This is a genomic window from Curtobacterium sp. Leaf154, from assembly GCF_001424595.1.
GTDB classification, from domain to species: Bacteria; Actinomycetota; Actinomycetes; order Actinomycetales; family Microbacteriaceae; genus Curtobacterium; species Curtobacterium poinsettiae.
The window spans coordinates 458,493-514,469 of record NZ_LMOS01000001.1 but is presented as its reverse complement, the minus strand read 5'-3'; the positions used below and the strand labels follow the sequence as shown (position 1 = coordinate 514,469).

The 55,977-nt window shown below is 72.1% G+C and carries 54 protein-coding genes, 5 tRNA genes and 1 pseudogene (1 of these 60 cut by a window edge); 31 read left to right on the top strand and 29 right to left on the bottom strand.

Annotated features, from left to right (window positions below):
- The 5 genes from ASF75_RS02435 to ASF75_RS02415 form a co-directional block, all read left to right on the top strand.
- Nucleotides 1-667 carry the 3' portion of a glycosyltransferase gene (locus ASF75_RS02435; RefSeq protein ID WP_056068621.1) on the top strand. 335 nt of this gene lie to the left of the window's left edge, so 667 of the gene's 1,002 nt are visible here — the last part of the coding sequence; its start codon lies beyond the left edge, outside the window; its stop codon occupies nucleotides 665-667.
- Nucleotides 664-1,992 carry a glycosyltransferase gene (locus ASF75_RS02430; protein WP_056068619.1) on the top strand — a complete coding sequence of 443 codons (1,329 nt, stop codon included), beginning with the start codon at nucleotides 664-666 and terminating at the stop codon, nucleotides 1,990-1,992. The genes ASF75_RS02435 and ASF75_RS02430 overlap by 4 nt, the downstream gene beginning before the upstream one ends.
- Nucleotides 1,989-2,612, top strand: coding sequence for an SIS domain-containing protein (locus tag ASF75_RS02425; RefSeq protein WP_017887382.1), 624 nt, complete (start codon nucleotides 1,989-1,991; stop codon nucleotides 2,610-2,612). Before ASF75_RS02430 ends, ASF75_RS02425 begins: the two co-directional genes overlap by 4 nt.
- The gene (locus ASF75_RS02420; protein ID WP_235517484.1) at nucleotides 2,609-4,048 is read left to right on the top strand and encodes a PfkB family carbohydrate kinase; all 1,440 of its coding nucleotides are present in this window, start codon (nucleotides 2,609-2,611) and stop codon (nucleotides 4,046-4,048) included. The genes ASF75_RS02425 and ASF75_RS02420 overlap by 4 nt, the downstream gene beginning before the upstream one ends.
- 62 nt (nucleotides 4,049-4,110) lie before the next feature.
- Nucleotides 4,111-4,815, top strand: a complete 705-nt coding sequence (locus tag ASF75_RS02415) for an SDR family oxidoreductase (protein ID WP_056068617.1) — start codon at nucleotides 4,111-4,113, stop codon at nucleotides 4,813-4,815.
- 362 nt (nucleotides 4,816-5,177) lie between these two features.
- Here ASF75_RS02415 and ASF75_RS02410 read toward each other — a convergent pair whose 3' ends face one another.
- Nucleotides 5,178-6,272 carry a glycosyltransferase family 9 protein gene (locus ASF75_RS02410; RefSeq protein WP_056068615.1) on the bottom strand — a complete coding sequence of 365 codons (1,095 nt, stop codon included), beginning with the start codon at nucleotides 6,270-6,272 and terminating at the stop codon, nucleotides 5,178-5,180.
- A gap of 133 nt (nucleotides 6,273-6,405) precedes the next feature.
- Here ASF75_RS02410 and ASF75_RS02405 point away from each other — a divergent pair, with 133 nt between their 5' ends.
- From ASF75_RS02405 to ASF75_RS02380, 6 genes are all read left to right on the top strand, one after another.
- Nucleotides 6,406-7,944: an aldehyde dehydrogenase family protein gene (locus ASF75_RS02405; protein ID WP_056068613.1), complete on the top strand. Its 1,539-nt coding sequence runs from the start codon at nucleotides 6,406-6,408 to the stop codon at nucleotides 7,942-7,944.
- Nucleotides 7,941-9,434 (top strand): D-glycero-beta-D-manno-heptose 1-phosphate adenylyltransferase, encoded by a 1,494-nt coding sequence (gene rfaE2, locus ASF75_RS02400; RefSeq protein ID WP_017887387.1) that lies wholly within the window; start codon nucleotides 7,941-7,943, stop codon nucleotides 9,432-9,434. Before ASF75_RS02405 ends, rfaE2 begins: the two co-directional genes overlap by 4 nt.
- Entirely contained in the window at nucleotides 9,431-10,315 is an 885-nt protein-coding gene (locus tag ASF75_RS02395; RefSeq protein WP_042537160.1) for a glycosyltransferase family 2 protein, read from the top strand. The genes rfaE2 and ASF75_RS02395 overlap by 4 nt, the downstream gene beginning before the upstream one ends.
- Nucleotides 10,316-10,408: 93 nt before the next feature.
- A complete protein-coding gene (locus ASF75_RS02390) occupies nucleotides 10,409-11,188 on the top strand; it encodes a DedA family protein (protein ID WP_056068612.1) in 780 nt (259 codons plus the stop codon).
- Nucleotides 11,185-12,456: a sensor histidine kinase gene (locus tag ASF75_RS02385; protein ID WP_056068609.1), complete on the top strand. Its 1,272-nt coding sequence runs from the start codon at nucleotides 11,185-11,187 to the stop codon at nucleotides 12,454-12,456. Before ASF75_RS02390 ends, ASF75_RS02385 begins: the two co-directional genes overlap by 4 nt.
- A complete protein-coding gene (locus tag ASF75_RS02380) occupies nucleotides 12,453-13,115 on the top strand; it encodes a response regulator (RefSeq protein WP_056068607.1) in 663 nt (220 codons plus the stop codon). The genes ASF75_RS02385 and ASF75_RS02380 overlap by 4 nt, the downstream gene beginning before the upstream one ends.
- A gap of 86 nt (nucleotides 13,116-13,201) precedes the next feature.
- Here the strand turns inward: ASF75_RS02380 and ASF75_RS02375 are convergent, their stop codons facing one another.
- Genes ASF75_RS02375 through ASF75_RS02340 form a run of 8 tightly spaced genes read right to left on the bottom strand, consistent with a single transcriptional unit; the run spans nucleotide 13,202 to nucleotide 22,259 of the window.
- Nucleotides 13,202-13,702 carry a Dps family protein gene (locus ASF75_RS02375; protein ID WP_056068605.1) on the bottom strand — a complete coding sequence of 167 codons (501 nt, stop codon included), beginning with the start codon at nucleotides 13,700-13,702 and terminating at the stop codon, nucleotides 13,202-13,204.
- Nucleotides 13,703-13,754: 52 nt separating this feature from the next.
- Complete coding sequence (locus ASF75_RS02370) at nucleotides 13,755-14,177, bottom strand: SIP domain-containing protein (protein ID WP_017887393.1); 423 nt, start codon at nucleotides 14,175-14,177, stop codon at nucleotides 13,755-13,757.
- A gap of 29 nt (nucleotides 14,178-14,206) precedes the next feature.
- Nucleotides 14,207-14,881 (bottom strand): TetR/AcrR family transcriptional regulator, encoded by a 675-nt coding sequence (locus ASF75_RS02365; RefSeq protein ID WP_017887394.1) that lies wholly within the window; start codon nucleotides 14,879-14,881, stop codon nucleotides 14,207-14,209.
- Nucleotides 14,878-16,968: a CocE/NonD family hydrolase gene (locus tag ASF75_RS02360; RefSeq protein ID WP_056068602.1), complete on the bottom strand. Its 2,091-nt coding sequence runs from the start codon at nucleotides 16,966-16,968 to the stop codon at nucleotides 14,878-14,880. Before ASF75_RS02360 ends, ASF75_RS02365 begins: the two co-directional genes overlap by 4 nt.
- Nucleotides 16,965-18,752: an ABC transporter ATP-binding protein gene (locus ASF75_RS02355; RefSeq protein WP_056068601.1), complete on the bottom strand. Its 1,788-nt coding sequence runs from the start codon at nucleotides 18,750-18,752 to the stop codon at nucleotides 16,965-16,967. Before ASF75_RS02355 ends, ASF75_RS02360 begins: the two co-directional genes overlap by 4 nt.
- Nucleotides 18,749-19,636 carry an ABC transporter permease gene (locus tag ASF75_RS02350; protein WP_056068598.1) on the bottom strand — a complete coding sequence of 296 codons (888 nt, stop codon included), beginning with the start codon at nucleotides 19,634-19,636 and terminating at the stop codon, nucleotides 18,749-18,751. The genes ASF75_RS02355 and ASF75_RS02350 overlap by 4 nt, the downstream gene beginning before the upstream one ends.
- Entirely contained in the window at nucleotides 19,633-20,661 is a 1,029-nt protein-coding gene (locus tag ASF75_RS02345) for an ABC transporter permease (protein ID WP_056068596.1), read from the bottom strand. The genes ASF75_RS02350 and ASF75_RS02345 overlap by 4 nt, the downstream gene beginning before the upstream one ends.
- A complete protein-coding gene (locus tag ASF75_RS02340; RefSeq protein WP_042537146.1) occupies nucleotides 20,658-22,259 on the bottom strand; it encodes an ABC transporter substrate-binding protein in 1,602 nt (533 codons plus the stop codon). The genes ASF75_RS02345 and ASF75_RS02340 overlap by 4 nt, the downstream gene beginning before the upstream one ends.
- A gap of 235 nt (nucleotides 22,260-22,494) precedes the next feature.
- Here ASF75_RS02340 and ASF75_RS02335 point away from each other — a divergent pair, with 235 nt between their 5' ends.
- The 3 genes from ASF75_RS02335 to ASF75_RS02325 are packed head-to-tail and all read left to right on the top strand — an operon-like array spanning nucleotide 22,495 to nucleotide 24,145.
- Complete coding sequence (locus ASF75_RS02335; RefSeq protein WP_042537144.1) at nucleotides 22,495-23,088, top strand: molybdopterin-dependent oxidoreductase; 594 nt, start codon at nucleotides 22,495-22,497, stop codon at nucleotides 23,086-23,088.
- A complete protein-coding gene (locus tag ASF75_RS02330; RefSeq protein WP_082509368.1) occupies nucleotides 23,085-23,876 on the top strand; it encodes a ferredoxin reductase in 792 nt (263 codons plus the stop codon). The genes ASF75_RS02335 and ASF75_RS02330 overlap by 4 nt, the downstream gene beginning before the upstream one ends.
- Complete coding sequence (locus ASF75_RS02325) at nucleotides 23,876-24,145, top strand: DUF6510 family protein (protein WP_056068594.1); 270 nt, start codon at nucleotides 23,876-23,878, stop codon at nucleotides 24,143-24,145. Before ASF75_RS02330 ends, ASF75_RS02325 begins: the two co-directional genes overlap by 1 nt.
- A 284-nt stretch (nucleotides 24,146-24,429) precedes the next feature.
- Here the strand turns inward: ASF75_RS02325 and ASF75_RS02320 are convergent.
- Nucleotides 24,430-24,501 (bottom strand) — tRNA-Gly (locus ASF75_RS02320).
- A gap of 133 nt (nucleotides 24,502-24,634) precedes the next feature.
- Between ASF75_RS02320 and ASF75_RS02315 the strand changes: the two genes are divergently transcribed.
- Nucleotides 24,635-24,841: a hypothetical protein gene (locus ASF75_RS02315; protein ID WP_017887403.1), complete on the top strand. Its 207-nt coding sequence runs from the start codon at nucleotides 24,635-24,637 to the stop codon at nucleotides 24,839-24,841.
- A 20-nt stretch (nucleotides 24,842-24,861) separates the two neighbouring features.
- On the opposite strand, the gene ASF75_RS02310 is transcribed toward ASF75_RS02315, so the two are convergent.
- Nucleotides 24,862-26,244 carry a hypothetical protein gene (locus ASF75_RS02310; protein WP_156463748.1) on the bottom strand — a complete coding sequence of 461 codons (1,383 nt, stop codon included), beginning with the start codon at nucleotides 26,242-26,244 and terminating at the stop codon, nucleotides 24,862-24,864.
- 97 nt (nucleotides 26,245-26,341) lie between these two features.
- Between ASF75_RS02310 and ASF75_RS17540 the strand changes: the two genes are divergently transcribed.
- Nucleotides 26,342-26,527, top strand: coding sequence for a hypothetical protein (locus ASF75_RS17540; protein ID WP_140448043.1), 186 nt, complete (start codon nucleotides 26,342-26,344; stop codon nucleotides 26,525-26,527).
- A 166-nt stretch (nucleotides 26,528-26,693) separates the two neighbouring features.
- On the opposite strand, the gene ASF75_RS18225 is transcribed toward ASF75_RS17540, so the two are convergent.
- The gene (locus ASF75_RS18225) at nucleotides 26,694-26,819 is read right to left on the bottom strand and encodes a hypothetical protein (protein ID WP_017887405.1); all 126 of its coding nucleotides are present in this window, start codon (nucleotides 26,817-26,819) and stop codon (nucleotides 26,694-26,696) included.
- Between the two features lie 272 nt (nucleotides 26,820-27,091).
- Here ASF75_RS18225 and ASF75_RS02305 point away from each other — a divergent pair, with 272 nt between their 5' ends.
- The 6 genes from ASF75_RS02305 to ASF75_RS02285 are packed head-to-tail and all read left to right on the top strand — an operon-like array spanning nucleotide 27,092 to nucleotide 30,259.
- Entirely contained in the window at nucleotides 27,092-27,544 is a 453-nt protein-coding gene (locus ASF75_RS02305; protein ID WP_156463747.1) for a hypothetical protein, read from the top strand.
- A complete protein-coding gene (locus tag ASF75_RS02300) occupies nucleotides 27,541-28,716 on the top strand; it encodes a zinc-dependent alcohol dehydrogenase (RefSeq protein WP_056068588.1) in 1,176 nt (391 codons plus the stop codon). The genes ASF75_RS02305 and ASF75_RS02300 overlap by 4 nt, the downstream gene beginning before the upstream one ends.
- 51 nt (nucleotides 28,717-28,767) lie before the next feature.
- Nucleotides 28,768-28,995 (top strand): hypothetical protein, encoded by a 228-nt coding sequence (locus tag ASF75_RS17945; protein ID WP_200942662.1) that lies wholly within the window; start codon nucleotides 28,768-28,770, stop codon nucleotides 28,993-28,995.
- Between the two features lie 13 nt (nucleotides 28,996-29,008).
- The gene (locus ASF75_RS17940; RefSeq protein WP_200942661.1) at nucleotides 29,009-29,407 is read left to right on the top strand and encodes a DUF1345 domain-containing protein; all 399 of its coding nucleotides are present in this window, start codon (nucleotides 29,009-29,011) and stop codon (nucleotides 29,405-29,407) included.
- Nucleotides 29,408-29,442: 35 nt separating this feature from the next.
- Complete coding sequence (locus ASF75_RS02290; RefSeq protein ID WP_017887409.1) at nucleotides 29,443-29,745, top strand: DUF4190 domain-containing protein; 303 nt, start codon at nucleotides 29,443-29,445, stop codon at nucleotides 29,743-29,745.
- A 37-nt stretch (nucleotides 29,746-29,782) separates the two neighbouring features.
- Nucleotides 29,783-30,259: a GNAT family N-acetyltransferase gene (locus ASF75_RS02285; protein ID WP_056068586.1), complete on the top strand. Its 477-nt coding sequence runs from the start codon at nucleotides 29,783-29,785 to the stop codon at nucleotides 30,257-30,259.
- A 3-nt stretch (nucleotides 30,260-30,262) separates the two neighbouring features.
- Here the strand turns inward: ASF75_RS02285 and ASF75_RS02280 are convergent, their stop codons facing one another.
- From ASF75_RS02280 to ASF75_RS17535, 4 genes are all read right to left on the bottom strand, one after another.
- Complete coding sequence (locus ASF75_RS02280; RefSeq protein WP_052481622.1) at nucleotides 30,263-31,315, bottom strand: BLUF domain-containing protein; 1,053 nt, start codon at nucleotides 31,313-31,315, stop codon at nucleotides 30,263-30,265.
- A gap of 273 nt (nucleotides 31,316-31,588) precedes the next feature.
- Complete coding sequence (locus ASF75_RS02275) at nucleotides 31,589-32,083, bottom strand: hypothetical protein (protein ID WP_017887412.1); 495 nt, start codon at nucleotides 32,081-32,083, stop codon at nucleotides 31,589-31,591.
- A 39-nt stretch (nucleotides 32,084-32,122) separates the two neighbouring features.
- On the bottom strand, nucleotides 32,123-32,386 hold the full coding sequence (locus ASF75_RS02270) for a hypothetical protein (protein ID WP_056068584.1): 264 nt from the start codon (nucleotides 32,384-32,386) through the stop codon (nucleotides 32,123-32,125).
- Nucleotides 32,387-32,419: 33 nt separating this feature from the next.
- On the bottom strand, nucleotides 32,420-32,557 hold the full coding sequence (locus tag ASF75_RS17535) for a hypothetical protein (protein WP_156155266.1): 138 nt from the start codon (nucleotides 32,555-32,557) through the stop codon (nucleotides 32,420-32,422).
- Between the two features lie 233 nt (nucleotides 32,558-32,790).
- On the opposite strand from ASF75_RS17535, the gene ASF75_RS02265 reads away from it, so the two are divergent.
- On the top strand, nucleotides 32,791-33,186 hold the full coding sequence (locus ASF75_RS02265; RefSeq protein WP_056068582.1) for a hypothetical protein: 396 nt from the start codon (nucleotides 32,791-32,793) through the stop codon (nucleotides 33,184-33,186).
- 23 nt (nucleotides 33,187-33,209) lie between these two features.
- On the opposite strand, the gene ASF75_RS02260 is transcribed toward ASF75_RS02265, so the two are convergent.
- Complete coding sequence (locus tag ASF75_RS02260) at nucleotides 33,210-34,394, bottom strand: MFS transporter (protein ID WP_235517482.1); 1,185 nt, start codon at nucleotides 34,392-34,394, stop codon at nucleotides 33,210-33,212.
- Nucleotides 34,395-34,620: 226 nt separating this feature from the next.
- Here ASF75_RS02260 and ASF75_RS02255 point away from each other — a divergent pair, with 226 nt between their 5' ends.
- Together ASF75_RS02255 and ASF75_RS02250 are read left to right on the top strand one after the other, a co-directional pair.
- Nucleotides 34,621-35,082 (top strand): hypothetical protein, encoded by a 462-nt coding sequence (locus ASF75_RS02255; RefSeq protein ID WP_156463746.1) that lies wholly within the window; start codon nucleotides 34,621-34,623, stop codon nucleotides 35,080-35,082.
- 129 nt (nucleotides 35,083-35,211) lie between these two features.
- Entirely contained in the window at nucleotides 35,212-36,201 is a 990-nt protein-coding gene (locus ASF75_RS02250) for a hypothetical protein (protein ID WP_056068575.1), read from the top strand.
- Here ASF75_RS02250 and ASF75_RS02245 read toward each other — a convergent pair.
- The 5 genes from ASF75_RS02245 to ASF75_RS02225 form a co-directional block, all read right to left on the bottom strand.
- Nucleotides 36,198-37,172 carry a DUF6891 domain-containing protein gene (locus ASF75_RS02245; protein WP_056068573.1) on the bottom strand — a complete coding sequence of 325 codons (975 nt, stop codon included), beginning with the start codon at nucleotides 37,170-37,172 and terminating at the stop codon, nucleotides 36,198-36,200. The two genes, ASF75_RS02250 and ASF75_RS02245, sit on opposite strands and share 4 nt — an antisense overlap.
- Before the next feature lie 146 nt (nucleotides 37,173-37,318).
- Nucleotides 37,319-38,464: a DUF1963 domain-containing protein gene (locus ASF75_RS02240; RefSeq protein ID WP_140448040.1), complete on the bottom strand. Its 1,146-nt coding sequence runs from the start codon at nucleotides 38,462-38,464 to the stop codon at nucleotides 37,319-37,321.
- A 407-nt stretch (nucleotides 38,465-38,871) separates the two neighbouring features.
- A tRNA-Val gene (locus ASF75_RS02235) sits at nucleotides 38,872-38,946 on the bottom strand.
- A 47-nt stretch (nucleotides 38,947-38,993) separates the two neighbouring features.
- Nucleotides 38,994-39,067, bottom strand: a tRNA-Cys gene (locus ASF75_RS02230).
- An 82-nt stretch (nucleotides 39,068-39,149) separates the two neighbouring features.
- Nucleotides 39,150-39,221, bottom strand: a tRNA-Gly gene (locus ASF75_RS02225).
- 215 nt (nucleotides 39,222-39,436) lie between these two features.
- Here ASF75_RS02225 and ASF75_RS02220 point away from each other — a divergent pair.
- From ASF75_RS02220 to ASF75_RS02200, 5 genes are all read left to right on the top strand, one after another.
- Nucleotides 39,437-39,509: transfer RNA gene (locus ASF75_RS02220), tRNA-Val, on the top strand.
- Nucleotides 39,510-39,624: 115 nt separating this feature from the next.
- Nucleotides 39,625-41,190: a DUF3375 family protein gene (locus ASF75_RS02215; RefSeq protein ID WP_056068571.1), complete on the top strand. Its 1,566-nt coding sequence runs from the start codon at nucleotides 39,625-39,627 to the stop codon at nucleotides 41,188-41,190.
- The gene (locus ASF75_RS02210) at nucleotides 41,187-41,975 is read left to right on the top strand and encodes a DUF4194 domain-containing protein (protein WP_017887423.1); all 789 of its coding nucleotides are present in this window, start codon (nucleotides 41,187-41,189) and stop codon (nucleotides 41,973-41,975) included. Before ASF75_RS02215 ends, ASF75_RS02210 begins: the two co-directional genes overlap by 4 nt.
- Nucleotides 41,972-45,340: an ATP-binding protein gene (locus ASF75_RS02205; RefSeq protein WP_056068569.1), complete on the top strand. Its 3,369-nt coding sequence runs from the start codon at nucleotides 41,972-41,974 to the stop codon at nucleotides 45,338-45,340. Before ASF75_RS02210 ends, ASF75_RS02205 begins: the two co-directional genes overlap by 4 nt.
- Nucleotides 45,341-46,167: 827 nt before the next feature.
- Nucleotides 46,168-46,455 carry a hypothetical protein gene (locus tag ASF75_RS02200; RefSeq protein WP_017887425.1) on the top strand — a complete coding sequence of 96 codons (288 nt, stop codon included), beginning with the start codon at nucleotides 46,168-46,170 and terminating at the stop codon, nucleotides 46,453-46,455.
- A gap of 166 nt (nucleotides 46,456-46,621) precedes the next feature.
- Here ASF75_RS02200 and ASF75_RS02195 read toward each other — a convergent pair.
- Nucleotides 46,622-48,088 (bottom strand): annotated as a pseudogene (locus ASF75_RS02195) (peptide MFS transporter).
- Between the two features lie 198 nt (nucleotides 48,089-48,286).
- Here ASF75_RS02195 and ASF75_RS02190 point away from each other — a divergent pair.
- Nucleotides 48,287-50,425: an acyl-CoA dehydrogenase gene (locus ASF75_RS02190; protein WP_056068563.1), complete on the top strand. Its 2,139-nt coding sequence runs from the start codon at nucleotides 48,287-48,289 to the stop codon at nucleotides 50,423-50,425.
- Between the two features lie 68 nt (nucleotides 50,426-50,493).
- Here ASF75_RS02190 and csrA read toward each other — a convergent pair whose 3' ends face one another.
- From csrA to ASF75_RS02160, 6 genes are read right to left on the bottom strand one after another with little or no spacing between them, the layout of a single operon-like run.
- Nucleotides 50,494-50,787, bottom strand: coding sequence for a carbon storage regulator CsrA (gene csrA / locus ASF75_RS02185; RefSeq protein ID WP_056068561.1), 294 nt, complete (start codon nucleotides 50,785-50,787; stop codon nucleotides 50,494-50,496).
- Between the two features lie 4 nt (nucleotides 50,788-50,791).
- Nucleotides 50,792-51,715: a hypothetical protein gene (locus ASF75_RS02180; RefSeq protein ID WP_056068559.1), complete on the bottom strand. Its 924-nt coding sequence runs from the start codon at nucleotides 51,713-51,715 to the stop codon at nucleotides 50,792-50,794.
- A complete protein-coding gene (locus tag ASF75_RS02175) occupies nucleotides 51,690-53,744 on the bottom strand; it encodes a flagellar biosynthesis protein FlhA (RefSeq protein WP_056068558.1) in 2,055 nt (684 codons plus the stop codon). The genes ASF75_RS02180 and ASF75_RS02175 overlap by 26 nt, the downstream gene beginning before the upstream one ends.
- Complete coding sequence (locus ASF75_RS02170; protein WP_056068556.1) at nucleotides 53,741-54,934, bottom strand: flagellar biosynthesis protein FlhB; 1,194 nt, start codon at nucleotides 54,932-54,934, stop codon at nucleotides 53,741-53,743. The genes ASF75_RS02175 and ASF75_RS02170 overlap by 4 nt, the downstream gene beginning before the upstream one ends.
- A gap of 4 nt (nucleotides 54,935-54,938) precedes the next feature.
- Nucleotides 54,939-55,697: a flagellar biosynthetic protein FliR gene (locus ASF75_RS02165; RefSeq protein ID WP_056068554.1), complete on the bottom strand. Its 759-nt coding sequence runs from the start codon at nucleotides 55,695-55,697 to the stop codon at nucleotides 54,939-54,941.
- On the bottom strand, nucleotides 55,697-55,972 hold the full coding sequence (locus ASF75_RS02160; protein WP_017887433.1) for a flagellar biosynthetic protein FliQ: 276 nt from the start codon (nucleotides 55,970-55,972) through the stop codon (nucleotides 55,697-55,699). Before ASF75_RS02160 ends, ASF75_RS02165 begins: the two co-directional genes overlap by 1 nt.
- Nucleotides 55,973-55,977: the final 5 nt, after the last annotated feature.

Below are 55,977 nucleotides of genomic sequence, written 5' to 3'. Positions count from 1 at the left end.
CGCCCACGTGACGCACTGGAACGCCCTGATGTGGGACTGCGGCACCACCCGGACCACCGTCGTCGAGCACGGCGTCGTCGACCCCGGCCCGCTGTACACCGGATCGCTCGAACGGCTCGGCGTCGTCATCAACGAACCCGTCCGGCGCAACCGTGTCGTCGGCACCGACCTGCTCCCCCGCTTCGCCGAGGTCGCCCCGGTCGACGTCTGGGGCATCGGCACCGAACGGCTGCCGGAGCTCGGCTTCGGTGACCGTGTGGTCGCGCGGGGCGACGTCCAGGCCGACCCCATGCACGCGGCCCTGGCCGAACGGCGGGCCTACGTGCACCCGAACCGCTGGACCTCGCTCGGCCTGTCGCTCATCGAGTCGATGCACATGGCCATGCCGGTCCTGGTGCTGGCGACGACGGACGCGGCCCGCACGGTCCCGGGTGAGGCCGGGGCGATCGCGACCGACGTCGAGGAGCTGGTGCGGGCCTCCAGGCTCCTGCTGGAGGACCCGGACGAAGCGCGTCGACGGGGACTCGTGGCGCGGGAGGCCGTGCTCGCACGGCACGCGCTCGGTCGGTTCCTGGCCGACTGGGACGACCTGCTCGACGACGCCGTCGCGCGCGGTGCGCGACGGGACCTTGCGGCGGCAGCCGCGCTCGAAGGGAGCCTCGGATGAAGATCGCCATGGTGTCCGAGCACGCGAGTCCACTCGCCGTGCTCGGCGGGGTCGACGCCGGTGGACAGAACGTCCACGTCGCCGAACTGTCCGCTGCGTTGGCCGACCGCGGCCACCACGTGACCGTCTACACGCGGCGCGACGACGCGTCGCAGCCGGTCCGCGTGCCCCTGCGTCCCGGCGTGGACGTCGTGCACGTCGATGCCGGGCCCGCCCGAGCCGTCCCGAAGGACGAGCTGTTCCCGTTCATGGGGACGTTCGCGTCGGTGCTCGCCGCCGAGTGGTTCCTCGACCGTCCCGACGTGGTGCACGCGCACTTCTGGATGTCGGGCCACGCCGCGCTGGACGCGGTGACCCAGGTGCAGGCGCGGACCGGCGGGGTGCGGATCCCGGTGGTGCAGACCTTCCACGCCCTGGGCGTCGTGAAGCGCCGGCACCAGGGCGCCGCGGACACCAGCCCGACCGAGCGCGAATGGGTCGAACCCGCCGTCGGGCGCAGCGTCGACCAGGTCGTCGCCACCTGCTCGGACGAGGCGTTCGAACTCAAGACCCTCGGCGTCCCGCTGCACCGCATCTCCGTCGTGCCGTGCGGGGTCGACGTGTCGCTCTTCCGTCCGGACGGCCCCGTCGAGGAGCGCGACCGTCCGCTCCGGGTGCTCACCGCGTCACGACTCGTGCAGCGGAAGGGCGTCGGGACGACGATCGCCGCACTCGCAGCGCTGGTCGAACAGGGCCGTGACGTCGAACTGGTCGTCGTCGGCGGGGCCGGTGTCGCCGGTGCCGACCTGGTGGACGACCCCGAGTACCAGCGCCTCGACGCGCTCGCCCGGTCACTCGGCGTGCGCGACCACGTCACGTTCCGCGGGCAGCTCGGGCAGCAGGACATGCCGCCCGTCTACCGGAGCGCCGACGTGGTCGTCTGCGCCCCCTGGTACGAGCCGTTCGGCATCGTGCCGCTCGAGGCGATGGCCTGCGGCCGCCCCGTGGTCGCGTCGAGTGTCGGTGGGCTCATCGACACCGTCGTCGAGGACGCCACCGGTCTGCACGTGCCGCCGCGCGACGAGCGCGCGGTCGCCGAGGCCGTCGGTGCCCTGCTCGACGACCCCGAGCGCCGTGAGGCGTACGGCCGCGCCGGACGGCAGCGGGCCGAGTCCCGCTACACGTGGCAGAAGGTCGCGGCCGACAGCGAGCGCGTCTACGAGCGGCTGCTCGCCGGCGCGACGTCGTCCGCCAGCACCACCGGGCCCACCGCCGCCCGCTCGCGCACCACCCACGCCGGCCGGGTCACCCGTGCCGCGCAGCCGACGGAGAGGACCGCACGATGACCATCGACCAGCAGACCGGGGTCGAGGACCGCGCGGTCACCGACAGCGCACGCGTCGTCGTCGACCACGTCGCGGCGTCGGTCCCCGTGATCGCCTCCCTCGTCGACCACAAGGACCACATCGCCGCCTGGGCGGATGACATCGCCGGGCGGCTCGTTGCCGGTCGACGGTTGCTCGCCGCGGGCAACGGCGGCTCGGCTGCCGAGGCCCAGCACCTGACGTCCGAGCTCACCGGCCGGTTCGAGGGCGACCGGCCCGCGTACTCGGCCATCTCGCTGCACGCCGAGACCTCGGCCGTGACGGCGATCGGGAACGACTACGGCTACGACCAGGTCTTCGCACGCCAGGTGTCGGCGCACGCCCGGGCCGGTGACGTCCTCGTCCTGCTGTCGACGAGCGGGAAGAGCCCGAACCTGCTCCGCGCCGCCGAGGCCGCACGGGCCGTCGGTGCGCGGTCACTCGCACTGACCGGATCCGGGCCGAACCCGCTCGCCGACCTGGTCGACGACGCGATCTGCATCGAGGGGCCGTCCGCCAACGTGCAGGAGGCGCAGCTCGTCCTGGTGCACGCGCTGTGCAAGGCGATGGAGCCGGCGCTGCGTCGCGGGGGTCGTCGATGAGCGGGGCCGCTCCAGCCGTCGGCGGTCGGGGTGCCGGCGGCGCCGCTGGCCGTGCCGCCGCTCAGCGGTTCCGCATCGCCGTCGTCGGGGACACCCTGCTCGACGTCGATGTGTCCGGCACGAGCGAACGCCTGAGCCCGGACGCGCCCGTCCCGGTCGTGGACGTCGCGACCGACGACCGCCGCGCCGGTGGCGCAGGACTCGTCGCGACGATGCTCGCCCGCGACGGCCACGAGGTCACCCTGGTCACCGTCCTGAGCGACGACGGTCGTGCCCAGGAGATCCGCGACCTGCTGCCCGACGTCACGATCGTCGCCGGGCCGTCCGGCGTCCCCACCCCCGTGAAGACCCGCGTGCGCGTCGTCGACCACGCCCTCGTGCGCATCGACGAGGGCTGCGCGACCCCGCCCGTCCCCGGGGCCACCGAAGCGATGACCGCCGCCCTCGACGGTGTCGACGCGATCGTCGTCGCCGACTACGGCCGCCGGGTCACCGCCGCGCCGGCACTCCGCGACGCCCTCATCCGTGCGGCCGAGCACCTGCCGGTGGTGTGGGACCCGCACCCCAAGGGCGCAGTCCCCGTCCCCGGCACCACCGTCGCCACCCCCAACGCGGCCGAGGCGCGACGCTTCACCGACGTCGAGGGACACGGTGTGCCCTTCGCGACCGTCGCCGCCGCCCGGCTCGTCGAACAGTGGCAGGCCGGTGCCGTCGCCGTGACGATGGGTGACCGCGGTGCGCTCCTCGCCGACGCCCAGGGCGACAGCCGCTTCGTGCCCGCGCCGTCCGTCAGTGCAGGGGACCCCTGCGGAGCCGGCGACCGGCTCGCCGCTGGCGTCGCCGTCGCACTGGCCTCGGGGGCGGACGTCCCCGACGCGGTCTCCGCCGGTGTGGTCGCCGCGTCCGAGTACCTGGCAGCCGGTGGCGTCACCGCGCTCTTCGCCGATGACGGCCCCGCGCCGCTCGCCGTGCCCGGGGCCGACCGGGACGCGATGCGCCTGGTGCACGACGTCCGGAGCGCCGGTGGCACCGTCGTCGCGACCGGAGGCTGCTTCGACCTGCTCCACGCCGGGCACGCCCGCACCCTGTCGGCCGCCCGTGCACTCGGCGACTGCCTGGTCGTGTGTCTCAACTCGGACTCGTCGGTCCGCGGTCTGAAGGGCCCCGACCGGCCGATCATGACCCAGGACGACCGGGTCGAGCTGCTCCTGGCGCTCGACTGCGTCGACGCCGTCGTCGTGTTCGACGAGTCGACCCCCGACGAGGCACTGCGCCGCTTCCGCCCGGACGTCTGGGCGAAGGGCGGCGACTACACCGCGAGCGAACTGCCCGAGACGGCGACCCTCGCCGAGTGGGGTGGCCGCGTCGTCACCGTGCCGTTCCACCCGGGCCGGTCGACCACCCGACTCGCCGCCGCGATCGAACGCGTCGGCTGAGCGTCCGCTCGCCTTCCCGCACCTGCTCGACCACTTCCCGCTCCACCACGCAAAGGACATCCATGCCCGTCCCCACCACCCCCATCGGCCGCGTCCTCGTCACCGGCGGCGCCTCCGGACTCGGCGCCGCCGTCGTGGCCGCCGTCACCGAGGCCGGCGGCACCCCGATCGTCCTCGACCTGCGGATCGACGCGGTGCCCGAGGGCGTCGACGCCGTCGCCGTGGACGTCTCGGACACCGACGCCGTCGAGCAGGCGGTCCGTGACGCCGCCGAGCGCCACGGTGGCCTCGACGCCGTCGTCACCGCCGCGGGCATCGACACCCCCGCCCCGATCGACGCGATCTCCTCCGGCAAGTGGGAGCAGATCGTCGGCGTCAACCTGATCGGCACCGCCTCGACCGTGCGCGCCGCCCTGCCCGCGCTCGAGGCCACGCACGGCCGCGTCGTCACCATCTCGTCGTCGCTCGCCCTGCGCGGCGTCGGCGACGGCACCGCGTACTCGGCGTCGAAGTTCGGCGTCCGCGGGTTCTCGCAGGCGCTGGCCGCCGAGACCGCCGGTCGCATCGGCGTCACCAACATCATCCCCGCCGGGATGCGCACGAACTTCTTCGCCGACCGCACCGAGCAGTACAAGCCCGGTCCGGACGCGCAGCTCATCGAGCCGGAGTACGTCGCGAACTCGATCGTCTTCGCGCTGTCGCAGCCGGCCGGCTGCGAGATCCGCGAGCTGTCGATCATGCCGGCGACGGAGCCGAGCTGGCCGTAGCCGCTTGCCGCTGACGGGCGGGAGGCGCGGTGCCGGGTTCTGTGTTCCGGGTCCTGTGCGCGGTGCGTCGCCTGGTGCAGCGTTGACGGCTGGGTGCGCGCTTGCAGCGCCGCACGCAGCGGGCAACCGCGCACGGGGTGACGGCGCGCGCACGGTGCGGCCGGTGCGGCCGGGAGGCGCGTTGCGGGCTGGCAGCCGGCCTCCCGTCCGACGTCCGGTCGCGTCCCGTGCACGGTGCGCGGTGCGTCGCCTGGTGCAGCGTTGACGGCTGGGTGCGCGCTTGCAGCGCCGCACGCAGCGGGCAACCGCGCACGGGGCGACGGCGTGCGCACGGGACCGAAGCTCGCACGGTGCGAGGCTCGTCAGGTCGTGCGGAGCAGGTCCTCGACGTCGGCGAGGACGGCCTCGGGCTCGACCTGGTCGACGTAGGACGGGTCGTGCTCGCAGCGCTCGGCGGTCCAGCCGACCTGCGTGACGTCGATGCCGCACACCGGGCACCGCGTCACGAAGGACAGGTGCACCCGGTGCCGACCGCGGTCGAAGGGTCCGGCGTTGATGACGTTGCCGAACCAGAACACCCCGACGGTCGGCGTGCCGACGGCCACGGCGAGGTGGCGCGGACCGGAGTCGTCGCCGACCATGACGTCGGCGGCGGCCAGGACGTCGGGGAGCTCCCGCAGCGGCAGTGACCCGGTGCGGTCGTGCAGACGCTCCCGCAGCTCGGGCGGCAGCGACGCGACGATGGCGGACGACGCCGGCACATCGGTCTCGTCACCGACGAGCACGACGTGGTCGCCGGTCGACAACCGGGCACGGGCGACCTCGGCGAACCGCGAGGGGCTCCAGCGGCGACGCGGGTCGGTGGCGCCCGGGTGGATCGCGACGAGTCGTGCCCCGCTCCCGACACCGAGGCGCTGCCTGACCTCGGCACGTGCGGCATCGGAGACGTGCAAGCGCGGGTCGAGGGTGACCGGCTCGGCGCCCGCGAGCGAGGCCACCTCGAGCGCCCGGACGACCTCGTGCTGGTAGTACACGTAGCGGACCCAGCGCTCCAGCACCCGTGCGTCCTCGGTGGCGGTGCCCACGGTGTGACGGGCACCGAGCCGCAGCAGGAACGGGTTCGAGTTCCGACCGCCGCCGTGCAGCTGCACCGCGAGGTCGAAGCGCCCGTGCATTCGGTCGAAGAAGTCCTGCTCGGTCGGCGCTCCCCGGCCCGAGTCCCGGACACCGGGCACGACGGGGAGCTCCTCGAAGGCGTGGACCGCGTCGGTGCGTCCCTCGAGCACCGGGCGCGCCGACGGTGCCCCGAGCAGCGTGATCCGGGCCCCGGGGTAGGCGGCGGCCAGGGCCTCGACCGCCGGCAGGGCGAACATCAGGTCGCCCAGTCCCCCGCCGCGGAGCACCGCGATCTCGCCGACACCCTCGAACCGTTCTCCGCCCACACCGATCTGTTGCACGGCTCCACGTCTACCGGTCGGACCCGGTCGGACGTCCAGCAGCGACCCCGGATGGACGAGAAGCGCGATGCCGTGACCGCACACAGCGGAGCCCGAGCACCGTGTGAGGCCCCGCCCGCTCCGGAAGGACCCCATGACGATCGCACCCCCCGCCGCCGACGACCTCGTGGTGACCGACCCCGTCAACGGGTCGATCGCGTCCACCGTGCGCCGCTCGACCGAGGACGACGTCCGCAACGCCGTCGCTCGCGCCCGAGCCGCTGCCGGCGCGTGGGCCCGGACGGCACCGGCCGAGCGTGGCGCCCTGCTGCACGCTGCGGCCGAGCACCTCCGTGCCCACGCGCAGGAGCTGGCGGACCTGAACACCCGCGAGACCGGCAAGGTGCCCGGCGACGCGATCGGCGGGGTCGAGGCCGGCATCGGGACGCTCGTGCAGTACGCCGAGCTCGGGCCGGTGCACCGCGGCGAAGCGCTGCGCGGGCAGTTCGGTGCTGCCGACTGGTCGGTGCCGCACCCGCGCGGCGTGGTGCTCGCGCTGACGCCGTGGAACGACCCGGTCGCCGTGGCGTGCGGGATGCTCGGTGCGGCGATCGTGACCGGCAACACCGTCGTGCACAAGGGCAGCGAGCGGTGCCCGGCGACCTTCGCCCGCCTGAACGCCCTGTTCGCCGAGGTCCTGCCGGACGGCGTGCTCATCGGTGTCGACGGCGACGCGACCACCGGCGAGCTGCTCCTGGCGCAGGAGGGCATCGACGTCTACGCGCACGTCGGCTCGACCGCGACCGGTGACCGCCTGAGCGAGGTGGCCGCGACCACCCGCGCCCACGTCATCCGTGAGAACGGCGGCAACGACCCGGTGATCGTCGACGCCGACGTCGACCCGGAGTGGGCCGCCGCACAGGTGGCCCTCGGCGCCTTCGCGAACACCGGCCAGATCTGCACCAGCGTCGAGCGGGTGTACGTGCACCAGGACGTCGCCGAGCCCTTCGTCGCAGCGCTCGTCGCCGAGGCGGAGCGCCGCACCGCAGCACCCGCCGCCGAGTTCGGGCCACTCGTGGACGACCGGCTGCGCGAGCTCGTCCAGACCCACGTGGACGACGCGATCGCCCGCGGTGCCTCCGCACGAACGGGCGGTGTCACGCCCGGCGGGCTCGGCTCGTTCTACCCGGCGACCGTCCTGACCGGCTGCACGGACGACATGCTCGTGCTGACCGAGGAGACCTTCGGCCCGATCGCCCCGGTGCGCATCGTGTCGGACTTCGCGGAGGGGCTCCGGCTCGCCGCGACCGACCGCTACGGGCTCGCCGCCACCGTCCTGACGAACGACATCGCGCACGCGCTCCGTGCCGCGGCCGAGCTGCCCGTCGGCACCGTCAAGGTGAACGCGGTGTTCGGTGGTGCTCCGGGCGGCAGCGCCCAGCCGCGCGGTGCCTCGGGTGCCGGGTTCGGCTACGGCCCGCACCTGCTCGACGAGATGACGACCACGACGGTCGTGCACCTGGAGGCAGCCCCGCCGCGGCGCACCGTCGAGCCGTCGACCGCAGCAGCCGGCAACACCGCAGCCACCAGCAGCACCACCGCCGACACCGGCGCCGCCGCAGGTGCCACCGGCCCCGCAGCCGCTGCCGGCGCCACCGCCGGCAGCGCCGACACCGTGGGAGGCACCCGATGACCGCCGACGTCCGCCTGGTGCGCGACCTCGTCGCCACCGTCGACGACCGCGAACCCCTGGTCGTCGTCATCGGCGACTGCATCCTGGACCGCTGGACCGTCGGTGAGGCCGAGCGGGTCTCCCGCGAGGCCCCGGCCCCCGTCGTCCGCGTGACCGAGACCATCGCGGTGCCCGGTGGTGCTGCGAACACCGCCGTGAACGCCCGCGCCCTCGGCGCCCGGGTCCGCATGGTCGGGCTCATCGGCGACGACGAGGCCGGCGACGTCCTGCGCCAGCGGCTCGAGGCAGCAGGCGTCGACACGTCGTTCCTGGTCGAGATCCCCGGCGCCCGCACCACGACGAAGTCGCGCGTCGTCGGCGGTGACCGCGTCGTGGTCCGGGTCGACGAACTGGCTGCGACCCCGACCGCCGAACACGGCGAACGCCTCGCCCGCTCGGTCGCCCGAGCCGTCCGGTGCGCCGACGCCGCCGTGGTCTGCGACTACGGTCTGGGCGTCCGCGCCGAGGACGTCGTGCCGATGCTCGACCGCGACCGCCCCGGTGCCGTCGTGGTGGACGCGCACGACCTGACACGGTGGGCCGCACTGCACCCGGATCTCGTCACACCGAACGCCGGCGAGACGGCCGCGCTGCTCGGCACGGACCTCGGCACCGGTGCCGACCGGGTCGGCACCGTCGTCGCCGCGCGCGCCGACGTGCTCGCCCGCAGCGGTGCGCGCGCCGCCGTGGTGACGCTCGACCGTGACGGTACCGTGCTGCTCGAGCCCGGCTCCGACCAGGGCTTCCGCACGCGTGCGACGCCCGCCTCGGAGCAGCAGGCCTCCGGCGCCGGAGACACCTTCTGCGCCGCCGCGACGGTCGCCCTCGCCGTGCAGGCGCCCCTGCGCGACGCCGTGGCGGTCGCGCAGGCCGCCGCCGACGTCGTCGTCCGCGAGGCCGGCACATCGGTCTGCACCGCCGCCGCCCTGCTGGACTCGGTGACCGCACCGGCGGCGACCGTGGTGGACCACGACGAACTCGCCACCGCGGTCGAGGCTGCACGGCAGGCCGGGCGTCGGGTGGTCTTCACGAACGGTTGCTTCGACGTCGTGCACCGCGGCCACACCACCTACCTGCGGCAGGCCCGGGACCTGGGCGACCTGCTCGTCGTCGCGCTGAACGACGACGACTCGGTGCGCCGCTTGAAGGGCCCGGAGCGGCCGATCAACCCGGCCGAGGACCGCGCCGGCGTGCTCGCCGCACTCGCCTGCGTCGACCTGGTCACGGTGTTCGCGACGGACACCCCGATCCCGCTCATCGAACGGCTGCGCCCCGAGGTCTACGTCAAGGGTGGCGACTACTCCCCCGAGATGCTGTCCGAGACCGAGGTCGTCCGCGGCTACGGCGGCGAGGTCGTCATGGTCGACTACGTTCCCGAGCACTCCACCAGCGCCGTGGTGCGCCGGATCCGCGAAGCCGCCGCGCGGCCCGAACCGGACCCCGCACCGTGACCGCCCGCTGGTCCGGGTCCTGGGCGAAGGCCCCCGATCCAGCGGACACGAGCACGGTCGACGTCGACGTGCTCATCCCGACCGTCGGCCGGCCGGCCGAGCTCGCCACGACGCTCGCCGGCCTCGCCGCCCAGACCGACGTGGACATGCGCGTCGTGCTGAGCGACCAGTCCGCGGACGGGGACGCCGCCAGCGCGCCGGCGGTCGCCGCGATGCTCCGCGTCCTGGAGGCCCAGGGCCGGCCCGTCACGCTCCTCACCCACCCGGAACGGCGTGGCCTGGCCGAGCACCGGCAGTTCCTGCTCGACCACGCCGAGGCAGCCGCGGTGCTGTTCCTCGACGACGACGTCTGGCTCGAACCGGGCTCGGTCGCGCGGATGCTCGACGCGCTGCGGACCCTGGGTTGCGGGTTCGTCGGCAGCGCCGTGCAGGGGCTGTCGTACCTGCAGGACCGTCGCCCGCACGAGACCGCCGTGTTCGAGCGGTGGGACGGCCCCGTGGTGCCCGAGGTGGTGCGCCGAGGGACCCCGGGGTTCGACCGGTGGTCGCTCCACAACGCCGCGAACCCGACGCACGTCGCCGCCGACCTCGACCTGCACCCCGGCGAGTGGGTGCCCTACCGGGTCGCCTGGGTCGGCGCGTGCGCCCTGTACGACCGCCGTGCGCTCGAGGAGGTCGGCGGTTTCCGGTTCTGGGACGCCCTGCCGCCCGAGCACGCCGGTGAGGACGTCGTCGCCCAGTGGCGGGTGATGGAGCGGTTCGGCGGCGCCGGCATCCTGCCCTCCGGCGCGGTGCACCTGGAGGCACCGACCACCGTCGTCGACCGTCGGGTGGACGCGCCCGACGTGCTGTTCGACCACGGTGGAGTCATACCGCGGTAGGGGGTGGTCGAGACCGCAGCGGGATGGCAACGGCGCCGCGGCTCCGTAGCGTCGTCCTCGTCGACGAACGCCGTCGGCGGGAGGGAACACCCCGTGTTCGACCAGATCACCCCGCTCGTCGTCGAGTTGGCCGCGAGTCCGCTCGTCTACGTCATCCTGTTCGCCCTGTGCCTGCTCGACGGCTTCTTCCCGCCGGTGCCGAGCGAGTCCGCCCTGGTCGCGGTCGCCGCGATCGCCGCGACGTCGGGGCAGCCCGTGCTCGCGGTGGTGCTCGTCGCCGCCGCCCTCGGTGCGATCGCGGGGGACTCGATCGCGTACTGGATCGGCCGCCGGATCGGGTTCGCCCGGTTGGCCCGGTCGAAGCGACCACGGATCGCGGCGGCGTTCGCCTTCGCGGAACGGCAGATGCAGCGCCGGTCCGCCAGCCTCATCCTGACCGGTCGTTTCATCCCGGTCGGCCGGGTCGCGGTCAACATGACGGCCGGTGCCACCGGACTGCCCTACCGCCGGTTCCTCGCGATCAGCGCCATCGCGGGGCTCGCGTGGTCGGCGGTGTCGATCGGGATCGCGCTGGCCGCATCGAGCGTGCTGCACGAACCGATCGTCGCGGCCCTGGTGTCGATGGTGGTCGCCGCCGGGCTCGGGGTCGTCGTCGACCGGTTGCTCGGGAGCATCAGCCGCAGGCGCGACGCACGTGCCGAAGCCCGAGCAGCAGCCCCGAGCACCCCGAACACCCCGAGCACCCCGAGCACCCTGACGGCGACGAAGCCTGCCACGATGGCTTCGACGAAGGCCGTCACGAAGGCCGTGCAGTCGTCGTCCCCCTCCCCCGCACCTCGCCTCGCCCGAACCGGAGAGATCGCCCGCCCGTGACCATCGTCCCCGATCCACCCCGGCCCGACCGACCGACCCGGGGCACCCTGGCGCTCCGGATCGGGTTCGTGCTCGTCGCGGTCTCCCTGTTCGCCGTCGCGGCCCCGGTCACCGCCGTGCACGACGGCGTCCCGGTGCCGCTCGCCCTGCTCGTCACCGCCGTGCTGTCGGCGAGCATCGGCCTCGCGCCCCTCTTCCCCCGGACCGCGTCGGTCGTGCACCTCGCCGCCCTCGCCGGCCTCGGGGTCCTGACGGCGGACGGGTCCGTCGGACCCTGGCCGATCTCGGTGACGAGCATCATCGGACTCAGCCTGTTGCTCGTGGTGCTGGGCGTCCGCACCACCTGGCGGCTGACCGCCGTGGTCTGGGTCGCGGCGACGCTGCTCCCCCTGGTGCTCATCGGTGTGACGCCCGGCCGGTGGGGTCAGGTCGACGTCTGGGCGACGAGCTTCGTGGTGAGCGCCGGCGACACCCTCGTCCTGGCCGCCGCGGCGGTCGTCATCGGACAGCGCCGGTCCGTGCGCGAGGAACTCGCAGCGGCCCGCCGTGACACCGAGCTCGAGCAGGCGCGACGCCGGACGGTCGAGGAGCGCTCCCGGATCGCCCGTGAACTGCACGACGTCGTCGCACACAGCATGTCCGTCGTGCACATGCAGGCCGAGTCCGCCCCGTACCGCGTGGCCGACCTGCCGCCCGCGGCCCGAGCGGAGTTCGCGGCGATCGCCGAGACGTCGCGCACGGCCCTGCGGGAGATGCGGCAGCTGCTCGGCACCCTGCGCGGCGACGCGGACGCCGAGCGTGCGCCGCAGCCGCGGCTCGCCGACCTGCCGGCACTGGTGCAGGCCACCCGCGCGGCCGGCATCCCCGTCGAGCTCCTGCTCGGCGACGACCTCAGCCTCGCCGACGACGACGACATCGACCACGTCGGGCGGCTCGCGCAGCTCACCGTGTACCGGGTCGTGCAGGAGGCGCTCGGCAACGTGGCCCGCCACGCGCCCGGTGCGACCACCGTCGTGACGGTCGACAGGCACGGGTCGGCCCTCACGGTCGAGGTCGCCAACACCGCACCCCCGGCCGGCAGCGTGGCCGGTGCGCCGCCGGACGACGGCGGCTTCGGTCTGGCGGGCATGCGTGAGCGGGTCGCCGCGCTGGGCGGCACCATCGACCACGGACCGGACCCGGACGGCGGCTTCCGTGTCGCGGTCAGCCTGCCCACCCAGCCCACCGCGACCACGTCGCAGCCGACGGCCGAAGGAGGATCGCGATGACGCGGGTGATGGTGGTGGACGACCAGCAGATGTTCCGTGTCGGACTGCGGGCGATCCTCCAGGCCCAGGACGACGTCGACGTCGTCGGCGAGGCCGCGAACGGCGCCGAAGCGGTCGCGATGGTGACCGTGCTGCGGCCCGACGTGATCCTGATGGACGTGCGGATGCCGGAACTCGACGGGATCGAGGCGACCCGCCGGATCACCGCGGCGCCCACGGAGTCGCCGGTCCGCGTGGTGATGCTCACGACGTTCGACATCGACGACTACGTGTTCGACGCGCTCCGTGCCGGGGCGAGCGGGTTCCTGCTCAAGGACGCCAGCGCCGAGGAGCTCGTGCAGGCCGTCCGGACCGTGGCGGCCGGCGACTCCCTGCTCGCTCCGCGGGTGACCCGGCACCTGGTGGAGGCGTTCGTCGCCGGTCCGCAGCCGGCGGCACCCCGGACCGAGGTGCTCGACGTGCTGACCGACCGTGAGCGGGACGTGTTCCTGCTGATGGCGCGGGGGCGGTCGAACGGCGAGATCGCGGCGGAGCTGTTCATCGCCGAGCAGACCGTGAAGACCCACGTCGGTCGGGTCCTGGCGAAGCTGCAGCTGCGGGACCGGGTGCACGCCGTCGTGCTGGCCTACGAGAGCGGGCTGGTCACGCCGTCGGCGTGATGTGCGGGCGCGGGACGCGACCGCAGACGGACGGGAGGCCCGGTGCCAGCTGGCACCGGGCCTCCTGTCAGAGGTGTGGTCGCGACTCAGGCGGCGAGGTGCGCCTGCAGGAACCAGCGGTCCTTGGTCAGTGCGCGCTCGATCTCGATCGCGACGTCCTGGCTGTTGAGGTCGACCTCGTCGAGGCCGTCGACGGCACGGCGGACCTGCAGCAGTGCCGCGTCGATCTGGGCGATCACCTCGGTGACGGTGACGTCGGAGTTCTGGAAGCCCTGCGACAGCGGCGGCAGGGTGGTGTTCGCTGCGACGGTCGCGATGCGCGAGTCGACCGGCAGGCCGAGGGCGACGATGCGCTCCGCAGCCTTGTCCGCGTAGTCCTGCGCGTGCTCGACGATCTCGTCGAGGAGCTCGTGCACGCCGACGAAGTTGCGGCCACGGACGTGCCAGTGCGCCTGCTTGCCGTTGACGACGAGTGCCTCGAGGTCGATGACGACGGGGGCGAGGAACTGGGCGACCCCGGCAGCGAGCTCCGGCGTGGTCGAGAACGGGGACGTGGTGCTCGTGGTGGTCGTGCTCTGCGTGGTCATGGGACAACCATGCCCCCGTCTTTTGCACACCGCAAGGAAGAGCAGGCTGCCCTTACCCGCCGTACTCGACCTGGACCTGCTGGCCGGCGTCGGTGAGTTCGAGCTGCACCATGGACCGTGCGCGCTCGATCCACGGGCTGTCGGCGCACCCGATCCAGACCGAGGTGCGGGGCTCGCAGTCCGTCACGCACCACTCGGCGGCCCACCCGGTCAGGGCGTGTGCCAGCGCTTCACCGTGGTCGGCGAAGACCAGCGGGGCGACGGCCGAGCTGCGGGCGCTCCGGACCAGCCACGTCACGGTGACGCGCGGCGGGGCCGGCAGCAGGCGGATCTGCTCGGCGAGGGCGACCTCGACGAAGACCTGTCCGTACGCGTTCTCGGGGAGTTCCGCGAGCTGGCGGTGGATCTCGACCAGGTCTTCGGCACCGCCCGCGATGAGGATGCGTTCGCTGGGCTGTCGCCGGGTCCGTGCCATGTGCCCACGGTAAGGGAAGCCTTACCTCATCACAAGGGGGAACGGCCGGTTCCGGCGATGTCCACAGCGGGCACACTGAGTTCGTGCGACAGGAACCGCCACATCCACGACAGCGCGACCGTGTTGGTGAGGCCAGGCACACCCTGGGCGATCTGCGTCGCGACGCCGTCGCTGTACGCGGCGAGCTGCAGCGCGACGGTGTCGGCGTCGACCGGGTCGGTGCTCCCCGTCCTGTCGCGTGCGCCCCCGAACACGCCGGCGTCCACCCCGCGCCGGATGACCCGCACCAGGCAAGCCTCCCAGACGCGGATCCGTTCGGCGTACTCGGCGGCGACCTCGGGCCGACGCACCACCGCGGTCCAGTAGTCGGACCAGATCCGCCAGTGCTGCCGGACCTGCTCGGTGTCGCCGAACAGCGGCGCCACGAGCATCCGGAGTCCCACCAGCACGTCGGGTTCGGCGTCGACGGCCGTGACGATCGCGCCGTAGAAGCGCTCCGTCTCGAGCACCACGACCTCGTTGAGGATCTCCGCGACGCTGCCGAAGTGGTACGTCACGGTGCCGACGGAGACCCCTGCCTCGGCCGCGATGTCCCGGAGTCCCGTGGCACCGACGCCGTTCCGGACGATCACCGCGCGGGCGGCCTCGACGATCATCGCGCGTCGGACCTCCGGCCGCTGCCGCACCCGTGCTGCCGCGGTCACGCCGAGGTCCTCGGCACGTCGTCGACGAAGGTGCGCTCGGTGACGAGCACCTCGGGTTCGTCGGGTCCGCCGTCGCGGGCCCAGGCGCGCACGGTGTTGACGACGTGGAAGGCGTCGGCGTCGGCGGTGACCTCGGACGTGGTCTCGAGGCGCGCGGCCCACGCGGGCTTCATCAGCCCGATCGCCCAGCGGGAACTCGCCCGTGCGCTGGTCGGGTCGTCGGAGCGGATCCGGTAGGTCTCACGGGCGTCCTCGGTGAACACCAGGCCGTCCGGGTAGACCCGCCCGCCGCCGTACCCGGGGTCGACGTCGAGCGTCCACTCCCCCGTCTCGACGTCGTGCGTCACCGTGCGCTGCGGCAGCGGATCGGCGGGGGCGACGCGCTCGATCACCAGGGGCTCGGACCGTTCGGGCTCGGCGAAGGCCACGCCGTCGTCGGTCGTCCGGGTCCAGGTGGGCAGGGTCACGCTCGAGGCGGTCGGGTCGATCGTCACCGTGGCCTCGACGCCGTGCGGCCACACCCACGGCCAGTAGGACGACGAGACGGCGATGCGCAGCCGGTGTCCGGCGGCGAACCGGTGGCCGGTCGAGACCAGGCGCACGGGCAGCTCGGCCGGCGTCCCGGGCACGAGCACGTCGTCGCGGTCCATGCCGTCGCGTTTCGCGGCGTTCAGCACCCCGCGGGTGACGAGCGTCGACGAGCCGTCCGGGGCGACGTCGCAGAGCCGGACGGTCAGGGTGGCCCGGGGCTGGTCGCTCGTGACGGACAACCGCACGAGCACGTTGCCGAGCAGGTCGAATGCCTTGCCGACGGGCAGGTCGAAGGTGACCGACCGGCCGTCCTCGGCGCGCTGGTCCGGCGGCAGGTCGGTGGCGTTGCCGAACGGGAAGAACCGGCCTGCGTCCACCCCGGTGTGCTGCGGGGACCGCACGACGACGGGCCCGAGGTCCCCGCCCCGGAGTGCGGCGAGGGGCAGGACACGTTCGTGGGTCGCGGCGGAGGGCCATGCCTCGGCAGCGATCCAGCGACCGCGGCGACCGGCGTAGTACGGCGCTGGGGCCTCGCCCTCGTTGATCCAGGCCCGCAGCGCGGGGTCGTCCTCGACACCGGTGTCCACCCCGAGCAGCCAGCGGTCCCACCAGCGCAGGGTCTCCTGCAGGAACCCGATCGACGGACCCGGCGCCAGCCCACGGTCCGGGTACTGGTGCGACCACGGGCCGACGATGCCCTTCACCGGGGCGCTGACGTGGTCGACGAGCCGGAGCACGGCGTCCCGGTAGGGGTCCGCCCAGCCACCGACGGCGAGCACCGCGGCGCGGATGCCGTCGTAGTCCTCGGCCGCGCTGCCGTGCCGCCAGTAGTCGTCGCGCTCCTGGTGCGCCAGCCACACCGGCGTCATCGGTCGGTTCGCCTCGAGCCGTTCCCGCCAGCGGTCGACCCAGCCGGAGCCGACGACCTCGGGCCGGGGCGGCCGGGAGTTGAAGGCGAACATCGTCGCACCCCAGGCCGCCATGTCGATGCCGAGCACGGCGCCGCCGACGTAGTGCACGTCGTTGTCGTACCGGTCGTCGGTCGAGCAGACGGTCACGATGGCCTTGAGCGCGGCGGGTGCCCGAGCCGCGAGCTGCAGCGCGTTGAAGCCGCCCCACGAGATGCCGAACATGCCGACCGCGCCGGTCGACCACGGTTGCTCGGCGAGCCACGCGATCACGGCCTCGCCGTCGAGCAGCTCCTGCTCGCTGTACTCGTCGTCGAAGAACCCGTCGGACGACCCGGTCCCGCGGATGTCCACGCGGACCGAGGCGTACCCGTGCTGGGCGTACCAGGGGTGCCGCTCCGAGTCGCGCGGCGCGGTCCAGTCGTCGAGCCGGTACGGCAGGTACTCGAGCAGCACCGGGGTCGGGTCGCTCGGCGCCCCCGACTGCGACTGCGCCGGCGCCCAGATCCGGGCGTGCAGCCGCACGCCGTCGGGCATCGGGATCCACTCGTCACGGACCGTCACGCCCGCGGGCAGCGAGCCGGGGTCGCCGATCGCGGTGAAGGTGGCGGCGGCGGTGCCGTGGTGGGTGCCGTCGTCGGTGGTCATGCGTCCTCCCAGTTGCGGGTGCGGTGTCCGTCGCCGTGGTCGGTCCAGCCGTCGGCGTGCCGCCAGCGCGGTACCCCGTCACCGACGTCGGGCAGGGTCGTGCTGCCGGGTTCGAGCGTCGCCGCGAGCAGCGTCGACGTGTACGGGTGGTTCGGGCCGGTGAACACGCGTTCGGTCGGTCCGATCTCGACGATCCGCCCGCCGGTCATCACCGCGACCCGGTCGGCCACGCCCCGCACCACGGCGAGGTCGTGGCTGATGAACAGGCAGGCGAGGCCCCGCTCGCGCTGCAGGTCGGCCAGCAGCGCGAGGATCCCCGCCTGCACCTGCACGTCGAGCGCTGTGGTGATCTCGTCGGCGATCACGAGCGACGGCTCCGCTGCCAGTGCGCGCGCGATCCCGACGCGCTGCCGCTGCCCGCCGGACAGCTGCGCGGGCAGTCGGTCGGCGAACTCCGGTCCGAGCCCGACCTGCGTCAGGAGCGTCCCGACCCGCTCTCGAGAGGACGAGCCGCTGAACAACCGGAGTGGCCGTGCGATCGCGGCGCCCACGGTGCGCCGCGGGTTGAGCGACGTGTCCGCGTTCTGGAACACGAGCTGCACCGCGCGCCGCAGGTCGGCCGCACGACCGGCGATCGGCACGCGCAGGTCGCCGTGGGTCGTGCCGTCGTCGTAGGTGAAGGTCCCCGACTCGGCGGGCACCAGCCCGGCCAGCGCCGTTGCCAGTGTCGACTTGCCGCTGCCGGACTCGCCGACGACGGCGAGCGTCTCGTGCGCGGCGATCGTGAACGAGACGCCGTCGACGGCGGCCGGCAGGCCGCGGCCGTAGCGGATCACCAGGTCGGCCGCGGTCACCACGGGGCGGGCTGCACGCTCGGGAGGCGCGGTGCGGGTCGCCGTGGAGCCGACCGTCCCGGGGACGGTCGCGTCGTCGGGCACGTGGCCCGTCCCTCCAGGCCGTCGCCCGTCCGGCACTGCGGCCAGCAGGGCGCGCGTGTACTCGTGCTGCGGCGCGGCGAAGAGCGCCGCCGTGGCGGCGTGCTCGACGACCTCGCCGTCGCGCATCACGGCGATCTCGTCCGCCATGGCGGACACGACCCCGAGGTCGTGGCTGACGAGCAGGACGGCCATGCCGAGCTGCTCGCCGAGGTCGGCGACCAGGTCGAGGACCGCGGCCTGCGTGACGACGTCGAGGGCGGTGGTCGGTTCGTCGAGGACGAGCACCCTGGGCCGGGCGGCGACGGCCATCGCGATGGCGATGCGCTGCTGCTGCCCACCGGACAGCTGGTGCGGGTACCGACGGACGATCGCGTCGGGGTCCGGCAGCCGGACCAGCCGGACCAGCTCGGCGACGCGTTCGGGGCCGTCGGGCTCGCCGTGGGCGCGGAGGGCTTCGCGGATCTGCTCACCGACGCGCATCGACGGGGTGAGCGCCTGTCCGGCGTTCTGGGCGACGACCGAGGCGGTGCCGCCGCGGAGTTCCCGGCGGCCGGCCGGCGACAGGGCGAAGACGTCGGCGCCGTCGACGCGGACCGTCCCGCCGTCGATCGCCGACCCGGCGCGCAGGTGTGCGAGGAGCGTCCGCGCGACGGTGGACTTGCCGCTGCCGGACTCGCCGACCAGGCCGAGGGTGCGACCGGCCTCGATCGCGAACGAGACTCCCCGGACGACGGGGACGCGTCGCTTGCCGGCGGCGTACGAGATGGACAGGTCGTCCACGCGGACGATCGCGTCGGGCACGGTCGCTGTCGCTGCGGACGTCGAACCGGTGTCGGTGCGGGTCATGCGCTGACTCCCTGCTTGGCGCGGTCGACACCGAGCGACTTGCTCAGGCCGTCGGCCGCGAGGTTCAGTCCGATCACCAGCGTGGCGAGTGCCACGATCGGGGCGAGGGTGCCGAGCGGCACCACGGTGAGCGCGGTGCGGTTCTCCTGCACCATCAGGCCCCAGTCCGGGGTCGGGGGGTTCGCGCCGAAGCCCAGGAAGGACAGCGACGCGACGAGCAGCACGATCCACGAGGCCCGCATCGCGTACTCGACGAGCACGACGTCGAGCACGTTCGGCAGGATCTCGCGGAACACGATCGACAGCGATCGCTCGCCCCGGGCGCGGGCAGCGGTGACGTAGTCCTGGGTGATCACGGTGCGGGCGGTGCCGCGGACGACCCGGGTCACCGCGGGGGCGTAGACGACGGTGACGGCGAGGACGATGACCCACAGGCCGGCGTCGAACACCGTGACGACGACCAGGAGCGCCAGGATCGACGGCACGCTGAGCAGGGCGTCGACAACGCGCATGACGACCTCGTCGAACCAGTTGTCGGCGTACGCCGTGACGCAGCCGAGCACGGTGCCGACCGCGACGGCGATCGTGGTGGCGAGGAACGTCACCGACAGCGCGTACCGGCCGCCGTTCAGGGTGCGGGAGAGCACGTCGCGCCCGTACTGGTCGGTGCCGAGCCAGTGCGTCCACGTCGGACCGGCGAGCACGTCGCCGGCGTTCGTGGCGACCGGGTCGTGTCCGGCGATGACCGGTGCGAGCAGGGCGAGGACGACGTGCAGGGCGATGAGGCCGAGCCCGATGCTCAGCGCCGTCGACCCGCGCAGGGGTGCGAGCGCGCCGGCGAGGACGTCGCGTCCGGTGCGGCGGCGGGGTGCGGTGGCGGTCATGCGGCGGCCTTCCTGGTGCTGCGGGCGCTGCGGGTGCGCGTGCGCGGGCGCCGCTGGCGGGTCCGCAGCTTCGGGTCGAGTGCGAGCGCGACGAGGTCGGCGGCCAGGTTGCACACGACGTAGATCAGGGCGCTCAGCAGGGCGATCGCCTCGATCGTGGGCAGGTCGCGGTTGAACACCGACTCGAGCATGAGCTTGCCCATGCCCGGGTAGTTGAAGACGTTCTCGACCACCACGACACCGCCGAGCAGCCACGCGACGTTGAGCGCGACGACGTTGAGCGTCGGCAGCAGGGCGCTCGGCACCGCGTGCTTCCAGACCACCCGGCGCATGGTCAGGCCCTTGAGCTCGGCCGTCGTGACGAACTCCGACGCCATCACGTCGATGGTCGACGAGCGGGCCGTCCGCACGATGTAGGCGGCCATCGCGAGGGTCAGCACGATGATCGGCAGCCAGATCGTGGGCAGCAGCTCGCCGACGGTGGCGTCGCTCCCCCGCAGCACGACGGCGGGGAAGACCGGCAGGCCGATCGCGAACAGCAGCACCAGGACGGTGGCGACCATGAACTCCGGCACGCTCATCACGACCAGGCTGACGATCGAGATGACCTTGTCGCTCGGACGGCCGCGGCGGACACCGGCGACGACACCGAGCGTCAGGGACACCGTGACGCCGACGAGCATCGCGGGCACGGCGATGAGCATGCTGTTCCGGAACGCCGTGAACAGGGTCGGGGCGACCGGTTCGCCGCTGACGAGCGAGGTGCCGAAGTCGCCGTGCACGGCGCCGCCGAGCCACTGCAGGTAGCGGAGCCAGACGTTCTGGTCGAGGCCGAGCGTCTCGCGGAGTTGCTTGACGGCGTCGGGGGTGGCGTTCTGGCCGAGCAGCTGCTGGGCGACGTCACCGGGGAGCGCCTGCACCGCCAGGAACACGAAGAGCGAGGCGAGCACCACGGTCAGCAGGGCGATGCCGACGCGGCGGAGGACGGGGACGAGGACGTCCGACGGTGTGTTCGTGGTCGTCATCGGCGCAGTCCGATCCGCAGGTAGTCGAACTCGAAGCCGTACTCCGAGTAGTTCACGACGTCGCGGGACAACCCCACGAGCCGGTCGCCGAACATCGGCGTCATGTCCGCACCCTGCTCGACGACGAGCCGCTGGGCGTCCTGGTACAGGGTGAGCCGCTTGGCGTCGTCCATCTCGGCTCGGGCGTCGTCGAGCAGCCCGTCGAAGGTCTCGTTCGACCACGCGCTCTCGTTGTACGACGAGCCCGAGCGGAAGATCTGGTTGAGCAGCTGGTCGATCGGCCGCCCCGTGAACCAGTAACTCACCATGAGCGGCTTCTGCATCCAGATCTGCGTGTAGTACGAGTCGGAGCTCGCGTTGCGGACGGTCAGGCGGATGCCCGCGTCGGCGACGGCGTCCCGGTAGGCCACGGCCATCGGGGTGAACACCGACTCGTAGCTCGACGTGTAGATCTCGGCGCGGAAGTCCGCACGCCCGGCCTGCTTGAGCAACGCCCGGGCCTTGTCCGGGTCGTACTCGCGGTGGTCGTCGACGAACGCGGCGAGCTGCGGCGGCACGGGGTTGTCCCAGCCCGCCGAACCGGTCCCCTGCAGCGCCGTGTCGACGATCTTCCGGGGGTCGTAGGCGAGCTTCATCGCCTGGCGCACCCGCGGGTCGCTGAACTCGTCACTCGTGGCGAGCATCGGGATCGTGTACCACTGGGCGTTCTTCGACCGGGCGACGGTGGCCCGGCCGGACGCCGACACCACCCGGGCGGTCGCGAAGTCCAGGTTCGTCTGCGAGATGAGGTCGATCTGCCCGGCGAGCAGGGCGTTCACCCGCGCCGTGGTGTCCTGGATCGAGTAGAAGTCGATGCCGTCGAGCGCTGGCCGGCCGGCGAAGTGGTCCGCGTAGGCCTCGACGCTGCCCGCGCCGGCCGGGGTGAAGGACGACAGCCGGAACGGCCCCGTCCCGATCCCGGTGCGGCCGATGTCGGCGACGGCGTCTGCCGGCACGATGTAGCACTGGTACGCGGTGAGCAGCGAGGGGAACTCGGCGTTCGGCTTCGTCAGCGAGAAGCGGAGCGTGTACGGGTCGACGGCGCGCATCGAGTCGGCGTCCATGACCTCGCCGAGCACGCCGGCCTGCGGGCTGCCGGTCTTCTCGTCGAGGATGTGCCGGATGCTCGCGATGGCGTCGTCGGCGGTGAAGCGGGAGCCGTCGTGGAAGGTCACGCCACGGCGGAGCGCGAAGGTCCACTCGGTGCCGTCGGCGTTCGCGGACCACTCCTCGGCCAGGTCCGGCACCGGTGTGCCCTGCTGGTCGAGCTTGACGAGCCGGTTGTACAGCGCACCGAGGTACTCGTAGGCCGACAGCGAGCTGGCGGAGTCGAGGGTCTCGGCGGCCGAGGCCGCCGGCCGGGCGATGCGCAGGCGCCCGCCGCGGCGTGCGACACCGGTGGCTGCGGTCTCGGGGATCGTGGGGGTGCCGGCGGACGCGCCGGAGCTGCACCCGGCGAGCGTGAGCAGGCCGAGGCCGGCCAGACCGGCGGCGCCGGTGATGAGCGCCCGACGGCTCGGACCGTGGGCTCCTCGGGGTTCGGGGACGATGGGCTGCATTCGGGGTGACCCCTCCTGTAATCGTTCCGGTGAACGATAGAGGTCCCCGGCCGATCCCCCAAGCCCGCTCCCGGCGGTCGACGCGGGACCAGGGGCGCCGGGAACGGCGGACCGGTGCGGATCCGCCCCCGAGGACGACCGTTCCGTGCACGGGTGGAACGTTTACCAACCCGTTACACGGCGCGCTCCGGCACGCGGCATGATCGGGAACGCACCGACGTCCCCGAGGAGGACCATGGCCACGTTCACCCGCGGGTTCGGCGGTCGCCGTGCCGACCGCGACGACACCCGCATCCCGCCCGGGCAGACCCTGGTCCGTGACTGGCCCGTCCTGTCCGCCGGCGCGACGCCCGACATCGAGCCGACCGACTGGGCCTTCTCGATCCGCACCGAGTCCGGCCTGCACCAGTGGACCTGGGACGAGGTGCACGCGCTCGGCGTCGAGGACGTCACCGTCGACATCCACTGCGTCACGCACTGGACCAAGCTCGACATGCCGTGGCGGGGCGTCCCGCTCGACCGCCTGTTCGAGGACGTCGAGACCGAACTCGACTACTGCATGGTGCACAGCCACGGCGGCTACACGACCAACGTGCCGCTCGACGAGCTGCTCGACGGCAAGTCCTGGATCGCGTTCGAGGCCGACGGTGCGCCCCTGACGCCCGAGCACGGCGGGCCGGCCCGCCTGCTGGTCCCCCACCTGTACTTCTGGAAGAGCGCCAAGTGGGTGCGCGGCATCGTCATGCAGTCCGACGACGAGCCCGGCTTCTGGGAGAACGCGGGCTACAACCTGCACGGCGACCCGTGGAAGGAAGAGCGGTACTGGTGACGCTCCCCGACACCGGCCTGGAGGCACGGATCACCCCCGCCACGCGACCCGCCGCACGCAGGCGGCCGGCCTGGCACGCCGCCACCGTCGCGTCCGTCGTCCGCGAGACGACGAACGCGCGCCGGATCGTCCTCGACGTCCCCACCTGGCCGGGCAACGACCCCGGGCAGCACCTGGACCTGCGGCTGACCGCCGAGGACGGCTACCAGGCCCAGCGCTCGTACTCCATCGCGTCGGCCGGCCCCACGACCGATGTCGTGCTCGCGGTCGACCGCGTGGACGGCGGCGAGGTCTCCCCGTTCCTCGTCGACGCCGTCGAGGTCGGCGACGCGCTCGAGGTCCACGGCCCCCTGGGCGGCTGGTTCGTCTGGCGGCCGGGCGAGTCCACCAGGCCCGTGCAGCTCATCGCCGGCGGCTCCGGCATCGTGCCGCTCGTCGCGATGGTGACCGCCCACGCCGAGGCGGACGACCCGGCGCCCTTCCGGCTCCTCGCGGCCGTCCGCACGCCGGACGACATGTTCTTCCGCGCGGAACTCGACCAGGCGCTCACGAGCCGGGCACCGCTCGAGGTGACCCACGTGTACAGCCGCACCGCGCCTCCAGGCTCGAGCGTGCCGGCCGGACGGCTGACGCGGGACGCGCTCGCTGCGGCGGTGTTCCCGCCGGACGCGGGTGCCCTGGTCTACGTGTGCGGGTCGACGCCGTTCGTCGAGCAGGCGCTGCGCTGGCTCACCGAGCTCGGGCACGACACGAGCGACGTCCGCGCCGAACGGTTCGGGGGCAGCTGATGGTCGTCGTGGACGGCAACGCACTCGCGGGGACGCTGGCCGACAGTCTGGGGCCCGAGCCGACCGTGGTCGCCCTGCGCTGCGCCGGGTGCGGTTCGCTCGGGGTGCTCGGGCAGACCACCGTCCACCGCTCCGCGATGGGGTCGGTGGCGCGCTGCCGAGGGTGCGACACGGTGCTCGTCACGGTCGTCGAGTCCGGAGCCCGGCGGTGGGTGGGGTTGCCCGGCGCCCGCACGATGTCGGCGTCGCTACCGGACGGCATCGAGTAGCACAAGGCTCGCACGGCGGGTCGTGCGGGGTTCTTGCGGGTTCCCGCAACCCTGGATCCGGTCCCCACCCGAACGGGGGTCGGCTCCGGATACATCCTCGGAACTGCGCCGGGCCACCCACCCGGTGCGTGCCGGTGGGGGCAGGGTCGCCTCCGCGCCCGGTGGGCGCGGGTACCCGAAGCCTGCGCCCACTGGGCCCCCACGCCTTCGGCACTGCGACGCCCCGCAACGACGGAACCCCCGCCGCTCTTCCGAGCGACGGGGGTTCCGGTCTTCCTGTTCTGAGCGGATGACGAGATTCGAACTCGCGACCCTCACCTTGGCAAGGTGATGCGCTACCACTGCGCCACATCCGCATTCCACACGCCGTGCTGGCCGTGCGGAGATGACTCTACCCGATGACGGGCGGCATCACCGGTTCCACCCTGGTTCCCGGCGTGTCCGGCGCGGCGCGGGCGGTCCGTCAGGTCGACGGAGTTCGATCAGACCATGAGCTACGTGCACGACAACCCGGGCGGGACCGAGGCCCACGGCGTCGACCTGGTCGACGGCGACGCCCCCGCCATCCGGATCCTGGTGCACGGCGACCTGCCGACCACGATCGAGCACGAGGGCCGCACCTGGCTCGCCACGGGTGACGCCCACGACGCCGGCACCGACGACACCCCGCCGATCGCGATCTACCGCCCGGTCTGAACCGACCCAGGGCGGCCCGGTCAGTGACCGCGGACGTCGCCCGTCAGGATCGCGTGCTCGACACCCGCTGACAGCTCGTCGTGCAGGGCGTCCGCGAAGAACTCGCCGGCACCCAGGCTGATGAGGTGCGCGACCGCGGCCTCCGCCGCCGGGAACCCGGGCTCCCACTCGTCGTGCAGGAACGCGCGGACGTGTCCGGACTCGTGCACGACGACCACGCCGATGTGCTCGTGCCGGGTCCCGTCCTCGAGCACGGCGTCGAAGACGATGGGTTCGGTGTCCTCGCCGAGTTCCTCGAGCAGGACGGTGCCGGTGCCCGGCCACTCCGTCCGGTACGGCGGCAGGTCGGGGGCGTGCAGGTGCCCGGCGAGCTCGTCCGACGCCGACTCGATGTGCCCGGTGGACAGGTACTCGTCGACGACGTCGTGGATGCGGGCGTGCAGGTCCGGCTCGTACTGCCACCAGCGCTGGTGCACGGTGCGGAGCCACTCCTGGGTCGCGGGGTCGGCCGATGCCGAGATCCCCACGAGCTGCGGTGCGGTGCCCGGCGAACCGACGACCTCGAGCTGTTCGTCGTGGGTCTCGACCGTGATCGACCCCGTGGTCTCGTCGGGGTGCACGCCGTGGACGTCCTCGGGCGCGGCGGCCCAGATGCTGGCGGGGAGCTTCGGTGGCAGGTCGAAGGGCACCGCGATCGCCGGCTGCGTCATCGCGTGGTCGATGGCGTCGCCGAGGTGCACCTCGTCCGACCGTGCACCCATCACGATGCCCCCGGTCGGTGGCACCAGCGACAGGCGTTCCAGGTCGTCGGGCGCCGCGTTCATCGACGTGAACACCACGGTGTCCGCCCACTGGACGAACGCACCGGCCGACCGGTCGTCCTCGCCGAACGGTACGTCCCACGCCGTCGGGTCGGCGAGCACCCACGATGCGGTGCGGCCGGCCGGTCCGTGGCGGACGGCGTCGACGATCGCCGGCACCAGTCCGGGCAGCTGCCGGTACGCCGGGCGGACCGTGAGCCGGTCGACGGCGAGCAGGTCGGGCTTGCCGAGCATCTCGGCTGCGTGGGTCTGCAGCGAGAAGAACGTCTCCCCCGTCGCGTCCTGCGCAGCGACGGCAGAGGCGAACGCCCCGGCGACGTCGGAGACCTGGTAGCCGAGCACCAGCGCCTCGAGCGACTCCGGCGCCCGGCTCGTGAACGCGGTGACCTCGGCGACGGAGACCGCCTCGGTCTCGTCGTCGTCGGTGATCGGGACGCGGACGTCGATCACCCACCGGTCGACGTCCTGCCCGGGGTAGGCGTCACCGTCCTCGTCCGAGATCGTGATGTGCACCAGGCGCAGGGAACCGTCCCAGGCGTCGTGGACGTGCTGGGCGATGGCGGCATCGGGGTCGTCGTTCACGGATGCAACGGTACCGGTGCGATCGGCAGCGTCACGCGGACGGCGACCAGCGGCATCGACCCGTAGGCCCGACGTCGGGGGCAGGCGAGGGGGTGCGGTGCGCACCACGTGGCCGACGGCCGCAGTGCTCGCTGCGGCGACGCTGCTCACGGCGACGGGCTGTTCGTCGTCGTTCTTCGAGCCGATGGCCGACCCGGTCGGGACCTGGACCCTGACGCCGGACGGGGGCAGCACCATCGTCCTGCGGCGGCAGGAGCCTCGGCTTCTGGGTCGGGGATCGTGAACGCCCCGACCCGACGTACGAGTACCGGCACGACTGAACCGTCCGAGGACCCTGAGCGAGCGCGGGCAGCGTCGGGTACTGACGGTGCGGCTCTGCGACGCGACCCCGGGACGGACGGGAGGCCCGGTGCCGGCTGGAACCGGGCCTCCCGTCCGTCTCGCTGCCGTCACCTGCCACAGCACTCCGATCGGTCGGTCGTCAGCCCGGAGCGCTCGGCGCGCTCGGCGCGTTCGGCGCGCTTCGCGACGAACACCGCGACCTCGTCGGCCACCGCGACGGGCGCGTCGATCACCGGGAGCCGCGGCCTTCACCGGCGACCGACATCCCCGCCGTTGAACGGTCAGCGCATCACGGACAATCCCGGGACGGCGTCAGGGCAGCCACGCTCATGGTGGATCGACAGGAGCGACTCCGTGGTCCCGACCGGCACGATCGCGCGGTCGTCGCTCCCGTCCCGTGATCCGCACCGATGCGACTCAAGGAGGCCGCGATGGAACACACGAACCCCCGGCGGTGGGGCGCGAACGCGCCCGCTGCTGACCGACTCTTCGCTGGGACACCACGATGAGGGCCCGGAACCTCGCCGCCGCTGCGATGGTGACGGCTGCTGTCGGCATCGTGGTCTCGCGCCGCCGACGCGGCGCACCCGGGCCCGCACGGAAGGTGCTGGCCGAACCGCGTTCCGGCTGGCACGCGGTCACGGTGAACCGCGGTCGGGACGCGGTGCTGCCAGGCGGACGAGTCCCCGCGCCGCTCACGGCGTTCGGGCAGGACGTCGAGGTGGAGGCCCGTCCCGCGCCCGGCGATCGCGGCACCGAGCTCCGTGCCCGGTTCCGAGGCGGCGCCCCGGATGCACGAGGCCGGTTGCGGGCCGCGCTGCGCGAGGCGAAGCAACTCATCGAGGTCGGCGAGGTGCTCCGGGTGGATCCGGTCCCCCACGGCCGACGGAAGGCCACACCCACCGGCGCGTTGGTGGACGTGGCGACGAGACGGAGCAACGAGGAGGGTGTGCTGTGAAGGCGCTCTGTTGGACCGGGGTCAACGAGACCGCGGTGGAGACGGTGGAGGACCCGAAGATCCTCAACGATCACGACGTGATCCTGAAGGTGCGTCTGAGCACCACCTGCGGGTCGGACCTGCACCTGCTCGGCGGGTACATCCCGACCATGCGATCCGGTGACGTCCTGGGGCACGAGTTCATGGGCGAGGTCGTCGAGACGGGATCGGCCGTCACGAAGCACAAGGTGGGCGACCGGGTCGTCGTCTGCTCGTTCATCGCCTGCGGGCAGTGCTGGTACTGCACCCACGGGCAGTTCTCACTCTGCGACAACGGCAACCCGAACCCGGGCTTGACCGAGGCGATGTGGGGATCGTCGATCGGCGGATGCTTCGCCTACAGCCACGCGCTCGGCGGGTTCGCGGGCAGCCACGCCGAGTACGTCCGCGTGCCCTACGCCGATCAGGGGGCGTTCACGGTCCCCGACGGCGTGTCCGACACGGCCGCCCTGTTCGCCTCCGATGCCGCACCCACCGGGTGGACCGGAGCCGACCTGGCCGGGATCACCCCGGGTGACACCGTCGCAGTGTGGGGCGCCGGAGGTGTGGGCCAGATGGCCGCTCGTGCGGCGATGCTCCTCGGCGCCGAGCAGGTGATCGTGATCGACCGCCTGCCCGAACGGCTGCGACAGGTGCGCGAGCACATCGGTGCCGAGACGCTCGACTACACGAGCGACGCCGTGCTCCCGGAACTCAAGGAACGCACCGGCGGTCGGGGTCCCGACGTCTGCATCGAGGCCGTCGGCATGGAAGCGCACGGTACCGGACCGCTGTACCTGTACGACCAGGCCAAGCAGCAGCTCCGATTGCAGACCGATCGGCCGACCGCCCTGCGCGAGGCGATCTACGCCTGCCGGAAGGGCGGCAGCCTGTTCTCGCTCGGGGTCTTCGGTGGGCTCGTCGACAAGTTCCCGTTCGGCGCGATCATGAACAAGGGCATGACGGTCCGCGGCGCCCAGCAGCACGGGCACCGCTACATCCCGATGATCCTCGACCGCATCGCCGCGGGAGAGCTCAGCACCGAGCACCTCGCCACGCACGTGATGCCACTGTCGCAAGGGCCGCGTGGGTACGAGATGTTCAAGAACAAGGACGACGGTTGCGTCCGCGCCGTCTTCACCCCCGGCGTGTGATGACCGACCACGCACCGGAGCGGAGGAAGGAACGATCATGAGGGCACGACGATGAACGATCGGATTCTCTCCACGCGCCGGGCGCTCGTCACCGTGGGGATCGGGGTCCTGGTCGGGGTCGGGTTGACCCTCACCGGGACTCCGTCCTTCGGGCCGCTCGCGGCCTGGTGCACGGCCGGCCTGATCGCGCTGGTCGAGGTCTGGCACAAGTGCTGGCGCCAGGACGCCGACGGCACCGAGCGTCTCGCACGCGAGGAGTTCCGAGACACGGGTCAGTGACAACGCGCTCATCGTGGCCTGTTTCGCGAGTCACGCCGCCGTCGTCCTGGCGCTGAGCGAAGCCAGCCAGGCGCGAGATCCGGCTTCGGTCGCGGCGGTCATCCTGGGTGTGCTCGGCAGGATGGTCGCGTGGGCGTTGGTCAACACGGTCTACGCCCTGAAGTACGCCCGGACCTTCTTCCTCGACCACCGGGGCGGCGGGTTCGACGTCAAGCAGGACGGGCGACCGACCTCCAGCGACTTTGCCTACTTCGCCTTCACGATCGGCATGTCGTACGCGGCACCAGAGGTCGAGCCGGACGACAGTGAGACCCGGCGGAAGGCGTTGCCGCACGCGCTGCTGTCGTACTTCTTCGGCACGGTGCTCATTGCGGTGGCCATCAACCTGGTGACGAACCTCGGTCAGGGGTGAGCGGAGGGATCCTCGTCGACCCTAGGCTGACCGACGTGACCGACCTCGCTCCTGACCAGACCGCGCCGAACGCCGCAGGGTTCCCCGCATCGGCAGCCGTGCCGCTACCGCCCCTCAGCCTGCTCGCGGTGGTGGCGATCGCCCTCGCGTTCGTCGCGCCGATCGGCGGTCTCGTCGTCGGGTTCATCGCGCGCCGCGACGTGCGGCTGACCGGTGAGCGGGGTGACGGCATCGCGTTCGCGGCGATCCTGATCGGGGCGACGCTGACGTTGTTCGGGATCATCGTGCCGCTGTTCCTCGGCGGCGCGGGGATCCTCGACCTGGACCTGCGGCTCTGATCGCTAGCCTTCCGGCCTGGGGAACCACGACGGCGCGATGCCCATCCGATCGGCGACGGTCCACGATGCCGGGGCGATCGCCCACGTGCACGCGGCCTCGTGGCGTGAGACGTACGGCCGGTTCGTCGACGATCCGGACACGAACCCGTGGTTCGACGTGGGTCGGCGGGTCGACATGTGGCGGTCGATGCTCGCCGACCCCTCGACGTGCCGGGGCGTGCGTGTTGCGCTCGACGACACCGGCGTCATCGGCTTCGCTGCCGTGCAGCCGACGCCCGGACCCGAGGCCGCCCCACCCGAGGAACTGACGATGCTGTACGTCCTCGCCCGCGCGCACGGAACCGGCACCGGCCAGGCGCTGCTCGACGACCTGCTCGCCGATCGTCCGGCGTCGCTGTGGGTGGCCGCGGACAACCCTCGGGCACACGCCTTCTACCAGCGGAACGGCTTCACGCCCGACGGCGCGGAATCGGCGTTCGGACCGATCCCGCTGACGGTCCGGCTGGTGCGCTGAGGCTCAGTCCGCCACGGGAGCCGACAGGTCCCAGACGGTGTCGGCCTCGTACTGCTCGGACCAACCGCGCCGCATCCGGGCGGCGGCGCGGTCGAAGGCGTCGACGACGTCGGTGTCCGGCGTCAGGAGCGCCTGCAGGCGGAGCCCGTCGAACAGTGCGACGAGCTGCTGCGCGCCGCGGATCGGGTCCATGGTCGCGGGCTCACGGCCGGCGTGGACGTCTCGCTGCAGCGCGGTCCGGACCGTCTCGCGGAACTGCAGGTAGGCCGACCGGTAGTAGTCGGCACCGTCGGTGGACGGGTCGGTGGAGACGGCCAGCGTGGCGGCGATCAAGCGCATGAGGGCCGGATCCTCGGCGTGGGCCGCGAGCAGCGCGTGCAGGAACGCCACCGTCCCCTTCTCGCCGGCGAGCGGGAGCAGCGGGGCCGACACTGCCCGGGTCCACCGCATCACGGCGGCAGCGAGCAGCGCGGGCTCGGACGGGAACAGCTCGAGGATCTCCGCCTGCCCCATCCCCGACCGAGACGCGACGTCCTCGAGCGAGAAGCGTGAGAGTCCACCGTCGTGCAGGACGGCGATGGCGCCGTTGATCGCCCGGGTGCGCGGGACTTCCTCGTCCGCGGCGTTCTGGTTCGTCAGCGGTGCGAGCGGGTGCTTCCGGAACCAGTCCAGCAGCGCACGTGCGCGGGACGCCCCGAACGCCGGGTCGGTCGGACGACCGGCGGTGAACAGGTCGCTGAACCCGGGAACGTCCTGCATCAGCGGGTCGAGCGACTGGAACGCCATCGACCAGTCCGGGAACGAGCGCCGGGCGATCGGCTCGTCGAGCAGCACCCGGACGTTCGTGTGCCGCGGGTCGGCCTGGACCTGGTCGAAGCGCTGCCGGACGACGTCGTCCTCGCCCTCGATGATCCCGATGCAGTTGTCGTCGCGGTGCGCGAGCATGCCCGTGACACCGAGTCGTGTGTTCTTCTCGCGGCCGACCGCCAGGATCTGGGCGAGTTCGGAATCCGTGATCGGACGGGTCTGGGTGCTGGTGTAGACGAGCGATCGCATGGTGCTGCTTCCTGGTCGGACGGTCCCCCGGTGTGTGGGAGGCGCCGCCGTGTCGAACCCGAATCGACTCGACGGCACCTCGTGGTCACCGTAACCAGCGGCGACCACCTTCACTGCGACGCAAGACGGTCCGTGGCTGTCCGGCACCCGGAGGATGCCGACCTCTGAATGGAACCATCCGACGGTCCTCGGCGGTACCCCCACTACGGGGAACGCTCGTTCTCCGGCGGTCGCTCGTGGCGCACTTGGCGCACTTGGCGCACGTGGCGCACGTCAGGTTGCGCGGTCGCCTGTTCCAGGCGTCTCGACGATGCGGTCACCCGTCGTCGGGTCCCATCCGACCGTGCGGGGTTCGGCTGCTCGAGGACGCCGTGCATCCCGTGGGAAGAACGGTCGTGCGCTCGGCAGGTAGCTGAGCACCGCCGCGACGACGATGCAGACGGCGTCGACGAGGCTCCGGTCCATGCCGTCGGTGGCGATGGTGATCACCGCGCTGCAGGCGGTCAGCCCGGCGATGATCGCGAGCCAGAGTCGCGCGTTCCCGGAGCCTCGTCCCATCAGCGTCGCAAGCCACAGGAACAGTGCCGACCAGGCGAGGACGAAGAGGAGCCCGAGCGACGCCCCGATGATCGCGCCGCCGGCTTCGCGCATGGACACGACGATGCCGGGCGCCGCGGCCGCGAGGCTGATGACGACGGAAACCCACCAGAGCGCCACGGCGACCGTGACGACCCGCGGTCGCGTGCGCTGTTCGGTGCGCTGTTCCATCAGGTGCTCCCCCGTCGTGCCGGATCCGGCACGACGATCCTACGGTGACGGCTGACGCACTCCGGCCATGCGCGATCGGCGGAGGATGACCAGTCCCACGGTCAGTCCGGCTGCGAGTAAGGCGAAGGTCAGGAACGACGCGAACCCGATCGTCACCAGCCGGTCGTGCGGCGCACCGACACCCAGGAGCAGCCGAAGCGTGAGCAACGGCACCACGACGGCGGCCGTCCACGAGGCGATCACCAACACCGAGAGCAAGATGACCGCGCCCCGGTGCGGAGCCGTTCCGGGGGCGTTGGTCATGCGACCATCCAACCAGTGGCCTGGTGCGAGCCCCTAGGGGCGGTAGTCCTCACGACGCGGCAGGAGCTCGGCCGCGTGGGAATCGATGTACGGCTTCGCGCCCAGCATCCCGCCGATCGTCTTCGCGACCGTCGTGAGCAACGCTCCGAGCCCCCGTGCCACGATGCTCAAGATCCTCATGGTGCCCCCTCGTCGGACCGACCTGCGGTGTCGGACTCTTCCCGTCACACCGTACGCGGAGGGCCGGATTCCCGCCAGGGACGGCAGACTCTCGGGCCCGTCGTCGATCGTCGTCGCGGATAGGCTGGACGCCCGATCGGGGAGGAACCGCGATGCCGGTGGTCCGCGAGCGAGTGCCGTTGTGGCGCACGCCCTGGTGGCACCCTCGCCGCTGGGAAGCGCGCATGTGGGTGCTGCTCGTCGCTGCTGCTGCTGGCGGCGTCCTCCGCGAAGTGGCGCATCCGTTCTACGACGACGGGGTCGAGGCGATCGTGAACTGGCTCGGCCTCTGCATCCCGGGATGTGTGATCGCGTACGTCGTGGTCGGTCGGTGGAAGAAGGGTCTCACCACGCTGTGGAAGCCGTCCTGGCGCGAGCTCCGACGGATCCTGGTCGCGGCACCGCTCGGGGTGCTGGCCCTGCGGCTGCTCATCGAGGACGACGACGCGTGGTTGTGGCTGCTCGCCGGGGTGTCCGCCGCGCTGCTCGCGCTCGCGGTGGCTCGCTGGGTCGCTGCCCACCGCGATCGTCGACGTCGGACGAATGCGTACGGGACGGTGTCCGCTGACCCCTACGCGTAGCTCCCGATGGGGTTCGTCGATCCCTACGCGTCCTGTGCCGAGTCGGTCTTCGACGGCAACCGCGATGCCACGAGCGACCCGACCAGCGCCACCACCGCGAAGGCCGCGAACCCGAACGGCAGCCCGATCGCGCTGCCGACACCACCGACGACGAGCGGTCCGACGGCGTCCCCGGTCTCGCGCCCGAGCTCCGCTGAGCCCATGGTGCGACCGAGCCGATCCGGCGGAGTCGTCCCGGCGAGGTGCGCGAACGCGACGGGTGTCAGCGTGGCGACACCGGCCCCGGCGAACAGCGCCGCGATGAAGACGGCCACCGCCGAGGGTGCGACGGCGACAACCAGGAAGGCCGCGGCAACCGCGGCCGTCCCGACCGCACCCGCGACCCCGGTACCGAGGCGCCCGGCGTCGTGCAGTCGACCGGCGACGGGCTGCACGAGCGACGACGTGACCGCGAGGACGGCGACCGCGAGCGTCGACACCAGGAGCGGGATGCCGACATCGGTGCCGAGCGCCGGGAGCATCCCGGTCAGCGCGCCGATCGCAGCGCTGCCGACGGCCAGCACGACGACCGGGATCAGGAACTGGCGGTCCGTGGCCGCTCGGACCATCGCGGCGAGCGTGGCCCGCTGCCGGGGCAGGGGCACGATCGGCTCGACGGCGACGAACACCGCCACCGCGGTCACCAGGGCCATCACGACGAGGATCCCGAAGACCCACTGCGTACTGCCGAACTGCACCACGAGTGCACCGATGACCGGTCCCCCGGCGTAGCCGAGACCCTTCCACGAGCCGTACCGACCGAAGTACGTCCCCCGACGGTTCGCCGGCACGAGACGGGCGACCGCGGCGGACGATGCCGGCGAGAACGCGGAGGCGCCGGCGCCCTGCAGCAGACGCGCGAGGCCGAGCCAGAACGGTCCGGTCCCGAAGACGCCGATGAGTGAGGCCGCTGCGAACACGACGAGTCCGCCGACGATCACCGGTCGCGGCCCGATGCGGTCGGACAGTGCGCCGAAGACCGGCTTGAGGACGAGTTCGGCGACGTCGTAGAGCGCCAGGAAGAGCCCGAGCCACGCCAGCGTCAGACCGAGTTCGAGGTGCTCGCCGCCGACCGCTGCGGCGATGCTGTTTGCCCCGAAGGCGGTCACGAAGCCCGCGGCGTACAGCGGCGCGAGCCGAGGGGCAGTGGTCGTCGACGGGGCGGTCACGTGCTCACCTTGGCCGACCACGGGCCGGACCGCCAACGCTCACGATCATTCCTCGTGACTGCGTGACGCTCTGCCTCGTCCACGATCGGCCATCCCTTCGCCGGTGTGTCTGCGGTGTCCACGGGGTGGTGCAGCCTCGGATCAAGCGTGTCGAAACCCTCACTGTTCGGCCTCGATCGACATGGCGTTGACGAATCGTCAGCGACCGCGACGCATGATGGGTGGCATGAAACAGTGGACTTCCGCAGAGACCACCGAGCTCATCGTCAAGAGCTGGTTGTGGATGACGCTCCTCACCGCGCCGGTCGCCACCGTCATCGCCGTCGCGTGGTGGAACCCCATCGCCCTCTCCCTCTTCGTGCCGGCCTCGCTCATCTTCACCGGCATCGGAGCAGCCATCGGCGGCATCGCCTCCATCCCCTTCTCCCACGGACTCAGTCGAGCCCTGATGCGAGTCCGGAGCCGCCTCGTCCACGCCATCGCACACTCCCTGCACGCCGGCGCGCTCGCGGCAGCCTGCCTCGCGCTCTTCCTCGTCATGAACGATGGGGACGACCTCTCGACGTGGCCGCTCATCGCGTCCGTAGCCGCCGGCATCGCCGCGGCGATCGCACGGTGGCGGCTCGACCGCACCAGGACGACGGCAGAGCCGACAGCAGCGGACGTCGTCGACGACGCCGGGGCCTAGCCGGACCACGACCAGCGCCCGTCGGGACTGTCAACGGGAAAGAGGGGTGTCGGCGCCGGTGCCGGGGGATGTACTCGAGTTCGTCTGAGGTGGCGACGGCCACGTCCGACCGGTCGATAGGGTCGGTTCGTGGGGAACTCCGTGACGCTGAACGTGCTGGCCGCTTCGTCGACGACGGCGGGAGACGACCCGGCTGTCCGCGCCGGCGAGGTCGACCTGGACGCGGTCACCGGTGAGTGGGAAGTGCAGTGGCTCCTGCCGTTCCTGTGGATGGGGCTCGTTCCCGAACCCTGGTTTGCAGCGCACGCTGACCGGCTCCTCGCAGCGCTTGCAGCTGGTGAAGACGAGAGCCCGGGCCTCACCGATGTCGTCGTGCCCTGGCCCACCGCTGCTGAGGCGTTCCGAACGCGGCTGCCAGCGGTGGTCGCCGTGTGGCCGGAGTTCGCTGAGCCCGCGAATCGGTTCCTCTCGGATGTCACCTCGGTGGCGGAGCGGACGACGAACCCCGTCATCCGACTGCGGCTCGACGAGCTGGTCACGGCGTCGTGGGGCGATGAAACGGAACTCAGCCGGTACGTCGCCGACGTCCTCGCTGACGCGGACCAATGGGACGACCCTCGACGGACCGCTGAGGGTCGGGTGTCCGACTTCCACCGGGCAGCGACAGCAGACGAGCCAGGCCGGTCGTTCCTGCTCGGTGGTGAATGGATGTACGGCGGGTCTTCGTTGCCGCGTGACGAACCGGTGCCGTTGCCGGCTCCGAGCCGGGCGGCACCATCGGCTCCGCAGGATGCGCGCGTCGACCGTCAGGCGGAGACGCCTCGGGTGCCGAGACCTTCGTGGATCAACGAGCGGCAGTGGGCCGGCCGCTACGGGATCCATGGTGAGGACCTCTGGCAGGTCGCGGCCTTGGCCGCAGCTCGGAAGGCCCGAGCGCAGGCGAACGTGTGGCCGTGGCACTGGATGGTGGTGATCGCGGTGACGTTCGCAGTCGTGACGTGGCTCATCGTCGGCATGTTCTCCGACAGCATGCTGTGGGCGACCATCGCTGGAGCAGTCGTCCTCGTCAGCGTTGCTGCGATGTGGGGGCGTGCTGCTGGTCGAGCTCGCCGAAGCTAGCGCAGCGGACGTCGCTGGGTCGACCGGGCGTTGCTGATGAACCGGTCGAGTGCGTCGCCGACGTCGTCGTGCCAGGAGCCGTCGGACCAGGCGCCGGCTTTCTCGTCGGTTGCCCAGACGTGCCAGCGGTCACCCTCTTCGTCAAGCGCTGTCGCGTCGGCGGTTCCCCGCTCGCCGGGCCAGAGGACCCGCAGGCGTTCGTCGGCGACCACCGCGCGGGCTTCGTCCAGGTCGGTGAACGGCAGCGGTTTCCGCCACTGGTCGATGACGACGCCGATGCGCTTGCTGGGGGTGCCGTCCCAGTCGATGTCGAGTCCTCGGTCGGAGAGGACGCTGGCGACCCGTTCCCCTGCGGTGAGCTGGGAGCGTTCGTTGACGGCTGCTTCACCGCGGGTGGAGAGCATCGACTTCGCGACCAGGTCGGGGTCGATGTCAGGCGCTGGGCGGAACGACCCGTACGCGAGGCGCAGAACGCACCGTTCCAGGGCGAGCCCGTCCGTGTCCTGCTCATGGAAGAACACGTACGCCCACTCTCGCTGTCCGTCGGGCGCTGTCTGGTCCGGTGTTCGCCGGTCACGCGCTTCCAGGAACCCGTCGCTCTGGTCGACGCCGAGGTTCATCCCGGTGACGAAGCCGTCACGGGCGAGCTCCGCGAAGGCGAACTGGAGACGGTCGTACTGGCTGCTGCGCCAGTCCCAGGTTGCCTCCTCCTGCCGGCGTGCATCCCAGATGAGCCGGGTGCGCGCGAGGACGCTGCGGCGGAGCTCGTCAACGTCCGGTACGTCGTCCTCGTACCATTCGACGACTGTCTCGACGACGTCGTCGAAGCGGCGGAACCCGGGCAGCATCTGCTCGGTGACCGTTTCGTCGATCATCTGCTCGTCGGGTTCGACCTCGTCGAGGATGTCGTAGTCGGTCTGGTCGATGCTGTCGTCCGGCTTCCGCCGCCGCCACTTGTCGAAGATCCCCACGGACGGATCCTATGCGGCGCTGGTGTCGCGCCGCCGGGACGCGGACCGGTCCGGGAGTCTGGTGCAGCAGCTCGAGGTCCTGCACCGGCAGGCCGGTGACGCTGGCTCGAGACGGTCGACCGGAGCGGAATCTTGCGGTTTGCGGTCTACGTCTGCGTGAGGACCTTCGCGTGACCGTGGCCGTCGGCGAAGACGTACGCGGATCCGCCGCCGAAGTTCACGCCGAGGGGGTCCTCGTCGAGCATCGCGACGAACCGGTATCCGTCCGGAGTCTCGTCGTTCTGGATCCACGCCGGTCTCCCGCCCCACTGGCCGGCGACGGTGACACCGTCGGCGCGCGCCTCGGCCAACGCGTCGGAGTAGTCGTCCGCGGCTGCCTGGTGCACGCCGAGGAGCCACGGTGCACCGGCCATCACGGCGGTGCCGGACGATGATGCCGGCCGTCCGGCCGGGTGCAGGTCGCGTCCACCGACGACGATGGCAGCGTTGCACCCGGCGTCCGGGTCCCAGGACGGGCAGGAGCCCGGGTCTGCCTGGCAGATGAAGACGAGGATGAGGCTGCCGTCGTGCTCGAGCTGCGCGGTGAACTGCATCGGCTCGTGGTGTTCAGCGCACGTCGGCCAGTCGAAGCCGTCGGGAACGCTGGGCTGCCCGCCGAGTCGTGAGGACACCAACGGTGCGGTGAGGTCCGACCGGTACGCGCCGAGGAGCCGAACACCGGCTCGGGTTCGACGTACTGCGACAGCGTCGTGACTCCGGGTCGACGACGACGCGGCGCTGAGGCGGATGCTCTCCGGCGTGCCGCTGCGGATGGCGGCGACGACGAAGGACGGGTCGTCGGTGGGGAGGTCCCATCGCAGGAGGGACTGGTAGGGCTCCTTCCCTGTCCCGGTGTACGGGGCAGGGCCGTTGTCCTCCGCCAGGAGCATCCGCTCGACCTGCCAGGCGTCCAGGAGTGGGTACCCGGCGCCAGTTGCCTCGGAGACGATCCGGGTTGCGGTTCGCCGAGCGATCGCCTGCCGGCGCTGGCGGCCGCTCCGGTACAGGACGAAATGGAGCAGGTGCGCGACGATGGGGAACGGGAGCACCCACACGGCCGCGAGGAGGGACGACTCGCTCTGACTGCGGTAGTCGAACGCGTCGTAGTACACGGAGAGGGCGATGTAGGCGATGACGCCGAAGGTGTACACGAGTGTGTACACGGCGCCGAACACCCGCAGGCCCGGCGGGGTGCGCACCGCAGCAGCAGCGCTGGTGTCGATGATGACGTCCGGCGGCAGATCCGCTGTCAACGGCGGGGACCGAGCGTGTGACGCGAGACGACGGCGGAGACTGCCACGCCGACGAACAATGCGGCGGCGTCTGCACCGGTGAGGACACCCGCGGACGGACGGTGTCGGTGTGGACGGTACGTGCTCATGCTGCTCCCCCGAGAGTGCTGTCCCTCCACGCTACCGCCATGCCGGTGGTCGCCTGCCCACCCCACTCGAGCGGTCCACCCACGCAGTCGCTGATCAGATGTCGGGAAGCAACGGGCCGACACGAGCACAACAGCTCGAGTCGGACCGATGCAGCGAAGACCGCCGACGGGGTCGCCGTCGCCGGATCCGTGCCGGGTCCGCGGACCGGCCCATCCGGCCACCCTTGGAACGAAGAAAGTCCCCGACCGGACCTGGTGGTCCTGCCGGGGGCTTCGTGGTGGTGGGCGATACTGGGATCGAACCAGTGACCTCTTCCGTGTCAGGGAAGCGCGCTACCGCTGCGCCAATCGCCCAAGTCCCTGCGTGGACCGGAGTCCATCAAGGTCTTGGAGGGTGGATCTGGAGGTGGGGACGGGATTCGAACCCGCGTGGACGGCTTTGCAGGCCGCTGCCTAGCCTCTCGGCCACCCCACCATCGAGGTTCACGTCTCCGTGAGTACCCGAACGGTGGGATACCCTCTGGTGAGTCGCGGGCCTTCGAGAAGACCCACACTCGAGCGGATGACGAGATTCGAACTCGCGACCCTCACCTTGGCAAGGTGATGCGCTACCACTGCGCCACATCCGCACTTGTCGTTCCGCTGTCGCGGCGACGACGTAAACTCTATACGCACCGGGGCGCTTCCACCAAAATCCTTCCCGTTCACCGGGCGTGTCCCCCGAGTTCATGCGGATCGGGGCGGTTCGGCACCCCCTGCGGACAGCGCGCCACACCCGGGCCGCGCGATGTGTTCGATGCGTCGCCGGACTTCCGCTAGTATCGATCCGCACGAACAGTGCAGGGGGCGATTGGCGCAGTTGGTAGCGCGCTTCGTTCACACCGAAGAGGTCATCAGTTCGAGTCTGGTATCGCCCACACAGCAACACGAACACCACTGACAAGAGCCCGACGCAGCAGCGTCGGGCTCTTGTCATCTCATCAGGCCGCAGCACGCGGGCCAGACCACCAGCACGATCGGACGAAGGGGCGCATGACCGACGTCGACCTCGAGTTCGCCCGGGTCCGAGCGGTCCTCGACCGTCCGACCCTGCGGCTCATGTCCCGGCCGACCAGCGCCACGGTCCTCGCCGTGTTCCGCACGGTCTTCGACCGCGACGTGCAGTACGTCCCCGCCGACCGCATGCACCTGCAGGTCGAGGAGCACGTCGCGCGCCTGCAGGCGGCGGGTGCCCGCGTGCCCGCGAGCGACCAGGCAGTGCCGGCGGCCAGCGCGCAGACCGACAGCGAGCAGGCCGAGGGCGAGCAGGAGGCCCGCCCGAACGGCCGCGCCCTGTGCCGCGAGTGGGTCGGCGCCCAGTGGCTCGTCCGCTCGAACTCCCCCGACGGCGACGAGCAGTACTCCCTGACGAGCCACGCGCTCGAGGCCCTGAGCCTCGTCGACGCCCTGTCGGCCGACCGCGCCCTGATCAGCGAGAGCCGGCTGGCGATGATCGTCGACGCGGTGCACCGGTGGGCGGCCCGTGCCGAGCCGGACCCCGACGTGCAGATCCGCCGGATCGACGCCCAGATCGCCGAGCTGCAGTCCGAGCGTGCACGCCTGGAGCACGGTGACGACGTCGTGGCGGTGGACGACGACCGGATGCGGGACGGGTACACCAACATCTCCGACCTGATCCGGCAGCTGCCGAGCGACTTCAAGCGCGTGGAAGAGGCGGTCGCGACGATGCACCGCTCGATCGTCGAAGACTTCCGGCAAGAGGTCCGCCCGATCGGCGAGATCCTCGACGACTACCTGGCCCGCACCGACAACCTGATGGAGGCAACACCCGAGGGCCGTGCCTTCGAGGGTGCCTTCGAGCTCCTGCGCGACGATGCCCTGCTCCTGCGGCTCCGGGACGACATCGCGACGATCCTGGCGCACCCGTTCGCGCAGGGCCTCGGAGCCGGCGAGCGTCGAGCCTTCCGCAACACCGTGACGATCCTGCGCCAGGGCATCGAGGACGTGCTCGCCCAGCGCCGTCAGCTCACCGCCACGCTCCGCGACCAGATCGTCGCCCACGACGTGGTGCGCGACCGCGAACTCGACGCCGTGCTCCGCTCGATCAACCGCGGCCTCGCCACCCTGATGGACCAGGGCGGCGCGCGTGACCGGATCCCGCTGCCGCTCCTGCCTGCGGCCGCCGAGGTCGGCACGCTGCGCGAGCGCTTCTACGATCCGGACGCCGAGTCCGTACCGCCGCCGATCGAGGAGCCCGACGACGACGTCTTCGAGGACCTCGACGTCGAGATGCTCCGCAAGCACGGCGGGCCGCTGCTGACCGAGCTGCGCGCGGCGCTGCGCTTCGCCGAGGCCGACTCCAGCGTCGACGCGTTCCACGGGCTGCCACCCGAGCAGCGCCGGCCGGTCGAGCTGTTCGGCCTCGCGCACCTGCTGACGGGGCACGAGGACTTCGAGTCGGCCGCCCACGTCGCCGAGCACCGGACGGTGCGTCCCGACGGCACCGCGATCACCTTCCAGATGCCCACCGCTGCGCTCGACGACGAGCGCACTCCGGTCGGCGACGCACACGACGAGAACGCACAGGAGGCACGGTGAGCGACACGACGCCGGCACCGGTCGACGACACGGTCCCCTACGACGACCCCGCATCCGTGATGCAGGACGACGAGCGTGACGAGTCCAGCTTCGCCCTCTTCGAGGGCGACGAGGGCCGGCTCGACGAGCACCAGCGGCGCGCCCTGGTGGCGCTGCTCCGGCACTCGTACGTCAGCTCCCGCACGCACCCCGACGAGTGGCGTGCCGTGCTCGACGCCGAGTACCAGCTGCGGTCGCGCCTGAACGACCTGTTCCTCGAGCTGCACGTCGACCGTGACCGCGAGGTCGCCTGGAAGCGCCAGGCCCGGTCGGAGAGCCAGCGCCGCACGTTCCCGACCCTGCTCCGCGACCTGCCGTACACCCGCGAGGAGACGATCGTCCTCGTCTACCTGCGGATGCGTCTGCGCGCCGACGCCCGACCGGGCCCGGACCAGGTCGTCGTCGACCGCTCCGAGATCCTCGGGCACGTGGCGGGCTTCCGTCCGGCGACCGCGACGGACCGCACCCGCGACGAGGGCCGGGTCGCGAAGGCGATCGAGCGCCTCGTGACGGCGCGCATCCTGATCCGCACGTCAGACCCGGACCGCTTCCGGGTGGCGAGCGTCGTCGAGGTGCTGCTCCCCCTGGAGCGCTTGCTCGAACTGGACGCCTGGTTGCGGACCACCACCGCACAGGACGAGGCGACCGCCCCGGGCGGCGAGCCGACCGACGGGGACGACCCGGGCCTCCCGGCAGACGGCGAAGCCGAGACCGACACCGACGACGAAGGCGAGACGGAAGCGTGACCGACACGTTCGAGATCCCGGCGCTCTTCGACACGGTCGCGCAGTGGCGCGCCGAGTCGATGCAGGTCGTCAACTGGGGTGGGTTCCACGGCCACCGGCAGGTCGAACTGTCCGGCACGGCGACGCTCATCTCCGGTGCCTCGGGCACCGGCAAGTCCACGCTGATGGACGCCTACCTGGCCGTGATGATGCCGTCCGACGTGCCGTTCAACGGCGCCTCGAACGACGCCACCACCGGCCGCGCCCGCAGCGCTGACCAGCGCAACCTGCTCACGTACCTGCGCGGCAAGGTCGACACCCGGCGCGACCCGGAGACCGGCAGCCTGCGCGACGTGAACCTGCGCGGCGACGACCAGACCACCTGGGGCGCCGCGGCGGTCACGTTCCGGAACGACGACGAGCGGCGCTTCACGGTGCTGCGTGCGTACATCGTGCCGAAGCGTGCCCGCGGGGTCGGTGACATCCAGATGACCATGGCGACGGTCGACGACACCTTCGACCTGCGCCGGCTCGAGGAGTTCGTGCCGTCGCGGTTCCACCACCTTGAGCTGACCGGCCGCGTGCCGGGGCTCGTCATCCGCGACACCTACCAGGAGCTCGCGTACACGCTGCAGACGCGGCTCGGCATCGGTGACTCCGGTGGCGGCAACCGGGCGATGCGCCTGCTCGCGCGGATCCAGGCCGGCCAGCACCTGCCGACGGTCGACGCGCTGTACAAGTCGCTCGTGCTCGAGACCCCCGGCACGTACGAGGCGGCCGACCGGGCGCTCGCGCACTTCTCCGCCCTCGACGAGGCGTACGAGGCGATGGACACCGAGGAGCGCAAGGTCCGCATCCTCTCCCCCATCACCGACCTGCACGACGAGATCTCGCGCGCGACCGAGGCCGCAGCGGCCCTGGACGGCATCGCGACCGGTGCCGAGGTGTCGCCGTTCGCGCACTGGACGGCCTCGCGGAAGCGCGATCTGCTCGACGCCGAGGTGTCCCGCAACGCCCGCGAGCGCACGGCATCGCGCGCCGAGGTCGCCGCGGCTGAAGCCCGGCACGCCGCCGTCGAGATCGAGCTGCGCGACGCCGAGGCCCGACTCCGCGACCAGGGCGGCAACGCGCTCGCCCAGCTCGAGGACCGCATCGAGCGGCTCACCCGGGAGCGCGACGGGGTCGTCCGGACCCGGGCGACGTTCGACGAACGGACCGCCGTGCTGGGCACGTCCGTCGCGACCGAGGCCGACTTCACTGCCGCGCAGCGCAGCTCGCACGAGTTCCTCGGGTCGTACGCCGACGCCCGCACCGCGCTCGACGAGCGGCGCGACGCCCTGACCCGCGAGGAGTACCCGCTCCTCGACCGCGAACGTTCCCTGCGCCAGGAGCGCCAGTCGCTCGAGCACCGGCAGGGCGCCATGCCGCTGCCGATGCACGAGGCCCGGCTCGCGATGGCGCGTGCCGCCGGCATCGACCCGGCCGAGCTGCCCTTCGTGGCGGAACTGCTCGACGTGCTGCCCGGCGAGGAGCGCTGGCGCACGGCCATCGAGTCCGTCCTGGCGCCCGTCGCCCGCACGCTGCTCGTCGACCAGGACCGCCTCGGCGACTTCAGCGAGGCGATCGACGCACTTCGCCTGCCCGTCCGCGTGCAGTTCGAGGGTGTGCCGACCGGCCCGCACCTGGACCTCGACGGCGACCCGGCCATGGTCTCCGGCAAGCTCGCGATCAAGCCGTCGCCGTTCAGCACGTGGGTGCGCGAGCGGATCGAGTCGGACCGCACCGATGCCCGCTGTGTCGCCTCGGCATCGGACCTGGGCGGTGGTGGCCGCCGGGTCACCGAGTCCGGGCAGCTGCGCGACGGCCGTCGTGGCGCGCACGGTGACCGCCGGCAGTCGAACGTCATCGGGTTCACGAACGAGGCCCGCGTCGCCGCGGTCGAGCAGGAGCTCGCCTCGATAGCGCAGGACCTCGCGACGCTCGAGGCACGCCGCACCGACGTCGCACAGGACCTCACCGCGCTCGACGTGCTCCGCGCCGCCCACCAGCACGTGGTCGACGCCACGTGGGCCGCGATCGACGTCGACGGGTTGGGCGCCTCCCTCGCCCGGCTCGACGAGGAACGGCAGGCACTGCTCGCCGCCGACGACGGCCTCCGGACGCTCCGGGCCTCGGTCGCCCGGCTGCGCAAGTCGCTGGACGAGGCTGCCGACCGCCGCTCCGCCGCACGGCTGTCCGTGCAGCGGCTCGAGGAGCGCCACGCGGTGCTCGTCGACGGCCAGGACGCCGCCGCCGAGATCCTGGAGCGCTTCGAGTCCTCGCCCGGTTCGCTGCCGGACGACCAGCAGGCCCGCCTGCTCGAGGAGACCTTCGAGGAGATCGGTGCGCCGGACGGCGTCGACGGGTTCGACGACGCCACGCGACGGCTGAAGCGTCGGCTCGAGGAGCGGCTCTCCCAGGCCCTCGACGGCGCTGCGGCGGCCTCGACCTCGTTGACGCTGACGTTCCAGCGGTACCAGGATGCCTGGCCCGACCCGAACCTCGGCACCGGCGTCGCGTCGTACCCCGATTACCACGCGATCCTCGAACAGATCGTGGCGACCGGCCTGCACGCGCGTCGGAGCGAATGGCGTCGGCGCCTGTCGCAGTGGAGCGGCGAGGACCTCGTCCCGCTCGCCGGCGCCTTCGACCGCGCCGTCGTCGAGATCGAGGAGCGCCTCGAGCCGGTCAACGAGATCCTGCGGGAGCTGCCGTTCGGCGCGAACCGGGACCGCCTGAAGATCCAGATCCGCCGGGTCACCCGCGAGGACGTCACCGCGTTCCGCCGCGAGCTCCGCGCCCTGTCCGCCTCGGTCGACACCGAGCTGACCGACGACGTGCTCGAGACCCGGTTCCGACGGCTCCGGCGCTTCATGGCCGTCATCCGGCCCGACCCGGACGCCGCCCGTGGCCGCACCACCCAGCGCGACGCGGTGCTCGACGTCCGGCGGCACATGGAGATCACGGCGGTCCGGTACGACACCGACGGCAACGACCTCGGCGTGTACTCGTCGCTCGGTGACAAGTCCGGTGGTGAGACGCAGGAGCTCGTGGCGTTCATCGTCGGCGCCGCGCTGCGCTACCAGCTCGGTGACGAGACCCGTCCCCGGCCCCGGTTCGCGCCGGTGTTCCTCGACGAGGCGTTCATCAAGGCGGACTCGGAGTTCGCCGGCCGTGCCGTCACCGCGTGGCTCCGGCTCGGGTTCCAGCTCGTCGTGAGCGCGCCGCTCGACAAGGTCACGGCGCTCGAACCGTCGATGGAGCGGCTGCTGTCGATGCGGAAGCACCCCGAGACGGGCCACTCGTCCATCACCGAGATCGCCCGGGTGGAGCCGGCAGCCGTCTGACGCGGGCGGGGGTGGTCGCGGGGTGGTCGCGGGCTGGCCGCGGGGTGGCCGCGGGGTGGTCGCAACACCCCGCTCAGGTTGGCCGAGTGGTCACGAACCGTCGCCTGGCGGCGCCGCAGCCGACACTTCGTGACCGGCCGACGCGCTCCAGGCGGGGTGTCCTGACCACCCGGGCCGCGCTCTGGACGCGCCCAACAGTGGCCCGGAGGCGCGGCGCGGGCCCGCCACGCGCCTCCCGGCCGTCATCCCGCCGGTCGCAACACCCCGCTCACCTTCGCGCGCTGGTCACGAAGTGACGCCTCGCTGCGCCACCGCCGACACTTCGTGACCACCCGACGCGATGCCGACGGGGTGTCCTGACCACCCGGCGGGGTGTCCTGGGGTCACGATGACGGTCTGGAGGCGCGGCGCGGGCCCGCCACGCACCTCCCGGCCGCTGGTGCGCAGGTCACAACACCCCGCTCACCTTCGCGCGCTGGTCACAAACCGTCGGATGGAGGCCGCGTCGCCGACAGTTGGTGACCAATCGCCGCGATGCCGACGGGGTGTCCTGACCACCCGGCGGGGTGTCCTGGGGCCACGATGACGGTCTGGAGGCGCGGCGCGGGCCCGCCACGCACCTCCCGGCCGCTGGTGGGCAGGTCACAACACCCCGCTCACCTTCGCGCGCTGGTCACAAACCGTCGGATGGAGGCCGCGTCGCCGACGGTCTGCGACCGCTCGGCGCTCGCACGGCGGGGTGTCCTGACCACCCGGCAGCGGGGCCGTCAGCGTGTCGGCAGGCGCCGTACAGACGTTCCTTGACCGCCCGACGCTACGGTGATGGCGTGTTCGGACGCCGCCGCTCCCCCAGTCCCCGCCCCGACGACGCTGCCGGTCTCGGCATCGGTGCCCTCGTGCAGGTCATCGATACCGATAAGGGTGGCGAGCAGTGGGCCGACGAGCCGATCGGGGTGATCGTGGCTCCCGGTGGGAGCCAGATCGGCGGGACACAGCGCACGTGGACTGTCGCGTTCGAGGAGCCCGTGTACACGAAGGACGGCCGCGGCCCCTTCGAGCGCGCGACCGTCCTGAGTCGTCAGCTGGTGCCGGTCACGACCGACAGCGGCGAGTAGTCCGGGTCAGGGACTCAGTACTCTTCGGAGCCGCTCTTCATCATGGCTGCGACGGCCATGCAGCACCCGACGCCGCCGAGGACGCCGACGCCGATGATGATCCCTGCGATGAGTTCGAGCATGGGTGGTGACTCCTTGGTTGCTTCGGCGTGTGGCTGCGCTCAGGTTACCGGATGCCGCGCATGAGCCGCAGCACCGGCTTGGCCAGGATCAGCAGGACCACGCCCACCGCGACGGCGACCAGGCCGAGGATCGTGAAGTACGGGGCTTCGTTCGACGGGTCGTAGTACCGGGACAGCACCCCGGTGACGGCGGTGCCGAGCGACACCGACAGGAAGAACAGCGCGACCATCTGGGTCTGGAACTTCGGCGGCGCGAGCTTCGTGGCGACGGACTGACCGACGGGCGAGAGCAGCAGTTCGGCGAGGGTGAACACCAGCAGGATGCCGACGAGTGCGAGCAGTGGCGTGCCGTTCTCGCCCGAGCCGACGAACGGCAGGAACAGCAGGAACGCGAGCCCCATGATCCCGGTGCCGAGCGCGAACTTCGTCGGGGTGGACGGCTGGCGGTCGCCGAGCTTGGTCCACAGGGCCGCGAAGACGCCGGACAGCACGATGATGAAGATCGGGTTGATCGACTGCACCCAGGACACCGGCATCTCCCAGCCGAACAGGGAGCGGTCGAGCCGCTGGTCGGAGTAGACCGTCACGACGGTGAACTGCTGCTGGTACAGCGACCAGAACACGGCGCTGCCGATGAACAGCGGGATGAACGCGAAGACGCGCGACCGCTCGTCGCGGGTGATGCCGCTCGACAGGATGACGACGAAGTACCCGATGGTGGCCAGCACGACGACGACCACGACGACGGTGGGCAGGTTGCCGACGTTCAGCAGGCCGGTCAGCACGGCGACGACGATGACGATGAGTGCGACGACGACGCCCGCTCCGATGAGGGGCAGCCGGCGACGGTCGACGGGGTTGGCGACGTGCCGGACCACCTCGGGCAGCTTCCTCCGCCGGATCGCGTACTGCACCAGGCCGGCGGCCATGCCGACCGCGGCCAGGCCGAAGCCCCAGTGGAAGCCGAGCGAGCTCTGCAGCAGCCCGGTGAGCAGCGGCCCGAAGAACGCGCCGAGGTTCACGCCGAGGTAGTAGAGCGAGAAGCCGGCGTCGCGTCGGGGGTCCTCGCGGCTGTACAGACCGCCGACGATCGTGGTGGCGGTGGCCTTGAGCCCGCCGGAGCCGAGCGCGATCAGCACGAGGCATCGTCCTCATCTACATGTACTACTCCCTGACGCAGGGCGGTCTGGGGATCGACAAGGGCATCGCCACCGGCATCATGGGTGCCTACGGCGGCGCGGTCTACCTGTTCACGATCATCGGGGCGTGGATCGCCGACCGGCTGATCGGCGCGGACCGCACCCTGTTCGGCAGCGCGATCGTCGTGATGCTCGGGCACATCGCCCTCGCGCTCATCCCCGGGGTGGCCGGGGTCGGGGTCGGCCCTGCATCCCGTAGAACGAGAACCGCTCCCAGAGCTCCACCGCGAACGGTGTCGACAGCTCGAACGGTTGCCCGAAGAAGGTGCGTCCGGGACGGGCTTCGCGGTCCGCGGGGGTGGTACGTGACATGGCGGCAAGTCTGCCCCCGGGCGGCCGGGCGCGCCGAATCGTCGAACACGCCTCATCTCTTTGGAGGGTTCCCACGACGCCGTGACGGCACCGACGACACGGGGTTGTGCGGCCCGCACGGCGTTCCCGCCACTGTCGGCAGGGGTGTCTAGCGTGGACGGTGCAACACGGACACCGCAGTTCAGGAGGACTCCGCCCATGGTCGACACCGCACCCGCCCAGCGCACCACCCCCGCCAGCGGCAGCGACACCGCGCCGGACGTCGACGCGAAGAACGCCGCGCCGAACGCCGACGCCGCCGGCGACCCGGCAGCGGGCACCCCGACCGCCGGCACCGACACCGATGTCCACATCGACGTCGAACTGGTGCAGGAGCTCCTGCTCGGACGCTGGGCCGAGGACCGCCGGATCTCCCGCCGCCTGGCGCTCGACCCCGCGATGCAGAAGATCGAGGGCCAGCCGATCCCCGAGCACCGGGCACGCGTGCTCGAGCAGCTCCGCACCCTGGTCGACGCCGGTGCCATCCAGCGCCCCTACCCCGCCGAGTTCGGCGGCCAGGACAACCACGGCGGCAACATCGCGGCATTCGAGGAACTCGTCGTCGCCGACCCGTCGATGCAGATCAAGGCCGGGGTGCAGTGGGGACTGTTCGGCTCCGCCGTGCACCACCTGGGCACCGAGGCGAACCACCGCGAGTTCCTGCCGGGCATCGTCTCGTTCGAGGTCCCCGGCTGCTTCGCGATGACCGAGACCGGCCACGGCTCGGACGTCCAGAGCATCGCCACGACCGCCACCTACGACCCCGCGACCCAGGAGTTCGAGATCCACACGCCGTTCCGTGGCGCGTGGAAGGACTACATCGGCAACGCGGCCCTGCACGGGCACGCCGCCGTCGTGTTCGCGAAGCTCGTGACCGCGGGTGTCGACCACGGCGTGCACGCGTTCTACGTGCCGCTCCGCGACGTCGAGGGGGCGTTCCTGCCCGGTGTGAGCGGTGAGGACGACGGGCCGAAGGGCGGCCTGAACGGCATCGACAACGGCCGGCTCGCGTTCGACCACGTCCGGGTCCCCCGCACGAACCTGCTGAACCGCTACGGCGACGTCGCCGCGGACGGCACCTACTCGTCACCGATCGCCTCGCCCGGCCGCCGGTTCTTCACGATGCTCGGCACCCTGGTGCAGGGACGGGTGTCGCTCGACGGCGCCGCGGTCGTCGCGCAGAAGATCGCGCTGCAGATCGCCCTGACCTACGCGATGCAGCGCCGCCAGTTCCCGACCGGCGACGGCACCGAGGGCGTCCTGCTCGACTACGGCCGACACCAGCGTCGTCTGATCCCGCGCCTGGCGACGGTGTTCGCGCAGTCGTTCGCGCACGAGAAGCTCCTGCGCACCTTCGACGACGTCTTCAGCGGGCGGAAGGACACCCCGGAGCGACGCGAGGACCTGGAGACCCAGGCGGCCGCGTTCAAGTCGATGTCGACCTGGTCGGCGCTCGACACCCTGCAGGAAGCCCGTGAGGCCTGCGGCGGTACCGGGTTCCTCGCCGAGAACCGTCTGACCGGGCTCCGCGCCGACCTCGACGTCTACGTGACGTTCGAGGGCGACAACACCGTGCTGCTGCAGCTCGTCGGCAAGCGCCTGCTCACCGAGTTCCGCGCGAAGGCCCCGAAGGACCCGGCGTCCACCGCGAAGTTCGTGGCGGCCGTCGCCGCGTCGAAGCTCGCCGACGCGTCGGGCATCCGTCGGCTCGGCCAGACCGTGGCCGACCGCGGCTCGCTGGCCGCGAGCGTCGCCGACCTGCAGGACCCCCGGACGCAGCGCGAACTGCTCGCCGGTCGGGTCGACACCATGGTCGCCGAGATCGGGATGCGCCTGGCGTCGGCCGGCAAGGACCGCGCCCGCGCGGCCAGACTGCTCAACCGCTCGCAGCACGAGCTCATCGAGGCGTCCAAGGCGCACGCCGAACTCATGCAGTGGGACGCCTTCACCGAGGCGCTCGACGAGGTGACCGAGGGCGACACCCGCCGCGTGCTCGTCTGGCTGCGGGACCTGTTCGCGCTCGGCCTGCTCGAGCAGCACCTGGACTGGTACCTGCTGCACGGCCGGCTGTCGGCGCAGCGTGCCCGTGCGGTGTCGGCGTACGTCGACCGGCTCGTCGCCCGGGTGCGTCCGATCGTGCCGCAACTGCTCGAGACCTTCGGCTACGAGCCGGGCCACGTCCGTGCGCCGATCGCGCTCGGCGCCGAGCAGGCCCGACAGGACGAGGCTCGTGCCTGGTTCGCCGCCGAGGCCGCCGCCGGCCGCCTGCCGGAGCAGGAGAAGAAGCCCCGTCCGTGACGGACGCGCAGCCGCGCCCGTATCGGAGGAGCGGCCGCGCCCGTGACGGGCGTGGCTGCTCCGGACGACTAGGAGTCGGTCGGCGCGGAGTCGGACGGCGCGGACGAGGCCGGGCCGTCCGCGGCAGCCCCGCCACGTGCCCCGAGCGCCGCGCGCAGCTGCGCCTCGGCGTCGTCGCCGGCGGCAGCGGCCTCGGCGTTCGCCTCGGCGACCGCACGCACGACCTCTTCCCGCTGGATCTTCACGCCGCGCGGGGCGTCGATGCCGATCCGGACGCCGTCGCCCCGGGAGTCGAGCACCGTGATGACGATGTCGTCGCCGACGAGGATCCGCTCGCCGACCTTCCGCGTGAGTACCAGCACCCGTTCAGCCTAGCGACACGACGGGGAGCCCCAGCAGGTCCGCCGACCCGGGCGTGGCGGTCTCCCCCGCACCGATCGCGACCACCCCGACCACAGGCAGCCGCGACGCCACCGCGGACACCATCGCGGCCGAGTCCTCGGGCTTCCGCCCGACGTCGACCACGACCCACACCTGGTCGGCCTGCAGCCCGTCGCTCGTCGCGAGGTCGTCCCACGCGGCGACCGCGAGCACGGCGTGCCGGTCACGGACGCCGTCCGCCCGGGCCAAGATGGCTGCCCGGCGGTCGGCGGCGTCCGTCGGCCGGAGCGCGTGCCGCACCGCGAAGAGTCCGGCGGCCGCGTCGACGTCGTTCGGCCGCCCGACCAGGAGCACCAGGTCGCCGTCCGCGGACCGCACCGCCGGTGCGGTGGGCCGGGCCACCGGTGCCGGCGAGGGCGTGTCGAGGACGCGGGACGGGCCTCCCGACCGGGTCTCGGTGACCGCGTCGACGGCGGCCTGGAGGCGCGGGTCGACCCCCGCGGGCACGTCCGGCTCGGACGGGGCGCGCGTCGGGCGCGGGGCGCTCGTCGTGATGCCGTCCGCCTGGAACCCGTCGAGCACCGACGCGAACGCGTCGGCCCGCGTCGCCCTGGTGCCGTCGGTGCCGGCGATGCGTGCCTCGGCCGCCTCGGCGTCGGCGAGCAGCGCGGCGATGCCGACGCGCTGCTCGGGCGAGTCGGCGATGACCACCCGGGCGGTGGGCTGGTCCCCCGGTTCCGGCACCTCGACGGTGGCCTCGACGTGTGCCTTGCGGAACAGCCCGCCGAAGCCCGGCGAGGTCACCCGTTCGGCCGCGACGATCCGTGCACCCGCGCCGAACTCGGTCCGGACCGCGTCGCGGAGGGACTCGAGCGTGGCGCCGCTACGCTGCAATCGGGTCGGCGGCACGGACCACTCCCACGGTCTCGATGGTGGAGCCCGCGGCGGTGGCCTCCTGGTACGACAGCACCGGGAGCCCGTTCGACTGGGCGGCGACCATGCGGTGCACGGCCGGGCGGAGCTGCGGGGCGCAGACCAGGACGGCGGAGAGCCCCTGGTCCTCCACCGAGCGCACGGCGTCGCGGACGGAGCCCAGGACCTGCTCGATGCGGTGGGCGTCGAGGACGATCTGGCTGCCCTGCTCGGACGGCCGGAGCCCCTCGAGCATCGACTGCTCGAGCATCGGGTCGATCATGATCACGCGCAGCGTGCCGGCGTCGGTGTGGCGGGCGGCGAGGGCCGGTCCGAGGGCCGCACGGGCGGACTCGACGAGCCCCTCGGGGTCGGTCGACACCTTGGCGCGGAGCGTGAGGGCTTCGCAGATCCGGCCGAGGTCGTTGATCGGCACGCGCTCGGCGAGCAGGCCCTGCAGCACCCGCTGCAGTTCGGCCATCGAGAGCATGCCGGGGACGAGTTCCTCGACGGCGGCGGGGTTGACCTGCTTGACGCCCTCGGTGAGGACCTTGACGTCCTCGCGGGTGAGCAGGCGTGCGGCGTTGTCGCCGATGACGGCCTGCAGGTGGGTGACGAGCACGGAGACACGGTCGATCACGGTCGCGCCGGTCATCTCGGCGGCGTGCCGGAGTTCGGCGGGCACCCACTTGCCGGTCAGGCCGAACACCGGCTCGACGGTCGAGGTGCCGGGCAGGCCGTCCAGGTGGTCGCCGAGCGCCAGGACGCTGCGGGCGGGGGCGGTGCCCCGACCGGCCTCGACACCGGCGATGCGGATGGCGTAGGTCGACGGCGGCAGGTCGATCGAGTCGCGGGTCCGGACCGGCGGGACGACGATGCCCATGTCGATCGCGATCTTGCGGCGGAGTGCCCGCACGCGGCCGAGCAGGTCGTCGGACGCGCCGGACACCATGTCGACCAGGTCGGGGGCGAGCAGGATCTCGAGGGCGTGGACGCGCATCTGCTCGAGCAGGTCCTCGGGGGTGTCACCGGTCGGTGCCGCCGCCTCGAGCGCCTGCTGCTGGGCGGCGTCGGCCTCGGCGCGGGCGGCGTTCCGGCCGATGCGCCAGCCCGTGAACAGCAGGGTGGCGCCGACGAGCAGGAAGGGCAGGATCGGCATGCCGGGGATGAAGCCCATCGCGATCGCGGCGACGCCGGCGATCATCAGGGCGTTCCGCGACTGCGACAGCTGGGTCGCGGCCGAGGACCCCATCTCGGACTCCGCGCCGGAACGGGTGACGATCATGCCCGTCGAGACCGCCATGAGCAGCGCCGGGATCTGCGTGACCAGGCCGTCGCCGATCGTCAGGATGCCGTACTTCGACAGGGCGTCGGTGGCGGACAGTCCGTTCTGCAGCATGCCGATCGCGATGCCGCCGATCAGGTTGATGATGATGATGAGGATGCCGGCGATCGCGTCGCCCTTGACGAACTTCGACGCACCGTCCATCGCGCCGTAGAAGTCGGCCTCGGCGGAGACGGCGGCGCGGCGCTCCTTGGCTTCCTGGTCGGTGATCAGCCCGGCGTTGAGGTCGGCGTCGATCGCCATCTGCTTGCCCGGCATCGCGTCGAGGGTGAACCGTGCCCCGACCTCGGCGACGCGTTCCGCGCCCTTCGTCACGACGACGAACTGGATGACGATGAGGATCAGGAAGATGACCGCGCCGATGATGATCGACCCGGAGACGGCGACGTGGCCGAACGCCTGGATGACGTCGCCGGCGAAGCCCTCGCCGAGCACCAGCCGGGTCGACGCGACGTTGAGGCCGAGTCGGAACAGCGTCGCGACGAGCAGCAGCGACGGGAACACCGAGAAGTCGAGCGGCTTCTTCACGAACAGCGTCGTGAGCAGGATCACCAGCGCCAGCAGGATGTTGATGATGATCAGGAAGTCGAGCAGGAACGACGGCACCGGCAGGATCAGCAGCAGGATGATGCCGACGATGAACACCGGGACGACGAGCTTCGGCAGGTCCTTGCGGTTCATGCGGGGAGTCCTTCGGTCTGGTTCTCTGCGATGCGCGGTGGGCGGAGCTTGCGGGGGCGGAGGTCACCGGTCAGGGTGGCCGGGTCGATGACGCTCGCGACCTCGTCCGGGGTGGTCGGCCGCGGCGGTGCGTGCGTGCCGGCGGCGGTGCCGCGGGCCTTGAGCGCCATCACGAAGGACAGGACGCGGGCCACCGGGGTGTACAGGTCGACGGGGATCTCGTGTCCGAGCTCGCAGGCGGCGTGCAGCGCTCGGGTGAGCGGGACGTCGCGGACGATCGGCACCCGCTCTTCCTCGGCACGCGCACGGATGACGTCGGCGACCGGGCCGGCGCCCTTCGCGACCACCCGGGGCGCGGACTTGCCCGGCTCGTACTTGATCGCGACGGCGTAGTGGGTCGGGTTCGTCATCACGACGTCCGCGGTGCCGATGACCTGGATCATCCGGTTGCGGCTCATCGCGAGCTGGCGGGAGCGGCGCTGCGACTTCACCAGGGGGTCGCCGTCGCTCCGCTTGTTCTCGTCCTTGACCTCGCGCTTGGTCATCATCGTGCGCTTCCGGTTGCGGCGGATGACGACGAACACGTCGAGTGCCGCGAGGACGAGCCCGGCGACGATCGCGGCGCGCAGCAGGGTGCCCGAACCGGCTGCGGCGGCCTCGAGCACGGCCGACAGCGGCAGCGAGCCGCTCGACATCAGGACCGGCATGAGTCCCTGCACCGCGAACCAGAGGACGAGCCCGACGACGGCGGTCTTCAGCAGCGCCTTCGCGCCGTTCCAGAGCGCCTGGGTACCGAACACGCGCTTCAGTCCGGCCACGGGATCGAAGTGGTCGGGCTGCGGTGTCATCTTCCGGAAGTGCACCCCGCCCTGGGTGACGGCGGCGGCCAGCACGGCGACCGCGACCACGGCGAGCATCGGGCCGAGGGTCGCACCCATCGAACCGAGGGCGTCGGCGAGCAGTGCCCGCACGGCACCGATCTCTGGGTCCTCGATGACCCGCTGCACGGCGAGCAGCTGGTCCTGCCCGGCGGCGGCGGCGTTGCCGATCGCGGCGGGGATCATGAGCGCCGCGACGGCGATGCCGATCCACGCGCCGAGGTCCTGCGAACGGCCGACCTGGCCCTTCTCGTGGACCTCGCGCATCCGCTGCTGGGTCGCCTGTTCGGAGCGTTCTCCGCTGTCGGACACGTCGTCACCCCCGTCCCGTGATCGCCTCGACGGCGTCGCCGGTCAGCGACGACACCACCGGCGGCAGGGCCATGAAGAGCGCGCCGGCGAACAGGACGGTCAGACCGATCTTGATCGGGAACCCCATCTGGAACGCGTTGAGGGCCGGTGCGACGCGGGTGAGCAACCCGAGGCCGACGTCCGCCAGGAACAGCACGACGACGAGCGGCCCGGCGATCTGCAGGGTGGCGAGGAACATCTGGGACATCGCCGCGACGAGCATCGAGGCGAGCCCGTCGACCGCGAACGTGCCCGTGAGCGGCACGGCGTCGAACGACCGCACCAGCCCACCGACGATGAGCTGGTAGCCGCCCGAGGTGAAGAGCAGTGCGAGTGCGGTCATCTGGAACAGGCGGGTGAACTGGGCGCCGTTGACCTGCGACTGCGGGTCGAACGCCTGCGCGAGCGTGAACCCGCCGAACAGGTCGATGAGCGCACCCGCCGACTGCACGGCGGCGAACACCAGGAACACCAGGAACCCGAGGGACAGCCCGACCACGAGCTGGGTGAGCAGGGCGAGCAGGAACGGCCCCGTGTCGAGCGATTCGTAGCCGACGGCGACGCGCGGCGCGACGCCGATGGCGAGCCCCAGGCCGAGGATCACCTTCACGGTGCCCGGGAACGCCCGGTACGAGAACGGCGGCGCGATGACGAAGAACGCGACGAGCCGGACGCCGGCGAGCATGGTCGCCTCCAGACGGTCGGCGTCGATGGCGAGCTCCATCAACCGGCCCCGAGCAGCTTCGGGATCATGTCGAAGGCGACGTGCGTGAAGGCGATCATCTCCGAGATCATCCAGTTGCCGCAGACCACCAGGGCGATCGCGACGGCGACGGCCTTCGGCACGAACGAGAGCGTGACCTCCTGGATCTGCGTCACCGACTGGAACAGCGAGATCGCGAAGCCGACGACGAGCGAGGTCACCAGGACCGGGGCGGCGAGCTTGCCGGACACCAGGAGCGCCTGGAGCACGAGGTCGATGACGGCCTGCTGGTTCATGCGTG

What these genes read in the sequence shown, in the direction of transcription:
- ASF75_RS02430 (WP_056068619.1), top strand. Translation starts at nt 664, where the DNA reads ATGAAGATCGCCATGGTGTCCGAGCACGCGAGTCCACTCGCCGTGCTC.
- ASF75_RS02425 (WP_017887382.1), top strand. Translation starts at nt 1,989, where the DNA reads ATGACCATCGACCAGCAGACCGGGGTCGAGGACCGCGCGGTCACCGAC.
- ASF75_RS02420 (WP_235517484.1), top strand. Translation starts at nt 2,609, where the DNA reads ATGAGCGGGGCCGCTCCAGCCGTCGGCGGTCGGGGTGCCGGCGGCGCC.
- ASF75_RS02415 (WP_056068617.1), top strand. Translation starts at nt 4,111, where the DNA reads ATGCCCGTCCCCACCACCCCCATCGGCCGCGTCCTCGTCACCGGCGGC.
- ASF75_RS02405 (WP_056068613.1), top strand. Translation starts at nt 6,406, where the DNA reads ATGACGATCGCACCCCCCGCCGCCGACGACCTCGTGGTGACCGACCCC.
- rfaE2 (WP_017887387.1), top strand. Translation starts at nt 7,941, where the DNA reads ATGACCGCCGACGTCCGCCTGGTGCGCGACCTCGTCGCCACCGTCGAC.
- ASF75_RS02380 (WP_056068607.1), top strand. Translation starts at nt 12,453, where the DNA reads ATGACGCGGGTGATGGTGGTGGACGACCAGCAGATGTTCCGTGTCGGA.
- ASF75_RS02375 (WP_056068605.1), bottom strand. Translation starts at nt 13,702, where the DNA reads ATGACCACGCAGAGCACGACCACCACGAGCACCACGTCCCCGTTCTCG.
- ASF75_RS02370 (WP_017887393.1), bottom strand. Translation starts at nt 14,177, where the DNA reads ATGGCACGGACCCGGCGACAGCCCAGCGAACGCATCCTCATCGCGGGC.
- ASF75_RS02360 (WP_056068602.1), bottom strand. Translation starts at nt 16,968, where the DNA reads ATGACCACCGACGACGGCACCCACCACGGCACCGCCGCCGCCACCTTC.
- ASF75_RS02355 (WP_056068601.1), bottom strand. Translation starts at nt 18,752, where the DNA reads ATGACCCGCACCGACACCGGTTCGACGTCCGCAGCGACAGCGACCGTG.
- ASF75_RS02350 (WP_056068598.1), bottom strand. Translation starts at nt 19,636, where the DNA reads ATGACCGCCACCGCACCCCGCCGCCGCACCGGACGCGACGTCCTCGCC.
- ASF75_RS02345 (WP_056068596.1), bottom strand. Translation starts at nt 20,661, where the DNA reads ATGACGACCACGAACACACCGTCGGACGTCCTCGTCCCCGTCCTCCGC.
- ASF75_RS02340 (WP_042537146.1), bottom strand. Translation starts at nt 22,259, where the DNA reads ATGCAGCCCATCGTCCCCGAACCCCGAGGAGCCCACGGTCCGAGCCGT.
- ASF75_RS02335 (WP_042537144.1), top strand. Translation starts at nt 22,495, where the DNA reads ATGGCCACGTTCACCCGCGGGTTCGGCGGTCGCCGTGCCGACCGCGAC.
- ASF75_RS02325 (WP_056068594.1), top strand. Translation starts at nt 23,876, where the DNA reads ATGGTCGTCGTGGACGGCAACGCACTCGCGGGGACGCTGGCCGACAGT.
- ASF75_RS02315 (WP_017887403.1), top strand. Translation starts at nt 24,635, where the DNA reads ATGAGCTACGTGCACGACAACCCGGGCGGGACCGAGGCCCACGGCGTC.
- ASF75_RS02305 (WP_156463747.1), top strand. Translation starts at nt 27,092, where the DNA reads ATGAGGGCCCGGAACCTCGCCGCCGCTGCGATGGTGACGGCTGCTGTC.
- ASF75_RS17945 (WP_200942662.1), top strand. Translation starts at nt 28,768, where the DNA reads ATGAACGATCGGATTCTCTCCACGCGCCGGGCGCTCGTCACCGTGGGG.
- ASF75_RS02285 (WP_056068586.1), top strand. Translation starts at nt 29,783, where the DNA reads ATGCCCATCCGATCGGCGACGGTCCACGATGCCGGGGCGATCGCCCAC.
- ASF75_RS02280 (WP_052481622.1), bottom strand. Translation starts at nt 31,315, where the DNA reads ATGCGATCGCTCGTCTACACCAGCACCCAGACCCGTCCGATCACGGAT.
- ASF75_RS02275 (WP_017887412.1), bottom strand. Translation starts at nt 32,083, where the DNA reads ATGGAACAGCGCACCGAACAGCGCACGCGACCGCGGGTCGTCACGGTC.
- ASF75_RS02270 (WP_056068584.1), bottom strand. Translation starts at nt 32,386, where the DNA reads ATGACCAACGCCCCCGGAACGGCTCCGCACCGGGGCGCGGTCATCTTG.
- ASF75_RS02265 (WP_056068582.1), top strand. Translation starts at nt 32,791, where the DNA reads ATGTGGGTGCTGCTCGTCGCTGCTGCTGCTGGCGGCGTCCTCCGCGAA.
- ASF75_RS02255 (WP_156463746.1), top strand. Translation starts at nt 34,621, where the DNA reads ATGAAACAGTGGACTTCCGCAGAGACCACCGAGCTCATCGTCAAGAGC.
- ASF75_RS02215 (WP_056068571.1), top strand. Translation starts at nt 39,625, where the DNA reads ATGACCGACGTCGACCTCGAGTTCGCCCGGGTCCGAGCGGTCCTCGAC.
- ASF75_RS02190 (WP_056068563.1), top strand. Translation starts at nt 48,287, where the DNA reads ATGGTCGACACCGCACCCGCCCAGCGCACCACCCCCGCCAGCGGCAGC.
- ASF75_RS02175 (WP_056068558.1), bottom strand. Translation starts at nt 53,744, where the DNA reads ATGAACCGCAAGGACCTGCCGAAGCTCGTCGTCCCGGTGTTCATCGTC.
- ASF75_RS02165 (WP_056068554.1), bottom strand. Translation starts at nt 55,697, where the DNA reads ATGGAGCTCGCCATCGACGCCGACCGTCTGGAGGCGACCATGCTCGCC.
- ASF75_RS02160 (WP_017887433.1), bottom strand. Translation starts at nt 55,972, where the DNA reads ATGAACCAGCAGGCCGTCATCGACCTCGTGCTCCAGGCGCTCCTGGTG.